General features: G+C 72.1%; 37 protein-coding genes. 18 read left to right on the top strand and 19 right to left on the bottom strand.

The genetic code is table 11. The features are described from left to right. Positions 1-72: 72 nt before the first annotated feature. From KUM03_RS32330 to KUM03_RS32320, 3 genes are all read right to left on the bottom strand, one after another. Complete coding sequence (locus KUM03_RS32330; RefSeq protein WP_217254129.1) at positions 73-1,437, bottom strand: phosphomannomutase/phosphoglucomutase; 1,365 nt, start codon at positions 1,435-1,437, stop codon at positions 73-75. Between the two features lie 79 nt (positions 1,438-1,516). Further along, positions 1,517-3,133, bottom strand: coding sequence for an L-lactate permease (locus KUM03_RS32325; protein WP_217254131.1), 1,617 nt, complete (start codon positions 3,131-3,133; stop codon positions 1,517-1,519). 141 nt (positions 3,134-3,274) lie between these two features. Continuing rightward, on the bottom strand, positions 3,275-3,697 hold the full coding sequence (locus KUM03_RS32320) for a DUF3499 domain-containing protein (protein WP_217254128.1): 423 nt from the start codon (positions 3,695-3,697) through the stop codon (positions 3,275-3,277). Between the two features lie 328 nt (positions 3,698-4,025). Here KUM03_RS32320 and KUM03_RS32315 point away from each other — a divergent pair, with 328 nt between their 5' ends. Next, a complete protein-coding gene (locus tag KUM03_RS32315) occupies positions 4,026-4,484 on the top strand; it encodes a metallopeptidase family protein (RefSeq protein ID WP_073729116.1) in 459 nt (152 codons plus the stop codon). A 14-nt stretch (positions 4,485-4,498) separates the two neighbouring features. On the opposite strand, the gene KUM03_RS32310 is transcribed toward KUM03_RS32315, so the two are convergent. The 3 genes from KUM03_RS32310 to KUM03_RS32300 all read right to left on the bottom strand — a co-directional run bounded on the left by KUM03_RS32310 (position 4,499) and on the right by KUM03_RS32300 (position 10,250). Continuing rightward, positions 4,499-6,025: a DUF5719 family protein gene (locus KUM03_RS32310; protein WP_217254127.1), complete on the bottom strand. Its 1,527-nt coding sequence runs from the start codon at positions 6,023-6,025 to the stop codon at positions 4,499-4,501. Then, on the bottom strand, positions 6,022-9,819 hold the full coding sequence (locus tag KUM03_RS32305; RefSeq protein ID WP_217254126.1) for a glycosyltransferase family 2 protein: 3,798 nt from the start codon (positions 9,817-9,819) through the stop codon (positions 6,022-6,024). Before KUM03_RS32305 ends, KUM03_RS32310 begins: the two co-directional genes overlap by 4 nt. Before the next feature lie 167 nt (positions 9,820-9,986). Then, positions 9,987-10,250 carry a WhiB family transcriptional regulator gene (locus tag KUM03_RS32300; RefSeq protein ID WP_003975777.1) on the bottom strand — a complete coding sequence of 88 codons (264 nt, stop codon included), beginning with the start codon at positions 10,248-10,250 and terminating at the stop codon, positions 9,987-9,989. A gap of 708 nt (positions 10,251-10,958) precedes the next feature. On the opposite strand from KUM03_RS32300, the gene KUM03_RS32295 reads away from it, so the two are divergent. From KUM03_RS32295 to KUM03_RS32280, 4 genes are read left to right on the top strand one after another with little or no spacing between them, the layout of a single operon-like run. Next, positions 10,959-11,474, top strand: a complete 516-nt coding sequence (locus KUM03_RS32295) for a cysteine dioxygenase family protein (RefSeq protein ID WP_217254125.1) — start codon at positions 10,959-10,961, stop codon at positions 11,472-11,474. A gap of 33 nt (positions 11,475-11,507) precedes the next feature. Then, the gene (cofD, locus tag KUM03_RS32290) at positions 11,508-12,467 is read left to right on the top strand and encodes a 2-phospho-L-lactate transferase (protein WP_217254124.1); all 960 of its coding nucleotides are present in this window, start codon (positions 11,508-11,510) and stop codon (positions 12,465-12,467) included. Continuing rightward, the gene (locus tag KUM03_RS32285) at positions 12,464-13,771 is read left to right on the top strand and encodes a coenzyme F420-0:L-glutamate ligase (RefSeq protein WP_217254123.1); all 1,308 of its coding nucleotides are present in this window, start codon (positions 12,464-12,466) and stop codon (positions 13,769-13,771) included. The genes cofD and KUM03_RS32285 overlap by 4 nt, the downstream gene beginning before the upstream one ends. Positions 13,772-13,831: 60 nt before the next feature. Then, complete coding sequence (locus KUM03_RS32280) at positions 13,832-14,836, top strand: DNA-3-methyladenine glycosylase (RefSeq protein ID WP_217254122.1); 1,005 nt, start codon at positions 13,832-13,834, stop codon at positions 14,834-14,836. 347 nt (positions 14,837-15,183) lie between these two features. Here KUM03_RS32280 and KUM03_RS32275 read toward each other — a convergent pair whose 3' ends face one another. Together KUM03_RS32275 and KUM03_RS32270 are read right to left on the bottom strand one after the other, a co-directional pair. Further along, positions 15,184-16,266 (bottom strand): NDP-sugar synthase, encoded by a 1,083-nt coding sequence (locus KUM03_RS32275; protein ID WP_073729130.1) that lies wholly within the window; start codon positions 16,264-16,266, stop codon positions 15,184-15,186. Between the two features lie 103 nt (positions 16,267-16,369). Then, positions 16,370-17,662: an N-acetylmuramoyl-L-alanine amidase gene (locus KUM03_RS32270; RefSeq protein WP_217254121.1), complete on the bottom strand. Its 1,293-nt coding sequence runs from the start codon at positions 17,660-17,662 to the stop codon at positions 16,370-16,372. Positions 17,663-17,801: 139 nt separating this feature from the next. Between KUM03_RS32270 and KUM03_RS32265 the strand changes: the two genes are divergently transcribed. The 6 genes from KUM03_RS32265 to KUM03_RS32240 all read left to right on the top strand — a co-directional run bounded on the left by KUM03_RS32265 (position 17,802) and on the right by KUM03_RS32240 (position 27,697). After that, positions 17,802-18,566 carry a TIGR03089 family protein gene (locus KUM03_RS32265; protein WP_217254120.1) on the top strand — a complete coding sequence of 255 codons (765 nt, stop codon included), beginning with the start codon at positions 17,802-17,804 and terminating at the stop codon, positions 18,564-18,566. Positions 18,567-19,060: 494 nt separating this feature from the next. Beyond that, positions 19,061-20,284, top strand: coding sequence for an LCP family protein (locus KUM03_RS32260; RefSeq protein WP_217254119.1), 1,224 nt, complete (start codon positions 19,061-19,063; stop codon positions 20,282-20,284). 265 nt (positions 20,285-20,549) lie between these two features. Next, complete coding sequence (locus tag KUM03_RS32255) at positions 20,550-22,268, top strand: LCP family protein (protein ID WP_217254118.1); 1,719 nt, start codon at positions 20,550-20,552, stop codon at positions 22,266-22,268. A 141-nt stretch (positions 22,269-22,409) separates the two neighbouring features. Then, positions 22,410-24,032, top strand: coding sequence for an LCP family protein (locus KUM03_RS32250; RefSeq protein WP_217254117.1), 1,623 nt, complete (start codon positions 22,410-22,412; stop codon positions 24,030-24,032). A 206-nt stretch (positions 24,033-24,238) separates the two neighbouring features. Next, positions 24,239-26,005 carry an LCP family protein gene (locus tag KUM03_RS32245; protein WP_217254130.1) on the top strand — a complete coding sequence of 589 codons (1,767 nt, stop codon included), beginning with the start codon at positions 24,239-24,241 and terminating at the stop codon, positions 26,003-26,005. A gap of 78 nt (positions 26,006-26,083) precedes the next feature. Then, positions 26,084-27,697, top strand: a complete 1,614-nt coding sequence (locus KUM03_RS32240; RefSeq protein WP_217254116.1) for an LCP family protein — start codon at positions 26,084-26,086, stop codon at positions 27,695-27,697. 6 nt (positions 27,698-27,703) lie between these two features. Here KUM03_RS32240 and KUM03_RS32235 read toward each other — a convergent pair whose 3' ends face one another. Beyond that, the gene (locus tag KUM03_RS32235) at positions 27,704-28,750 is read right to left on the bottom strand and encodes a glycosyltransferase family 2 protein (protein ID WP_217254115.1); all 1,047 of its coding nucleotides are present in this window, start codon (positions 28,748-28,750) and stop codon (positions 27,704-27,706) included. A gap of 265 nt (positions 28,751-29,015) precedes the next feature. On the opposite strand from KUM03_RS32235, the gene KUM03_RS32230 reads away from it, so the two are divergent. Then, positions 29,016-30,392 carry an LCP family protein gene (locus tag KUM03_RS32230; RefSeq protein WP_217254114.1) on the top strand — a complete coding sequence of 459 codons (1,377 nt, stop codon included), beginning with the start codon at positions 29,016-29,018 and terminating at the stop codon, positions 30,390-30,392. Between the two features lie 48 nt (positions 30,393-30,440). Here the strand turns inward: KUM03_RS32230 and KUM03_RS32225 are convergent, their stop codons facing one another. Further along, positions 30,441-31,724, bottom strand: a complete 1,284-nt coding sequence (locus KUM03_RS32225; RefSeq protein WP_217254113.1) for an LCP family protein — start codon at positions 31,722-31,724, stop codon at positions 30,441-30,443. Positions 31,725-31,843: 119 nt separating this feature from the next. Here KUM03_RS32225 and KUM03_RS32220 point away from each other — a divergent pair, with 119 nt between their 5' ends. Continuing rightward, positions 31,844-32,410 (top strand): acyl-CoA thioesterase, encoded by a 567-nt coding sequence (locus KUM03_RS32220; RefSeq protein WP_217254112.1) that lies wholly within the window; start codon positions 31,844-31,846, stop codon positions 32,408-32,410. 14 nt (positions 32,411-32,424) lie between these two features. Here the strand turns inward: KUM03_RS32220 and KUM03_RS32215 are convergent, their stop codons facing one another. After that, a complete protein-coding gene (locus tag KUM03_RS32215) occupies positions 32,425-33,582 on the bottom strand; it encodes an acyl-CoA dehydrogenase (protein WP_217254111.1) in 1,158 nt (385 codons plus the stop codon). A gap of 180 nt (positions 33,583-33,762) precedes the next feature. On the opposite strand from KUM03_RS32215, the gene KUM03_RS32210 reads away from it, so the two are divergent. Beyond that, the gene (locus tag KUM03_RS32210; RefSeq protein WP_217254110.1) at positions 33,763-35,106 is read left to right on the top strand and encodes a UDP-glucose/GDP-mannose dehydrogenase family protein; all 1,344 of its coding nucleotides are present in this window, start codon (positions 33,763-33,765) and stop codon (positions 35,104-35,106) included. Between the two features lie 78 nt (positions 35,107-35,184). On the opposite strand, the gene KUM03_RS32205 is transcribed toward KUM03_RS32210, so the two are convergent. Together KUM03_RS32205 and KUM03_RS32200 are read right to left on the bottom strand one after the other, a co-directional pair. After that, a complete protein-coding gene (locus KUM03_RS32205; protein WP_217254109.1) occupies positions 35,185-36,960 on the bottom strand; it encodes a trypsin-like serine protease in 1,776 nt (591 codons plus the stop codon). A 297-nt stretch (positions 36,961-37,257) separates the two neighbouring features. Next, positions 37,258-37,764, bottom strand: coding sequence for a CGNR zinc finger domain-containing protein (locus KUM03_RS32200; RefSeq protein ID WP_217254108.1), 507 nt, complete (start codon positions 37,762-37,764; stop codon positions 37,258-37,260). 111 nt (positions 37,765-37,875) lie between these two features. On the opposite strand from KUM03_RS32200, the gene KUM03_RS32195 reads away from it, so the two are divergent. Together KUM03_RS32195 and KUM03_RS32190 are read left to right on the top strand one after the other, a co-directional pair. After that, positions 37,876-38,247, top strand: a complete 372-nt coding sequence (locus KUM03_RS32195) for a VOC family protein (RefSeq protein WP_217254107.1) — start codon at positions 37,876-37,878, stop codon at positions 38,245-38,247. 32 nt (positions 38,248-38,279) lie between these two features. After that, complete coding sequence (locus KUM03_RS32190; protein ID WP_217254106.1) at positions 38,280-38,669, top strand: VOC family protein; 390 nt, start codon at positions 38,280-38,282, stop codon at positions 38,667-38,669. Between the two features lie 17 nt (positions 38,670-38,686). On the opposite strand, the gene KUM03_RS32185 is transcribed toward KUM03_RS32190, so the two are convergent. The 4 genes from KUM03_RS32185 to KUM03_RS32170 form a co-directional block, all read right to left on the bottom strand. After that, positions 38,687-39,817 (bottom strand): dipeptidase, encoded by a 1,131-nt coding sequence (locus tag KUM03_RS32185; protein ID WP_217254105.1) that lies wholly within the window; start codon positions 39,815-39,817, stop codon positions 38,687-38,689. Between the two features lie 168 nt (positions 39,818-39,985). Continuing rightward, positions 39,986-41,164 carry a dipeptidase gene (locus tag KUM03_RS32180; protein WP_217254104.1) on the bottom strand — a complete coding sequence of 393 codons (1,179 nt, stop codon included), beginning with the start codon at positions 41,162-41,164 and terminating at the stop codon, positions 39,986-39,988. 14 nt (positions 41,165-41,178) lie between these two features. Beyond that, on the bottom strand, positions 41,179-41,721 hold the full coding sequence (gene purE / locus KUM03_RS32175; protein ID WP_217254103.1) for a 5-(carboxyamino)imidazole ribonucleotide mutase: 543 nt from the start codon (positions 41,719-41,721) through the stop codon (positions 41,179-41,181). Continuing rightward, a complete protein-coding gene (locus tag KUM03_RS32170) occupies positions 41,718-42,857 on the bottom strand; it encodes a 5-(carboxyamino)imidazole ribonucleotide synthase (protein ID WP_217254102.1) in 1,140 nt (379 codons plus the stop codon). Before KUM03_RS32170 ends, purE begins: the two co-directional genes overlap by 4 nt. Positions 42,858-43,023: 166 nt before the next feature. Between KUM03_RS32170 and KUM03_RS32165 the strand changes: the two genes are divergently transcribed. Continuing rightward, the gene (locus KUM03_RS32165; protein ID WP_217254101.1) at positions 43,024-43,596 is read left to right on the top strand and encodes a GtrA family protein; all 573 of its coding nucleotides are present in this window, start codon (positions 43,024-43,026) and stop codon (positions 43,594-43,596) included. Positions 43,597-43,637: 41 nt separating this feature from the next. Here the strand turns inward: KUM03_RS32165 and draK are convergent, their stop codons facing one another. After that, a complete protein-coding gene (gene draK, locus KUM03_RS32160; RefSeq protein ID WP_217254100.1) occupies positions 43,638-44,912 on the bottom strand; it encodes a two-component system sensor histidine kinase DraK in 1,275 nt (424 codons plus the stop codon). 31 nt (positions 44,913-44,943) lie between these two features. Beyond that, entirely contained in the window at positions 44,944-45,621 is a 678-nt protein-coding gene (locus KUM03_RS32155; RefSeq protein ID WP_043372281.1) for a response regulator transcription factor, read from the bottom strand. A 539-nt stretch (positions 45,622-46,160) separates the two neighbouring features. On the opposite strand from KUM03_RS32155, the gene KUM03_RS32150 reads away from it, so the two are divergent. Then, positions 46,161-47,657, top strand: a complete 1,497-nt coding sequence (locus KUM03_RS32150; protein ID WP_217254099.1) for an MFS transporter — start codon at positions 46,161-46,163, stop codon at positions 47,655-47,657. The last annotated feature ends 158 nt before the right edge of the window (positions 47,658-47,815 follow it).

Here is a 47,815-nt window from a genome sequence, read left to right as displayed (position 1 = left end):
CCGCCCCAGCGGCACGACTGCCCGCAGCTAGGGGGCACGGCGACTGCCCGCAGCTAGGGCGGGGGGGCGGCATCAGGCGCGGATGATGGTCAGGGCCTCGTCGCGGATTTTCGTCATCGTCGCCTCGTCGCGAGCCTCCGCGTTCAGGCGGAGCAGGGGCTCGGTGTTGGAGGGGCGGACGTTGAACCACCAGTCGGCCGACGACACGGTGAGGCCGTCGAGGTCGTCCAGGGTGACGTCGTCGCGGCCCTCGTAGGCGGCCCTGATGGCGGCGAGCCGGTCGGCCTGGTCGGCGACGGTGGAGTTGATCTCGCCCGAGCCCGCGTAGCGGTCGTACTGGGCGACCAGGGCGGACAGGGTGCCCGGCTGGCCGCCGAGGGCGGCGAGGACGTGGAGGGCGGCCAGCATGCCCGTGTCGGCGTTCCAGAAGTCGCGGAAGTAGTAGTGCGCGGAGTGCTCGCCGCCGAAGATGGCGCCGGTCCTGGCCATCTCGGCCTTGATGAAGGAGTGGCCCACGCGGGTGCGTTCGGGCGTGCCGCCGTTCTCCCGCACCACCTCCGGGACGGACCAGGAGGTGATCAGGTTGTGGATGACGGTGCCCTCGCCGCCGTTGCGGGCGAGCTCGCGGGCGGCCACGAGAGCGGTCACGGCGGACGGGGAGACCGGGTCGCCGTTCTGGTCGACGACGAAGCAGCGGTCGGCGTCGCCGTCGAAGGCGAGGCCGAGGTCGGCGCCCTCCTCGCGGACGCGCTGCTGGAGGTCGACGAGGTTGGCCGGGTCGAGCGGGTTGGCCTCGTGGTTGGGGAAGGTGCCGTCCAGCTCGAAGTACATGGGCACGAGGTCGAGGGGCAGGCCGGTGAAGACCGAGGGGACCGTGTGTCCGCCCATGCCATTGCCCGCGTCGACGACCACCTTCAGGGGGCGGATGGTGGTGAGGTCGACGAGGGAGCGCAGGTGGGCCGCGTAGTCGGCGAGGGTGTCTCGGCGGGTGACCGTGCCGGGGCGGGACGCCGGCTCCGGGGCGCCGGTCTCGCTCCAGCGCTCCACGGACGCGCGGATCTCCGCGAGGCCCGTGTCCTGGCCGACGGGGGCGGCGCCCGCGCGGCACAGCTTGATGCCGTTGTACTGGGCCGGGTTGTGCGAGGCCGTGAACATGGCGCCCGGCAGGTTCAGCGCGCCGGAGGCGTAGTAGAGCTGGTCGGTGGAGCACAGGCCGATCTCGGTGACGTCGGCGCCGCGGGCCGCCGCCCCGCGCGCGAAGGCGCCGGACAGGCCGGGGGACGAGGGCCGCATGTCGTGGCCGACCACGATGGCGCTCGCGCCGGTCAGCTCGACGAACGCGGCGCCGAACAGCTCGGCCAGCGACTCGTCCCACTGGTCCGGCACCACACCGCGTACGTCGTACGCCTTCACGATCTGCGACAGATCAGCAGCCACGGCCAACCTTCCTGAAAGTCCTGTCGGAGCCCACAAACTACCCGCAACCGCCGACCGGGCGCCGTGGGGTTCTGGAAGGTCAGGGCAGCATCCAGCCCAGGACCGGCGTCGACTGCCCGACCACGATCAGGCACATCACCAGCAGCAGGCCCAGGCTCCAGGGCAGCACCTTGCGCAGCAGGTCACCCTCGCGGCCCGCGAGACCGACGGCCGCGCAGGCGATGGTGAGGTTCTGCGGGGAGATCATCTTGCCGAGCACGCCGCCCGAACTGTTCGCGGCGGCGAGCAGCTCCGGCGACAGACCCGACTCCCGCGCAGCGGTCACCTGGAGGGCGCCGAAGAGCGCGTTGGCGGAGGTGTCGGAGCCGGAGACGGCGACGCCGAACCAGCCCAGCACCGGCGACAGGAAGGCGAGGCCGGCCCCGGCCGCCGCGACGAAGTGGCCGATGGTGGCGGCCTGCCCGGAGAGGTTCATGACATAGGCGAGGGCCAGCACGGAGGTCACGGTGAGGATCGCGAACCGCAGCTCGTGCACGGTCGCGAGCCATTCCCTGACCGCCACGCGCGCGTGCACGCCGAGGACGACGGCCGTGGCGACCCCGGCGAACAGCACGAGCGTGCCGCCGGTGGACACGATCGGCAGGGAGAAGACGTTGCCGCCGACGGGGTTGCCCTCCGGGTCGGCGACGTCCAGGAACGGCCAGTCGTAGCTCTGCGTCGCCTTCGCCAGCCAGTCCTTGACCGCCGGGATCTGCGCGACGGAGAAGACGGCGACGATCAGGGCGTAGGGCGCATAGGCCCGTACGACCTCCCGGCCGGTGTCCTCCTCGTCCAGTTCCTCGCTCCGTGCGCCGGTGAGGACGGCCGCCCGTACGGGCTCGGCGGCGGGGCGGCGGGAGTGCGGTACGGCGACCAGGGCGGCGGCACCCAGGAGGGCGGCGCCGATGTCGGCGAGCTGGGCGGAGACGTAGTTGGAGGCGACGAACTGGGCGACGGCGAAGGCGACGCCGCAGGCCAGCGCGGGCGCCCAGGTTTCGCGCAGCCCGCGCCGCCCGTCCACCAGGGCGACCAGCAGCAGCGGCACGACGAGGGCCAGCAGGGGCGTCTGGCGGCCCACCACGGAGGCGACGTCGTCCAGCGGCAGCCCGGTGACCTGGGCCAGCGTCACCACGGGGGTGCCCATCGCGCCGAAGGCGACCGGGGCGGTGTTGGCGACGAGCGAGACGACGGCGGCGCGCACCGGGTCGAAGCCGAGCGCGACGAGCATGACCGAACAGATCGCGACGGGCGCCCCGAACCCGGCGAGGGCCTCCAGCAGCGCGCCGAAGCAGAAGGCGACGACCAGGGCCTGGATGCGCGGGTCGTCGGACAGCCGCCCGAAGGAGCGGCGGAGGATGTCGAAGTGCCGGGTGCGGACGGTCATGCGGTACACCCACAGGGCGTTCACGACGATCCACAGGATGGGGAAGATCCCGAACACGGCGCCCTGTACGGCGCTGGAGGCCGTCTGGTCCAGTGGCATGCCGTACGCGAGCCAGGCGACGAGTACGGCCGCCAGGAGGCCGGTGAGGCCCGCCAGGTGCGCCTTCATGCGGACGCCGCCCAGCAGGACGAGGACGATCACCAGGGGCAGGGCCGCCACCAGCGCGGACAGGCCGAGCGAACCGGCGACGGGTTCCAGTTCCTGGACGTACACGGGCGCCTCCCCGGATTCCGCCATGCGAAAGCGGTTTCTCGCGACTCCCGGAATGGTCGTGTCCGCGACAAGGTGGCGTCAATGGGTGTGCGGTAAACGGATCTGCAGCAACGGTTCGGCGCGGGAGGGACTGAGGTGGCGTCAGTTGTCCGGCGAGCGCAGCACGCGCAGGTGGCCGCGGCGCGCGACCTCCATCGGGTCGGCCGTGCGGGGACCACCACCGGCCTCCGCCGCCCGCTCCTGGGGGCGGGCCGCCTCGCGGACCGCGTTGGCGAGCGCTTCCAGGTCGTCACCGCTGGGGCGGGCCGGGGCAGAGCCGTCGAGGAGGCGGACGACCTCCCAGCCGCGCGGGGCGGTGAGGCGCTCGGAGTGCTCGGCGCACAGGTCGTAGCAGTGGGGTTCGGCGTAGGTGGCGAGCGGGCCGAGGACCGCGGTCGAGTCGGCGTAGACGTACGTCAGCGTCGCGACGGCGGGACGGCCGCAGGCGGTGCGCGAACAGCGACGTACAGGGCTCACGATGTTGGACGGTACCGCACTCTTGAGCGGGCCGCGACGACTCTCCACCAGGTCACACCACCGTGTCGTGGTGTGAAACGGGACACACCGCCCTCCGGGCACCCCTCATTGACCTGCGCGGACGACCTGGGCCGGGCTGCCGACCGGATCGGTGAGCGGTCGCGAAACGATGCGAACAGTGACATTTGCCTGGAGATCGGCGGTCGCGGAGAGATACGGAATCGAGCCCAAGCTTGGCTGGAATGGTCATTCGGCGACATGCGTGCGGAAGGCTGCGCGGAGCGTGGGCGGAGGGCGGGCGGAGGGCTGCGGCGCTCCTCCGGTCTGCGTGTGCGGTCCGGCGTGCGGAACCGGCGAGGACTACCCTTCACCAGTGATGGACAACCCCGTGACGCCCCGTGACGCCGGCCGGCCAGGGCCCCGCAGCCGTGATCGCCACGGCCGGGGCATGCGCGGCCCGATCGCGCCCCCTCAGGTACCGCTCGCCGCGAGCCGCGGCGAGGTGTTCGCGGACCTCGTGCAGGACTCCGTGGAACGCCTGGAACGGCGGTGGCCGCAGCTCGCCGACATCGATTTCCTCGTCCTCGACGTGCCGCGGCTGGACGGCGGCGGGGCCGGGGAGGCGTGGAGCGACGAGGCCGTGCCGCTCGGCGGGACGGTGCCCTCGCGGGACGGGCGGCGGGGACGGGTGGTCGTGTACCGGCGGCCGGTCGAGATCCGGACCAAGGGGCGGGACGAGCGGGCGGCGCTGGTGCACGAGGTCGTCGTGGAGCAGGTGGCGGAGCTGCTGGGGCTGACGCCGGAGACGGTGGACCCTCGGTACGGAGAGGACTGAGCGGTGCGGGGCCGTCACTGCTGCAGGACGCTCAAGTCCTCCTCCGCCTTCGGTACCGAGACCATGCCCCGGTCGTCCGGGAGGGGCTGCACCGTGAAGGACGCCACGTCGTCGTCCTCGCCGGTCAGGGTGCGTGAGGCGTACGCCGGGCCGCCCGAGACCGTCTCGACCGTCAGGGCGTAGGCGCCCTCGAGTCCGGCCGGGACCGGCGCCTCGACGTTCTGGGTCGTGCCGCCCTTGATCGTGAACGTCCTGCTCGCCGTCGTGCCGCCCTCGGTGCCCGCCGACGCCGTGACCTTGACCTTCGCGGCCTGTTCCGGCGCGGTGATGGACAGTGTCGTGCTCTTGGCCCGGTTGTCCGCGGCCGTCGCGCGGGCGCCGACCGGGTCGGAGGCCGGGATGAACGCCGACTCCTGCTCACCGCCCTCGCCCCGCACGACCCGGACCGCGGCCACGACCGGCACGGAGCCGCTCGTCGGCGTCAGCACCAGCGAACCGGCCTCGCCGCGCGTGACCTCGCCGAGGTCGACGCCGGTCGTCATGCCCGCCTTGACGTGCACGGTCTCGTGCCCGGCGGGCGTGATCGTCCCGGACGGCGAGGCGAGCCGCACCTTCAGGTCGGCGTCGCTGCCACCGGGCGTGAACAGCACCAGGCGGACGGCTGTGGCGTCCTTGGGGATGCCCGGCAGCACCAGCTCGCCCGCCGGGTCCGCGGCGGCGGTCAGCCAGTCGCCGCCGGTCTTGTCGTCCAGGGCCTGCACCGCGGCGCCGAGCCGGCCGCTGCGCACGCCGACGTGCACGGTCACGTCGGTCTGCTCCTCGTCGCTGAGCGTGGACAGCAGGAGGGACTCGCTGGAGTTGGGCGGAACGGTGATGCCCTCCCCCACCGTGGACTTCAGGGCGCCGTCCTTGCCGTACAGCTCGATGTCGACGACGGCCGCGGAGTCGTCGGGGTTCGTGAGGTGCACGTAGTCGGTACGGCCGGTCGCCGTGCTGGCGCCCGGGAACCAGAACTCCGTGTCCGGCGCCGTGCACGTGAGACCCAGCAGTCCGCGGCCCGTCCCGGCGGCGACCTCGGTGGTCTGCTGAACGGTCCAGCCGGGGGCGTGACTTCCCTCGGCGGTGCCGATCAGCGCGGGCGTGTCGGCGCCGGAGGCCTTGCCGGCGACGGGCGTGCCGGGCTCCTTGGGCTGTACGACGGGCTTGCCGGCCTTGTCCCCGGACTTCTCGTCCTTGTCGTCCTTCTCCTCCCCCTTGTTGCCGTCCTTCTCGTCCTTCGACTCGGCCGTCGCCGCCTTGAGCGCGGCCGTGCCCTTCTCGTCGGCGCCCTTGGTGACGGGCGTGAAGGAGGTGTACGACGTCTCGGCGAGGTCGGAGTTGCTGGGCGCCGGGCAGAGCAGGCTGGTGCGCTCCACGGGCAGTACGGCGGCCGGCTCGGCGGTGTCCGCGCCGGTGTCGCCCGGTGCGGAGACGGCCGCGAATCCGGTGACGGCGGCGAGCGCCGCGGCGCCCGCGAACAGGGACAGGGTGGTGCGCTTCACTGCTGGCTCCCGTCGGGACGCTCATTGCCGGTGCCGTGGGGGTGGTGGGGCTGGGCGGGGTCGTACGGCGTGTCGTATCCGCCCTGGCCGTACGCCTGACCGTAGGCGGGGTCGTACGCCCCGGCCTGGGACGGGTCGGAGGGATCGCCGTAGGCGTACGGGTCGTACTGCCCCGCCTCGAACCCGCCGCCCTGGCCGCCCGTGCCACCGGGACCGCCCTGACCGCTCTGGTAGGCGTCCGCCTGGTAGGGGTCCCCTTGGTACGGCTGCTGTCCGTAGCCGCCCGCGTCGTACTGCTCCTGGGTGCCGCGGTGTTGCTCGCCGCCGTACGTGCCGTAGGAGCCGTACTCGGCGGGGGCGTACGCCGCCTGGTCCCAGTCGCCGTAGTTCTGCTGCTGCGGCACGGGCACCGGGGCTTCGACGGGCGGCGGCACGACCCCATCACCGTCCGCCGCCTCGGCCGCCGCCTCCGCCTCGGCCTGGGCTCGCAGCCGCCGGGCCCGGCGGCCCTCGCCCTCGACGGCCTGGGCCGGGACGAGCGGTTCGTCGGGCAGGTCGTCGTCGACGTCACGGCGTCTGCCCGGCAGGGCGAGGACGACCAGGACGACGGCGAGGAGGCCCTGGGCCCACAACCAGAGGGTGTGGGTGAGGGGACCGTCGTAGGTGACGTCCAGCTTCCCGCCGACGGCGGGGAGTTCGAAGCCCTGCGCCCAGCCGTCGACCGTGGTGCGGGTGAGCGGCTTGCCGTCCAGGGTGGCCGTCCACCCTTCGGCGGCGGTGTCGGCGAGGCGCAGCACGCGGCCCTCGGGGCCAGACGGGACCTCGGTGTGGATCTCGACGGGGCCGGCCGCGACGGGCTGCGGCTCACCGGCACGGTCACCGTCGCCGGAGCCGTCCTCGGCACCGGCGCCGGCGCCGGCGCCGGCCACGATGGTCGCGCGCGCCACCTCCTGGTCCACCCGCCACAGCCCGCTGCCGTCCTGCTGGCTGAGCCGGCTCAGGCCGGGTGTGGCGTCCAGGACGCGGGTGACCTCGCGGGGCGCGCCCTTGTGGACGAGGACGTAGCGCACGGCGAAGCCGCCGAGCTGGTCGGCCTGGTCGGCGCCGGAACCGGCCACCAGGTTGGCGACGATCTTGTCGAGCCGGCTGTTCCCGCCGTCGCCGGCGGCCACTTCGCCGTCACCGAGGCGGGCACCGGAGCCGCGGACCAGCATGTAGCTCACGTGGGCCGCGGAGTCGCTGTCGAGGACGAGGGTGCGGGCCTGGTCGCGGGTGCGGCTCTCCTCGGCGACGAACGCCGGTACCTGAGTGGGGTCGCGTCGCTCCAGGGGACCGTCGGCGCCCCCGATCATCCAGCCGGCGGCGGCGATCAGCGGGCCGACGGCCGAGGCGAGGGCGATCAGCGCGGCGACCGGCTGGCGCCACCCGAAGCTCTGCTCGGCCACGCGGAAGCGGGCTCCGTCGGCGCCGAGGGTCGCGGCGGCCAGGAGGGCGAGGCCGTAGACGAGGGTGGCGGGGCCGGCCCAGGCGGAGCGGTTGGACAGGACCGCGAAGACCAGGGCGACCACGGCGACGGCCCAGGCCATGCGGATGCCCAGTTGCCGCTCCGAGCGCAGCAGGGCGGCGAGCGCGGCCAGCACGATGCCGATGAGGACCAGCCCGCCGACCGTGCCGGGGCCGCCGGGGCTGGCGCCGAGCAGGTCCAGGGCGGAGGCGGCCGAGGCGCCGTACTCGAGCCCCGCCTCGTCGAAGAAGCCGAACGGCAGCAGCGACAGAGACCAGGGGGCGAGGAGCAGCAGGGGGGTGCCGAGCTGGGCGAGGAAGCGCAGGCCGTACGCCGTGATGTCGCCGCGGCGCAGCACCAGGACGCCGGCTCCGAGGAGCAGCGCGATGGGCCACACGACGGGCGTGAAGGCGGTGGTGATCGTCAGCAGCAGGGCGTACGCCCAGGTGGCGCGCCAGCTTCCGCGGGTGCCGGAGGAGCCCGTCAGTCCGGCCGCGGCGGCGCCCGCGCGGGCGATGAGCGGGAGGAGCACGGCGAGGACGGCGGTGCCGATGCGGCCGCCGGCCAGGGCACCGGTGGCGGCGGGCAGGAACGCGTAGGCGACGGCCGCCCACGCGCGCAGCAGCCGGGAGGGGACCAGCGGGCGGGAGGCGAAGTACGCGGTGGCGCCGGCCAGGGGCACGGAGCAGACCAGCAGCAGGGTGACCGCGAGCCCGGTCGAGCCGAGCAGCAGGGAGGCGAGCGTGGCGACGATCGCGAGGTAGGGCGGCGCGGAGGCGGTGCCGCCGGTGCCCACGGTGTGCCAGGCGTCCGCGTACCGCGACCACAGCTCGCCGGCGCCGGCCGGGGCGGGCAGCAGGGCGCCGCCCGCCAGTGCGCCGCCGCCGAACAGGGCGCGGCAGGCGGCCAGGGAGACGAACAGCAGGATCAGGAAGAGCACCGGGCCGGGCTTGCGGGCGACGCGCTTGAGGCGGGAGAACTGCTCGACCTCGAGGAAGTCGGCGTCGTCGCCGCCGGGTCCGGACTCGATGGCGCCGCCGTGCCGTCCGGCGCCCGCGGCCGCCTCGGCGTCGGAGGCGCCGGCGAGGTTGCCGGCGACCTGTTCGACGGTGACGCGGATGGTCGCGCCGGGCGGCGGGAACAGGGAGCGCAGTTCGTCCTTCTCGACCTGCGGGCGACCGCGTTCGCGCCGTCCGGCGAGGATGCGCTCGGGCCGCAGCAGGACGCCGAGCAGGCCGCGGATCTCGTCGAGGGCCTGGCCGGGGACCTTGCCGACGAGGTAGGCGAGGGTGCGCAGCAGGGTGCCGAGGACCACGCGCAGCAGCACCCAGGGCAGGGCGGCGGTGCGGGTGTTGACGAGGAGGGTGTGGACGGCGCCCGCCTTGTCCACCTTGTGCGGGGAGGCGGTGGTGCGGCCCGCGCAGTCGACGGTGCGTCGCTCGCGGGAGGCCGCCTCGGCGTGGCGTACGACCGCCTCGGGGGCGACGAGGACGCGGAGTCCGGTCGCGTTGGCGCGCCAGCACAGGTCGACGTCGTCGCGCATCAGGGGCAGCCGGCGGTCGAACCCGCCGAGCCGTTCGAAGACGTCACGCCGGATCAGCATGCCGGCGGAGGACACCGACAGGACGGACCGCACGTGGTCGTGCTGGCCCTGGTCCTGTTCGCGGCGGTCCAGGCCGGTCCAGCGGCGGCCGGAGTTGGCGATGGAGACGCCGACCTCCAGCAGTTGCCTGCGGTCGTACCAGCCGCGGAGCTTGGGGCCGACGGCGGCGACGTCGTCGCGGCCGAGTTCGTACTCGTTGTCCACGACGCGCAGCAGCTGGGCCAGGGCGTCGGGTTCGGGGGCGCAGTCGTCGTGCAGCAGCCACAGCCACTGGACCGGTTCTCCGTGGGGAAGCTCCGGCAGGTCGTAGGCGTCGTCGCGCCAGGTGCGGGTGACGGGGTCCCAGCCGCTCGGCCGCCTCAGGTACGGCAGGTCCTCCGGGGTGAGGACGGGTGCGACGCGGGCGGCCTCCTCGACGGCCTGGCCGAAGCCGGTGCGCCGGGCGAGGTGGAGCACGCGGTCGTCGCCGAGGGCTTCGGTGACCAGCCGGGCGGAGTCGTCGGCGCTGCCGGTGTCGGCGGCGACGGCGTACTGGACGGGGCGTTCCTGGCCGAGCAGCCCGGCGAGCGCGTCGGGCAGCCAGCGGGCTCCGTCGTGGGCGACGAGGACCGCGGTCACGACGTGACGCGGGAACTCAGGTGTGGCAGCGAGGTCTTGCTGGGCTGCCGTGTGGCTGTGCACGGACATCGAGGTACGGGCCCCGGTTCGGTGGACTGCGGTGGACGCCCGTGCCTGTTGGGAGTGGCGGGGCGTCTCGGACGAGCGCCCACACTATCGGCTGGGCGGAATGACGGCCCGCCGCCTGTGGACAACCCACCCGTGAGGGGCCGTCACCGCAGTTTCCCGTCGTCGTGTCAGACGGCGGCCTTCTTCAGCCGGCGGCGCTCCCGCTCGCTGAGGCCGCCCCAGATACCGAAACGCTCGTCGTTGGCAAGGGCGTACTCGAGGCACTCGGAGCGGACCTCACAGGCGAGGCAGACCTTCTTGGCCTCTCTGGTGGAGCCGCCCTTCTCGGGGAAGAAGGATTCGGGGTCGGTCTGGGCGCACAGTGCGCGCTCCTGCCAGCCGAGCTCCTCGTCCGCGTCGTCGACCAGCAGTTGCTGCACCAGCTCGGTCATGTGCGCCCCTCGTCTGTCTTTCGCGTCCCCGTGATCCAGCCGTTATCGATTCCGGCTGAACGACACGAGTGAAATTACAAGTGTGCTGCTCCGGGCGAGTCAAGCCGGGATCTGCTATTGGGCCCCTTATTCACTCTGCGGAACCAAGGCCATGCGGAAAGTGTTCAAATCGGCATAAACCTTGACATACCAACGAGACCCACCGGGACACTCACCCCGAGCAGAGTCCGCACCAGGGAGGACGTCCGGGCGTTCGATCCCGTTCCGATACACACGCCGAAGCGAAGCTGATCACATTCGGATCACGGGATCGCAACGGGGGTTGTGCGCCCGGCTTGTGCGCCATGTGTCCTGGAAGCCGCCTGAGCAAACCTTTCACCTGCCAGATGAACCGGATGAGGTGAAACATGTCCCACATAACGGGCATCGAGTTGACAGTGCCGGTGTGAGCCGCTGTCCTTGTGGGCATGCTCGCGAACTTGGCGCTCACCTCGACCCGCACCGCCGGGTCCCACGGTGCTGCCCACGCTCGCTGTAGCTGTTGTTGCTGTTCCGGCTGTTGAGCCCCACCGCGCTCCGGCCGTCGCCCGGGCCCACGCGACCCGTGCCCGTCTCTCCCCGCCCCACCAGGGCGCACTGAGCCATCCCGCGACTCCCGCCCTTCTCCTGTTCTCCTCCTGACTCTCCCGCCGAGGACCCACCCCACCCATGAACAGCGACAGCGACCTCCAGATCGCCGGCGACATCCTCGAAGTCCCCCACCTCCTCCAGGCACCGCGCGAGCACCCGGCCACCGTCGCCGAGTTCGCCGGCCTGGTCCGCTCCCTGGCCGCCGACCGGTCCGCGTGGCAGGACCTCGTCCGGTACGACGCGACGACACGCTGGTACCACCGGCTGCGCACCGGCCCCGGCTACGAGGTCTGGCTCCTGTCCTGGCTGCCCGGCCAGGGCAGCGGACGCCACGACCACGGGCCCTCCTCCGGCGTGTGGACCGTCCTGGAGGGCGCCCTCACCGAGCGCACGGAACGCGGCACGCGCGCGTTGCGACCGGGGACGCAGAAGGTCTTCGCCCCGGGACACGTGCACGAGGTGGTCAACGACGCGCTGGAGCCGGCGGTCAGCCTGCACGTCTACTTCCCGGGCCTGACCGAGATGCCCATGCACTCCCCGCAGTGCTCGGCCACCGCGCGGAGCACGGACACGGGCGCGGTGACGACTGCCTGACGCACTGTCGTACCCGCCTGCAAGACTGGGGCCATGCGCATTGTGGTTCTGGCAGGCGGCATCGGCGGTGCCCGGTTCCTGCGTGGTCTGAAGCAGGCCGCGCCGGACGCGGACATCACGGTCATCGGCAACACCGGGGACGACATCCACCTCTTCGGGCTGAAGGTCTGCCCGGACCTCGACACGGTGATGTACACGCTCGGCGGCGGCATCAACGAGGAGCAGGGCTGGGGACGGGCCGACGAGACCTTCCACCTGAAGGAGGAACTCGCGGCGTACGGTGTCGGGCCCGAGTGGTTCGGCCTGGGCGACCGCGACTTCGCCACGCACATCGTGCGGACCCAGATGATCACCGCCGGGTTCCCGCTGAGCGCGGTGACCGAGGCCCTGTGCGACCGCTGGAAGCCCGGCGTACGCCTGATCCCGATGACCGACGACCGCGTGGAGACCCACGTCGCCGTGGAGCTGGACGGCGAACGCAAGGCGGTCCACTTCCAGGAGTACTGGGTACGACTGCGGGCCTCGGTCCCCGCCGAGGCGGTCGTCCCCGTCGGCGCCGAGCAGTCGAAGCCGGCCCCCGGCGTGCTGGAGGCCATCGCGGAGGCGGACGTCATCCTCTTCCCGCCCTCCAACCCGGTCGTCTCGGTCGGCACGATCCTCGCCGTGCCCGGCATCCGGGAGGCGATCGCCGACGCCGGAGTGCCGGTGGTGGGCCTCTCCCCGATCGTCGGGGACGCGCCCGTGCGCGGCATGGCCGACAAGGTCCTCGCGGCGGTCGGCGTGGAGTCCACCGCCGCCGCGGTCGCCGAGCACTACGGCTCGGGGCTGCTCGACGGCTGGCTCGTCGACACGGTCGACGCGGAGTCCGTCACGCGCGTGAAGGCGGCCGGCATCCTCTGCCGCGCCGTGCCGCTGATGATGACCGACCTCGACGCGACCGCGCAGATGGCCCGGGAGGCCCTGACGCTGGCGGAGGAGGTGCGCGAGGCATGAGCGACGGCGCTCCCGGCTACCGGGTGTGGGCCGTCCCCGGCCTGCCCGAGGTGGCACCCGGCGACGACCTGGCCAAGCTGATCGCGGCGGCCGAGCCCGCCCTCGCCGACGGGGACGTGCTGCTCGTCACCTCCAAGATCGTCTCCAAAGCCGAGGGCCGGATCGTCCGGGCCGCCGACCGGGAGGCCGCGATCGACGCGGAGACGGTACGGGTGGTGGCCCGGCGCGGCACGCTGCGCATCGTGGAGAACCGCCAGGGCCTGGTCATGGCCGCGGCCGGGGTGGACGCCTCGAACACCCCCTCCGGCACGGTCCTGCTGCTCCCCGAGGACCCGGACGCCTCCGCCCGCGTCATCCGCGAGGGCCTGCGCGACGCACTCGGCGTCGACGTCGGCGTGGTCGTCACGGACACCTTCGGCCGCCCCTGGCGGTCCGGCCTCACCGACGTGGCGATCGGCGCCGCCGGCGTCCGCGTCCTGGACGACCTGCGCGGCGGCACCGACGCGCACGGCAATCCGCTCAGTGCCACGATCATCGCCACCGCCGACGAACTCGCCGCCGCGGGCGACCTGGTCAAGGGCAAGGCCGCGGGCCTGCCGGTCGCCGTAGTGCGCGGCCTGCCGCACGCGATCTCCGAGGACGACGGCGAGGGCGCCCGCGCGATGGTCCGCGGCGCACGCGACGACATGTTCCGGCTGGGCACCTCCGAGGCGGTGCGGCAGGCGGTCACCCAGCGCCGCACCGTACGGGCCTTCACCGACGAGCCCGTCGACCCCGGTGCCGTGCGCCGCGCGGTGGCGGCGGCGGTGACGGCACCGGCCCCGCACCACACGACGCCGTGGCGTTTCGTACTGCTGGAGTCCGCGGACTCCCGCACCCGCCTGCTGGACGCGATGCGCGACGCCTGGATCGCGGACCTGCGCCGGGACGGCAAGACCGAGGAGTCCGTCACCAAGCGGATCCGGCGCGGCGACGTCCTGCGCAACGCCCCGTACCTCGTCGTCCCCTGCCTGGTCATGGACGGCTCGCACACCTACGGGGACGAGCGGCGGGACGGGGCCGAGCGGGAGATGTTCGTGGTCGCCACCGGCGCGGGCGTGCAGAACCTGCTGGTCGCCCTCGCCGGGGAGCGGCTGGGCTCGGCCTGGGTGTCCTCGACGATGTTCTGCAGAAGTGTCGTACGGGAGGTGCTGGAGCTGCCGGACGACTGGGACCCGATGGGCGCGGTCGCCGTCGGTCACCCCGCCGGGGAGCCGAAGGCGCGGCCCGAGCGGGACGCGGGGTCGTTCATCGAGGTGCGGTGAGCCGGCCGGCCGAGCCTCTACCCTCGTAGGAGCTCCCTCTCCCTCCCAAGGACCTCACCAGTGGCAGGACGTTTCGCTCCCCGCCCCACGCGCACCACGGTGCGCGGCGGGGAGACCGTCGTACCCCCGGCCGCGGTGCCCCGGCAGGCCGCCGCACCGGGCAAGGTACGGGTGTGGGTGCCGGACGGGCCGCTGGAGCTGGGGCTGGTCCTCGGGCCGCTGCGGCGCGGGCCGGGCGATCCGACCTTCCGCACGATGCCGGACGGGTCGTTGTGGCGGGCGAGCCGGACACCCGCCGGTCCGGGCACCCTGCGGGTCACCTCGCGCGGCGGCGAGGTGCGGGGCGAGGCCTGGGGGCCGGGAGCGGAGTGGCTGCTGGACCGGCTGCCGCGGCTGCTGGGCGCCGACGACGACCCGTCCGCGTTCGTGCCGCGGCACCGACTGCTGGCGCACACCGCGCACCGGCGTCCGGGGCTGCGGCTGACGCGGACCGGACTGGTCCTGGAGTCGCTGATCCCCTCGATCCTGGAGCAGAAGGTCACGACGCTGGAGGCGTACCAGGCGTGGCGGCTGCTCGTACGGAAGTTCGGGGAGCCGGCGCCGGGGCCCGCGCCCGGGCGGATGTACGTCATGCCGGCGGCGCGGACGTGGGCGCTGATCCCGTCCTGGGAGTGGCACCTGGCCGGCGTCGACGACAAGCGGGCGTCGACGATCCTGCGGGCGGTGCGGGTCGCCGCGCGGCTCGAGGAAGCGGCCGGGATGGAGCCGGCGGCCGCGCAGGAGCGGCTGGAGATCGTGTCCGGGATCGGGCCGTGGACGTCCGCGGAGACCGTGCAGCGCAGTCACGGGGCGCCGGACGCGGTGACGGTGGGGGACCTGCACCTGCCGGGGATCGTGGGGTTCGCGCTGGGCGGGGACCGGTACGCGGACGACTCCGTGATGCTGCGGCTGCTGGAGCCTTATGCCGGGCAGCGGCATCGGGCGGCTCGGCTGGTGTTGCTGAGCGGGCGGGTGCCGGGGCGGCGGGCGCCGCGGATGGCTCCGCGGGGGATTGAGCGGTTGTGACGGTGGGGGTCGGCGGGGGTGTGGGTGGGACGCGTGGGCCGGGGTTTCCTTCGCGCCCGGCGTGGGTGTGGTCGTCGGGGGTGGGTCGCGCGGCCCGGCGCGACGGGGTGCCGCTGCGCCCACCCGTGCCGCCCCAGCGGCACGACTGCCCGCAGCTACGGCGGGACAGCCGCGTACGGCGGGAAGGGGACGTGTCGGGGGGTGTACGCCCGCAGCGGTTGGCGCGTCCGCGCCGTTCAGCCCCGTAGCCGACCGATTCCGCGCCGTTCCGAGGACGGGCACCCCCCGGCGCGGCCCCGACCCACCCACAACGGAACCGCGCCACCCGCACCCCCGCCGCCGCAGGCCTACGTGTCGGACGAGAAGCGCAGTGCCGCCGGCGGGATGTGGGCGTCGCACCAGATGCGGGCGCCGGAGCGGAGTTCGTTGTCGGCGCCGATGACCGCACCGTCGCCGATGACCGTGTCCGTGAGGACCGAACGGGTGCCGACGCGGGCGCGCGTGCCGATGAGGGAGTCGGTGATGACCGCGCCGGGTTCGATGACCGCGCCCGGAAGGATCGTGCTGCCGAAGACGCGCGCGCCCTCCGCCACGAAGGCACCCTCTCCGACCACCGTCCCGCCGGCCAGCTTGGCGTCGGGTGCGACGCGTGCCGTGGGCAGGACGAGACGGTCCCCGCAGCGGCCCGGTATCGCCGGGGACGGGGCGCGGCCCAGGACCAGGTCCGCCGAGCCGCGTACGAAGGCCGCCGGCGTGCCCAGGTCCAGCCAGTACGTGGAGTCGACCATGCCCTGGAGGTGCGCTCCGGTGGCCAGCAGTTCCGGGAAGGTCTCCCGCTCGACAGAGACGGGGCGGCCCGCCGGGATCGTGTCGATGACCGAGCGCCGGAAGACGTACGCGCCCGCGTTGATCTGGTCGGTGACGATCTCCTCGGGCGTCTGGGGCTTCTCCAGGAAGGCCAGCACCCGCCCCGTGTCGTCCGTGGGGACCAGCCCGTACGCCCTCGGGTCGGTCACCTTCGTCAGGTGCAGGGAGACGTCCGCGCCCGTCGTCTCGTGGGTGCGGACCAGCGCCCCGATGTCCAGGCCCGTCAGGATGTCGCCGTTGAAGATCAGCACCGGCTCCTCGGGGCCGGAGTGCAGCCGGGACGCCACGTTGCGGATCGCGCCGCCGGTGCCGAGCGGCTCCTCCTCGGTGACGTACTCGAGGTGGAGCCCCAGGGCCGATCCGTCGCCGAAGTACGGCTCGAAGACCTCGGCCAGGTAGCTCGTCGCGAGGACGATGTGCTCGACGCCCGCGGCCTTGGCCCGCGCCAGCTGGTGCGTGAGGAACGGCACCCCCGCCGCCCTGACCATGGGCTTGGGCGTGTGCACCGTCAGCGGACGCAGCCGCGTGCCCTTGCCACCGACCAGGAGGATCGCTTCTGTCACCGTCGTCTCTGCTTCCTGCCGGGACCGGCCGAACTGTCTTTCGGCCGGCCAGTGTATGCAGACCGTTCCTCGGCGCCGTCGGTGGTCGTGCGGTGTGCCGCCCTCAGCGGCCCTGGTACTTCGCCGCCGTCGAGCGGGCCGTGCCGAGCTTGCCGTAGAGCTTCTTGCCTGGGCAGCTCGTGGCGAAGCCGTCACGGTGCCCGGAGATGACGTTCAGTCGTACGTTCTTGCCTTTTCGGTAGAGATTGCCACCACCGGACTTCAGGTATGTCTTTCCGCGCGGATTCATGCCGGAGAGCCCGAGCTTCCACGCGGTGAGCCGGGCGACCGCCTTCACGGCGGCGGACGACGGCTTCTTGGAGCTGTAGGTGCCGAGTACGGCGATGCCCATGCTGTTGGAGTTGAAGCCGTAGGTGTGCGCTCCGAGGACGGCCTTGCTCACTCCCCCGGCCCGTCCCTCGTAGATCTTTCCGCACTTGTCGATGAGGAAGTTGTAGCCGAGGTCGCGCCAGCCCATGCTGTTGACGTGGTAGCGGTAGATACTGCGAATGACTGACGGGGCCTGCGAGCAGCGGTAGTTGTTTCCGGTGGCCGAGTGGTGCACGAAGGCCGCCTTCACCTTCTTCGTGTACACGAACTTCTTCTCGCGCAGCTTCTCGTCGGCGCCCCAGCCGCGGCGCGTGGTGATGCTGGGGCGGGGGCCGGTGTACGGCTTGGATCGCTGCCGTTCCGCCGGGATCTCGTAGGCGTCGATCGGGGCGGAGCCGGCGGTGGTAGTGGCGGTGGTGGTGCGAGGGCCGTCCTCGGGTGCGGGCGGGGCTCCCTCGCCGGGGGCGACGAGTTCGAGGCGCATACCGGTGGGGAGCGCGAAAGCCGTGTGCCGGGCAGTTCCGGCGGTGTGCGAGGCGGTTCGGGCGGCCCCCGGCGCGCTGTCGGGCCGTACCCGGACCTCCACGCCGTCGGACTCGCCCACCCACAGCGGTGCGGTGGCGCCGCGGACGCGGCCCGAGGTGCTCTCGGGGGTGCCGGGGTCGGCGGCGTGGTCGGCGTTGTGGGTTTCCAGCTCCTGCCAGCCGGACCAGACGCCGGTGGCGGCGGCGCGGGTGCGGACCTGGACCTGGCCGTGGAGTTCGGTGGCGGGGTCGTCCCAGACGACGCCGACCAGTGAGAAGTGCGGTACGTCCCGGCGGGGGACGCCCTGTTCGGCAGAGCCGGGGGCGCGGTCCCGGCCCAGGGGGGCGAGGGGCAGCGACTGGGTGCTGCCGGGGACGTACGCCTGGGTCGGCGCCGCTCCTCGGTTCGCGGGGGTGGTTGCCGCCGACGCGGGCGGGGTGAGCGGGAGGGCCAGGGCCGCCGCACACGTGACACCGATCGAGGAAGCAAGGAATCCACGCATGCAAGGGATCGTGGTCATTCATGGACATATCTGTCCAATGGTGAACTGACGGGCCGTAGGGCGTTTTCGTCCGATCCGGTGGCGGTGCGGTACGCCGTACGCCCGGTGCGCGGGGGCGGGCCCGCGTAGGCTTGCGCGGATGAACGCGACCGATCGCACCCCTGCCGACCTGCTGAGTTCCGCGCTCGCCGCGGACCCGGGACGCCCGCTGGTGACCTTCTACGACGACGCCACCGGCGAACGCGTCGAACTGTCCGTGGCCACCTTCGCCAATTGGGTGGCCAAGACCGCGAACCTGCTCCAGGACGAACTGTCCGTCGAACCCGGCGACCGGGTCGCGCTGCTGCTGCCCGCGCACTGGCAGACGGCGGTGTGGCTGCTGGCGTGCGCGTCGGTGGGTGTGGTCGCCGACGTGGCGGGCGACGCCGCGGCGGCGGACGTCGTGGTGAGCGGGCCGGACCCGGAGTCGCTGGAGGCGGCGCGGGCGTGCCCGGGTCCGCGGATCGCGCTGGCGCTGCGGCCGCTCGGGGGGCGGTTCGCGCCGGCCGCGCCGGTGGGCTTCGCCGATTACGCGGTGGAGGTGCCGGGGCAGGGGGACCGGTTCGTGCCGTACGTGCCGGTGGATCCGGAGGCGCCCGCGCTGATCGTGGCCGGGCGGGAGTTCAGCGGGGCGGAGGTCGTGGAGCGGGCTCGGGCGGAGGCGTCGGGGCTGGGGCTCACGGGGCCGGGGGCGCGGATTCTGTCGGGGTTGCCGTACGACACGTGGGAGGGGTTGAGCGCGGGGTTGTACGGGCCGTTGGCGAGTGGGGGGTCGGTGGTGTTGTGCCGGCATCTGGAGCGGGCGGGGGACGGGGTGCTGGATCAGCGGATCGAGGCGGAGCGGGTTTCGGCTACGGCTCGGTGAGGTTTCTTCGGGTGACGGGGGGGCAGCGGGCACCGGCGTTGAACAGGTACCCGCGTGGGTGTGAACGTGGGGTGGGTCGCGCGGCCCGGCGCTGACGGGGTGCCGCCTGCGCCCACCCGTGCCGCCCTAAGCGGCACGAATGCCCGCAGGCTGGGTGGGGGGTGGGCACGCGTGCCCGCAGGCTGGGTGGGGGGTGGGCACGCGTGCCCGCAGGCTGGGCAGGCGCCCCCGCAGGCTGGGTGGGGCAGTCGCGCGCGCCGCAGGCTGGGCAGGGAGGCAGTCGCGCACGCCGCAGGCTGGGCAGGAAGGCAGTCGCGCACGCCGCAGGCTGGGCAGGAAGGCAGTCGCGCACGCCGCAGGCTGGGCAGGAAGGCAGTCGCGCACGCCGCAGGCTGGGCAGGGAGGCGGTCGCGCGCGCCGCAGGCTGGGAGGGGAGACGGGCCCCGTGCCCCGTTCGGCGTAGCCCCGTTCCGTCTTTCGCGTCCGCTCGGGTCATGGTCGTAGGAGCGCACGTGTGCGGGACGGAGGGAGACGTGAGCGACGACGACGCAGGCACGCCCCTCGGGGCGTCCGCGACCGGGGACGGGCTGCGGCGGCGGCGTCGGAGGCGACGGCTGGGGTGGGCCGGGGCCGCGGTCGCCGTGCTGGCCGTCGGCGCCGTGGGGGGCGGATGGGCCGTCTACGCCAAGCTGAGCGGCAACATCACCGCGGACGAGGCGGCGGCCGCCGAACTCGCCCGGTACGAGAAGGAGCGGCCCACCGCGCTGGTCCGCGGCGCGCAGAACGTCCTGGTGATCGGGTCGGACACCCGCTCCGGCGAAGGCAACGCCCGTTACGGGCGCAACGACGGGACCGAGCGGTCGGACACCACGATCCTGCTGCACCTGGCCGCGGGCCGGGACAGTGCCACCGCAGTTTCCCTCCCCCGCGACCTGATGGTGGACGTGCCCGGCTGCCGCCGCTCGGACGGAAAGCGTTCGGAGCCTGTGTTCGCCCAGTTCAACTACGCCTACGAGGTGGGCGGTTCGGCGTGCACGATCCGGACGGTCGAGAAGCTGACCGGCATCCGGATCGACCACCACGTGGTCGTCGACTTCCAGGGTTTCAAGGAGATGGTCGACGCGCTCGACGGCGTCGAGGTGTGCCTGCGCGAGCCGGTGAACGACGAGGCCGCCGAGCTGCGGCTGCCCGCGGGCCGGGTGACGCTCGACGGGGAGCAGGCCCTCGGTTACGTCCGGGCCCGCAAGTCGCTCGGCGACGGCAGCGACACCGACCGGATGGACCGGCAGCAGCGTTTTCTGGGGGCTCTCGTCAACAAGGTGCAGAGCAATGGCGTACTGCTGAATCCCGTGAAGCTGTATCCCGTTCTGGACGCGGCCACTTCCTCGCTCACGACGGATCCGGATCTGGCGAGCCTGCGTGGTCTGTACGACCTCGTACGGGGGCTGCGCGACATTCCCACCGGGCGCGTGCAATTCCTGACCGTGCCGCGGGAGTCGTATGCGGGTGACGCCAATCGCGACCAACTCGTGGAGCCGGACGCGGAGGAGTTGTTCACCCGCCTTCGGACGGACAAGCCCGTGGCGGTCGCGGCGGGGAACGACGGGGACGCGTCGGCCGGCCCCCGGGAGCCAGGAGAATCCGGAGAATCCGGAACCGGTGATTCCCCGGCGCCGACGTTCAGCGGGAACACCGCCGCCGAAGACATCTGCGAGTAAAGCGCATTCCAAGACGGGACGAGCGGTACGCGGAACGGGCACGGAAGTGCGGACAGTTGTCCAATAAATGCGCCGGAATGCCCAGTTGTAAGGTTCGTGGAATGTGTCACGGGCGTCGCCCGGTGAGGAACCGTGGGGCTAATGTGATCGGGCCGGTGTGCCCGGCCACGAGGTGAGTGATGCCCGGGGCCGCGCACTCAGTGAGCCAGACCGGGCGCCTCGAGGGGAGGGCGCCGCGTGGCCCCGACGGAGGATTCGAGCAATCGTGGACGCGCAAGGCCGTGGGCGGGCGGAAGACATAGACCCCGCAGACCAGTGGGTACTCAACCCGCACACCGGTGAATACGAACTGCGACCGCCCCCTTCCGCACCGCAGTCGAGAATTCCGGGCCCCCGCGGCGCCACCCCCGCTCCCCCGTCCACCCCGTCCGCCCCGGGTCGTGAGGTCCCTCCTCCCCGCAGGCGCCGCTCGGCGCCCGAGGAGCCGCCGCCCGGGCGGCGGGGGCGGCGGCGTCCGGCGAAGAAGAAGTCGAAGGGCAAGAAGGTCCTGTTGTGGACCGTCGGCACCATGGCCTTCGTGGTCCTCGCCACGGGCGCGGCCGGGTACCTCTACCTGCAACACCTCAACGACAACATCCAGTCGCTCCCCGACGACGGCGCCGGCACCGGAGGCTTCCGCAAGGACGAGGCGATCAACATCCTCGTCATCGGCACCGACAAGCGCACCGGCCTGGGCAACGAGGGCTACGGCGACACGGGCAGCGCCGGACACGCCGACACCACGATCCTGCTGCACATCGCCAAGGACCGCTCCAACGCCACCGCGCTCAGCATCCCCCGCGACCTGATCGTCGACATCCCCGACTGCCCGACCACGCAGGAGGACGGGACGACGGAGGTCATCCCCGGCTCCACCGGCGTCCGCTTCAACAACAGCCTCGGCCAGAACGGCCGTACGCCCAGCTGCACCATGCGCACCGTCACCGAGCTGACGGGCGTCACGCCCGACAACTTCATGGTGGCCGACTTCAACGCGGTCAAGACGCTGACCTCGGCGATCGGCGGGGTCGAGGTGTGCCTGGCGAAGGACATCAAGGACCCCGACTCGCACCTGGACCTGCCGAAGGGCGAGCACACCATCAAGGGCGAGGACGCCCTGGCCTTCGTCCGCACCCGGCACTCCGTCGGCTTCGGCGGCGACCTGAGCCGCATCGAGCTCCAGCAGCAGTTCCTCAGCTCGCTGATGCGCAAGCTCAAGTCCAACGACACCCTCACCAGCCCCACGAAGATGGTGAAGCTGGCCGAGGCCGCGACCGAGGCGCTGACCGTCGACTCCAAGCTGGACAGCATCGGCAAGCTGAAGGACCTCGGGCTGGAGCTGGGCAAGCTCAACACCAAGAACCTGACCTTCGCCACGGTGCCGGTGCGCGACAACCCGGCCGAGCCGAAGCCGGTGACGGTCGTCCTCCAGGAGGGGCCGGCCCAGCAGGTCTTCGACATGATCAAGAACGACGTCTCCTTCACCGAGGTCAAGAAGAAGGAGTCGGAGAAGGAGAAGAAGGAGAAGGCCGCCGTCGCCGCCCGCCTGAAGGGCGAGAAGTCCGACCCCTCCGAGATCCGCGTCCGCATCCTCAACGGCGGCGCCCCCGGCGGCAGCGCCTCGCAGGAACTGCGCTACCTCCAGAACGAGGCCGGCGTCACCAAGTCCGAGAACGCGGGCAACGCCGATGCCGAGATCGCCAAGACCACCCTCGAGTACGCCCCCGACCAGGCCGACCAGGCCCGCGCCCTCGCCGAGATCCTCGGTCTGTCCGGCGCCGCCATGAAACCCGGCGAGAGCGTCACCAACGCCCAGGGCCTGCCCACCATGACCCTCACCCTCGGCAAGGACTTCAAGGAAGCCGGAGCGAAGCTCAACGCGCCGGCCGAGGTTCCCGAGGGCGCCAAGAAGTCCACGGCGGACAAGGTCGAGTGCGCGAAGTGACCTGACGGGCCCGGCGCGCGTCTGACAGTACGACAGTCCGTCGGCGACGCCGTACAGCCAACAGGGCACCTCGTACGTCCAACTGTGCGAACGGGGAGGGGCCCGGGGCACGTCCGCGGGGACGAGGGTGGGAAGAGGGACATGACGCAGAGCAGTGTGCACGGGGACCGAACACGACCGGGTGCCGCCCGGGGCGGCGGGGACTCCGGGGACGGCGGCCCCGGCCCGGGCAGGCGGGCCGGGCGGCGTCGCACCGGGCGCCGGCACCGCGCGCTGCGATGGTCCGCGACGGTCCTCTCGGTGCTGATACTCGGCACAGCGGGCGCCGGATACCTCTACTACGAGCACCTGAACGGCAACATCCAGAAGGGCGAGCGCAGCAGCGGCGACTCCAAGGCGGACAAGCCCGAGCCGAACGCGGCCGGGCAGACGCCCCTGAACATCCTGCTGATCGGCTCCGACAGCCGCGCCTCCGACGCCAACGTGGCCCTGGGCGGCGGCAGGAACCACCGCGACAACCCGCCCCTGGGCGACGTGCAGATGCTCATCCACCTGTCCGCGGACCGCAAGAGCGCCGCCGTGGTGAGCATCCCCCGGGACACCAGGGTCGACATCCCCGCGTGCACCGACCCGAAGACCGGCGAGAAGTACCCGGCGACCAACGCCATCATCAACGAGTCCCTCGGCCGCGGCGGCGCCGGCTGCACCCTGGCCACCTGGGAGAACCTCACCGGCGTCTACATCGACCACTGGATGACGATCGACTTCGCGGGCGTGGTGGCGATGGCGGACGCCGTCGGCGGGGTCGAGGTCTGCGTCAACCAGAACGTGTGGGACCGTCCGCTGCCCGCCGTGCCCGGCGGTTCCGGGCTGAAGATGACGAAGGGCTCGCACAAGGTCAAGGGCGAGGAAGCGCTCCAGTGGCTGCGCACCCGGCACGCCTGGGGCAGCGACCTGCTGCGTGCCCGTGCGCAGCACATGTACATGAACTCGATGATCCGCACCCTGAAGGACCAGAACATCTTCACCGACACCGGCCGGCTGATGGACCTGGCCGAGGCCGCCACGAAGTCCCTGACGGTCTCGCAGGAGATCGGCACGGTCAAGGAGCTCTACGACCTGGGCATGCAGCTCAAGACCGTCCCCACGGACCGCATCACCATGACGACGATGCCCACCGTCGCGGACCCTCAGGACAAGAACCACCTGCTCCCGGCCGCTGACGCCGAGAAGATGTGGACGATGCTCCGCGAGGACGTGTCCTTCGACGACAAGGGCGGCGAGGGCGGCGAGGGCGGCAACACGGGCGCCGGCGAAGACTCCGCCGCCGAGAAGGACCCGGCCGCCCCCGACGCCGAGATCGGCGTCCTCGTACAGAACGCCACCCGCTCCGCCACCCTCGGCCCGGTCGGCGGCCGGGCGAGCGCGGTCGCCGAGGTGCTGGCGCGGAAGGGGTTCGGCAAGGCGGCCACGGACACCTCGGCCGCCCTCGCCGAGGAGAAGACCGTGGTCCGCCACCCGGGCCCGGAGACGGCGGGGGACGCGCGGCGCGTGGCCGAGGCACTGGGAATCCCGGCGAGTTCCGTGCGCCAGTCCGCGGACGTGTCGGGGATCACGCTCGTGGTGGGAGCTGACTGGCGCTCCGGCACGTCGTACCCGCGACAGGAGAAGCCCGAGGCCGGAGACCTGCCGGACAACAGCGACGCCCTCAACGGCTCGGACACCGGTAAGTGCATGGACGTGTACGCACCCTACCGATGGTAGGAACTCAGGAAAATAGGAGGGATTTGCCCGCTTGTAGGGACGGCGGGCGCGCCACCGGAGTAGTTCCACGCCGAACTGGACGGATAGTGTGAGCGCTCCGGTGCCCCCGCCGCGAGGTCCGCCCTGGCGTCGTGCACAACTTGACCCTTTATCGTGCGCCTTCCGGCAGAAGGTGCCGCGTGGCCCCTACGGAGGATTGGGAGACCGTGGACGCGCAAGGACGTGGGCGGGCAGACGACGTCGACCCCGCAGACCAGTGGGTACTGAATCCGCGCACCGGTGAATACGAACTGCGACTGCCCCCTTCCGCACCGCAGTCACCCGTGCCGGGCCCTCGCAGGCCGGCCCCCCGCGACAGCGGCACCCCCTCCCCCGACGACGGCGGCACCACCGGCACCACCGGCACGGCAGGCCGTACGGCCACGCCCGGCCGGGAGGTCCCGCCCCAGCGGCGACGCCGCTCGGCTCCCGAGGAGCCGGCCCCGGGGCGGCGCGGACGCCGTCCGGCGAAGAAGAAGTCGAAGGGCAGGAAGGCGCTGCTGTGGGGCGGCGGCGGCACCGCGTTCGTCGTCCTCGCGGCCGGTGTCGGCGGCTACCTCTACCTCAAGCACCTCGAGGGCAACGTCACGACGACGGATGTGGGCAGCGCCGGAAGCAGCAGCTTCAAGAAGGACGAAGCCTTCAACATCCTCATCATCGGCACCGACAAGCGCACCGGCGAGGGCAACGAGGGCTACGGCGACAAGGGCAGCGTCGGCCACGCCGACACCACGATCCTGCTGCACGTCGCCGAGGACCGCTCCAACGCCACCGCGCTCAGCATCCCCCGCGACCTGATCGTCGACATCCCCGACTGCGAGGTCACGCAGGAGGACGGCTCGAAGGAGATCATCCCCGGGGACCAGGACGTCCGTTTCAACCGGAGCCTCGGCGAGGGCGGCCGGAACGCGGGCTGCACCATGCGCACGGTGAAGGAAGCGACGGGCATCAAGCCCGACCACTTCATGATGGCCGACTTCAACGCGGTCAAGACGCTCACCACGGCCGTGGACGGCGTCGACGTCTGCGTGGAGCACGCCGTCAACGACCCGAAGTCCCACCTCCAGTTGCCCGCCGGCGAGTCCAAGGTCGAGGGCGAGCAGGCTCTCGCCTTCGTCCGCACCCGGCACGCCTTCGGCAACGAGGGCGACCTGGACCGCATCAAGGTGCAGCAGCAGTTCCTGGGCTCGCTGATGCGGAAGATGGCCTCCAGCGACACCCTCACCAGCCCCACCAAGCTGCTGAAGCTCGCCGAAGCCGCCACCAAGGCGCTGACCGTGGACAAGCCCATCGGCAACGTCGGCACGCTCAAGGACATCGCCCTGGAGCTGAAGAAGGTGCCGACGAAGAACATCACGTTCATGACGGTGCCGGTGATCGACAACCCGGACGAGCCGAAGCCGGTGACGGTCGTCCTCAAGCCGGGCACGGCCGAGCAGGTCTTCAACACGATCAGGAACGACATCTCCTTCACCGAGGTCGAGAAGAAGGAGAAGGCGGAGAAGAAGAAGGAGGCCGCCGCCGTCGCCGCCCGCCTGGAGGGCGCGAAGTCCGACCCCTCCGAGGTCCGCGTCCGCATCCTCAACGGCGGCGCCCCGGCGGGCAGCGCCCAGCAGGAACTGAACTACCTCCAGACCACGGCCGGCGTCACCAAGTCCGAGAACGCGGGCAACGCCGACGCCGAGATCGCCAAGACCACCCTGGAGTACGCCCCCGACCAGGCCGCCCAGGCCCGCGCCCTCGCCGAGATCCTCGGCCTGTCCGGCGCCGCCATGAAACCCGGCGAGAGCGTCACCAACGCCCAGGGCCTGCCCACCATGACCCTCACCCTCGGCAAGGACTTCAAGGGCGCCGGTATCAAGCTCGACGCCACGTCCGTGAAGACGCCGGACGTCGACAAGACCACGGCCGACCAGAAGCTGTGCGCCAGTTGACCTGACGGGCCCGCCGTACGTCTGACAGGGCGGCGACGGGCCCGCGCGGGGGCGCGGGGGCGGGGAGGGGACGCGGAAGTGACGCGAAGCAGTGTGCAGGGGGAGGAAACGCGGCAGGGCGCACCGGACGCCGCCGAGCGGTCCGGGGCGGCCGTCGACGAGGCCGGTGACGGGGGCGGCGACGCGGCCGGCAGACGCCGCAAGGGCCGGGGCCGACGGGTGCTGCGCTGGACGGCGTTGACACTCGCCGTGCTCATAGTGGGCACGGCGGGCGCCGGTTACCTCTACTACGAGCACCTCAACAGCAACATCAAGAAGGACCCGCTGAACCTGGGCGACAACAAGGTCGCCGCGCCGACGCCGAACGCGGCCGGGCAGACCCCGCTGAACATCCTCGTCATCGGCTCCGACGCCCGGGACAGCGAGGAGAACCAGCAACTGGGCGGCGCCCGCGAGACGTTCGGCTCGACGCCGCTGGCGGACGTGCAGATGCTGGTGCACCTGTCCGCCGACCGCAGCAACATGTCGGTCGTCAGCATGCCCCGCGACACCCTCGTGCAGATCCCCAAGTGCACCGACCCGGACGACGGGAAGGTCTATCCGGCGAGCGAGGGCCGGACGATGACCAACCAGAGCCTCGGCCACGGCGGGCCCGGCTGCACGGTCGCCACCTGGCAGGAGCTCACCGGCATCCACATCGACCACTTCATCATGGTCGACTTCGCGGGCGTGGTGTCGATGGCGGACGCCGTCGGCGGCGTCCCGGTCTGCGTGGACGCCAACATCCACTCGCGCGACAGCAAGGGCCACGGCTCCGGCCTGAAGCTGGAGAAGGGCACCCACCCGGTCAAGGGCGAGCAGGCCCTGCAGTGGCTGCGCACCCGCTACGGCTTCGAGGACGGCAGCGACCTCGCCCGGGCCAAGGCCCAGCACATGTACCTGAACTCGCTGGTCCGCACGCTGCGCGAGAACGCCACCCTGAGCAGCCCGAACAAGCTGCGCAGGCTCGCCGAGGAGGCCACCCGGGCACTCACCGTCGACCCGGGCCTGGACACCGTCAAGAAGCTGTACGACCTCAGCAACGAGCTGCGCAAGGTGGAGCCGGAGCGCATCACCATGACCACGATGCCCAACCGCTACGTGGGCGCCCGCGTGGAGCCCACCGAGGACGCCGAGAAGCTGTTCCGGCTGGTGCGCGAGGACATCGCGCTGGACGGCAAGGACACGAAGGACAAGAAGCCCTCACAGGCGCCGAAGGAACCGGCCGACCCGGCCGCACCCGACGACGAGATCGCGGTCCAAGTCCGCAACGGCACCCGCACCGACACCCTCGCGGCGGCCCGCGGACGCGCGAACACGGTCGCCGCGCTGCTGGTGGAGCAGGGCTTCGACCAGGCCGTCGCCGACCCTTCGGTGCTGCCCAGCGAGGACCGCACCACCGTCCGCTACCCGAGCGCCGACCTCGAGGGCGACGCTCGGCGAGTCGCCAAGTCCCTCGGCATCCCCGCGAGTTCGGTGCGGCGCTCGACCGACGTCTCGGGCGTCACCCTCGTCGTGGGCGCCGACTGGCGCGAGGGTACGGCGTACGAGGCGCCCGAGTCCGACAACAAGACCCCGGAGTCGGCCGAGGCACTCAACGGCGCGGACGACAGCGCCTGCATGCACGTGAACCCGGCGTTCACCTGGTCCTGACGGACGTCACCGCGTCCCGGCGGCGTCCGTGTCCGGCTGGACCGCCGGGCGCCGCGAGGCGATGACCTTCCTGGCCAGCGACTTGGGGCTGGTCAGAAAGCCCCAGCCCCAGGACATGTGCATGGTCGCCAGCGCCACCGGGATCTGCGCCCGCGCCTTCAGCCCGAGCCCCTTGCCGGCCGGGAGCGACCCGGCGACGATCGCGGCCAGGTAGCCGCCGGGGACGACGAAGCCCCACGGCGTCAGCGCCGCGCCCACCACGACACCGGCGGCGATCGCGCACACGGCGGTCGGCGGGGCGAGGTAGCGCAGGTTGATGGAACCGGCGTGGTAGCGGGCGACGACGTGCCGCCAGCGGCCGTAGTCCTTGTACTGCTTGGCCAGCGCCCGCACGGACGGGCGGGGCCGGTAGGAGACCCGCAGCTCGGGCGAGAACCAGATCAGACCGCCGGCCTCGCGGATGCGGAAGTTCAGCTCCCAGTCCTGGGCGCGGATGAACTCCACGTTGTACCCGCCCTGCCGCTCCAGCGCCTCGCGCCGGAAGACGCCCAGGAAGACGGTCTCGGCGGGGCCGGCCTCGCCGCCCGTGTGGAAGGCGGCGTTGCCCACGCCGATCTTCGACGTCATCGCGGCGGCGACGGCGTCCTCCCAGGCGTTCTCGCCCTCGGCGTGCATGATGCCGCCCACGTTCTGCGCGCCGGTCTCCTCCAGGAGCCGTACGGCCGTGGCGATGTAGTTCGGCGACAGCATGCCGTGGCCGTCGACGCGCACGACGACCGGATGCCGGGACGCCTCGATCGCGGCGTTCAGCGCGGCGGGAGTGCGGCCGGTGGGGTTGGGCACGGTGTGGACGCGGGGGTCCTCGGCGACGAGTTCGGCGGCGATCTCGTCCGTGCGGTCCGTCGAGGGACCGAGGGCGATCACGACCTCCATCTCGCCGGCGTACTCCTGGGCGAGGATGGCGCGGACGGAGCCGCGCAGGTGCCGTTCCTCGTTGAGGACGGGCATGATCACGGAAACGGCGGGCGGCCGCACGTCGGACTTGGCGTTCATCGGTGCTCACGTTACCGCGAACGGGGGACACGGGTGCGCGCCGCGGGGGTCGCAGCCCCGGGCCGCAGATCGTATGGGCCTACGGTGCTCACGGATCGCACGTCCGGCCGCACAGCCCGTCCCCCGCGGAGGTGTCACCTTGCCCACGCCGCCCCGCTCCCCCCGGGTTCCGGCCGCCACGTCCCGGGGCGTCCCTCCGCCGCAGCGCGGAGCCTCCAGGCGCCCGCCCCGGCCCCCCGTACGGCGGAAGCGGCCGCGCTGGGCCATGCGGGCGGTGACCGCGCTGTCGGTGGTGGTGCTCGCCTCGGCCGGGATCGGGCACGCGGTGCTCGCCGGCCTGGACTCGGACATCACACGGGTCGACGCCTTCAAGGACATGAAGAACCGGCCGCGGGCCGGCGACGGCATGAACGTCCTGCTGGTCGGCACCGACGGCCGCGACCGGATCAGCGAGGAGCAGCGCAAGAAGTACCGGCTGGGCGGCGCCCCCTGCCACTGCACCGACACGATCATGATCGTGCACATCTCGGAGGACCGGGAGCGTGCCAGCGTGGTCAGCCTGCCGCGCGACTCCTACGCCGAGACGCCCGACCACACCGACCGCACCACCGGCGAGCACCACAAGGGGCACCCGGTGAAGCTGAACGCGGCCTACGCCGAGGGCGGCCCGCAGCTGACCATCCGCACGGTCGAGAAGATGACCCGGGTGAAGATCGACCACTACCTGGAGGTCGACTTCACCAGCTTCATGAAGACCGTGGACGTCCTCGGCGGCGTGCGGATCTGCACCGCCGAGCCGCTCAAGGACAGCCACAGCGGACTCGACCTGCCGGCCGGCACGCACACGCTGATGGGCGGGCAGGCGCTGCAGTACGTCCGCGCCCGGCACCTCGACGGTGCCTCCGACCTGAGCCGGATGAAGCGCCAGCAGCGTTTCCTTGCCGCCCTGATCGACCGGGCGACGTCCTCGGGGCTGCTGCTGAACCCGCTGAAGTTCCGGGACGTCACCCAGGCGGTGCTGGGCTCGGTGCGGGCCGACAAGGGCTTCGGCACCGACGAGATGCTGGCACTGGGGCGGGCGATGCGGAACTTCTCACCCTCCTCCTCCGAGTTCACCACCGTGCCGATCGGGCAGATGGGCTACGTCGTCAAGGGCGTCGGCTCGACCCTGAAGTGGGACCCCGCCGAGTCCGAGCGGATCTTCGACGCCCTGCGCGAGGACGAGCCGCTGGCCGAGCCGAAGCCGAAGCCGAAGGGCCCGGCGCCGGTGCGCGTCCCGGTGGACCCGAAGCAGATCCGGGTCCAGGTGGAGAACGGCACCCGCACTCCGGGGCTCGGCAAGCGGGTGGACGACGCGCTGGCCGCGACCGGCTTCCGCACCACCAAGGCGCCCAGGAACGCCACCGACCGCGCGGTCGAGCGGACCGTCGTCGCCTTCGACCCCCGCTGGGACCGCTCGGCGAAGTCACTGGCCGCCGCGCTGCCCGGCAGCGAACTGCGGCCGGTCAAGGGCCAGGGACCGACGCTGAAGGTGATCGCGGGCGCCGACTTCAAGGAGGTCGTGAAGGTGAAGCCGGCGGACCCGCCGCGGGAGCCGGGCACGGTGGTGCGGGGCGACGAGGTGGTCTGCGACAAGCAGTGACAGCAGTGACAGCAGTGTCCGGTGGCGGGTGGCGGACTCGGTTGCCGCTCAGTTGCCCGTCACGGTGACCTTCTCGTCGTTCTTCAGCTGCTCGACCAGCTTCTTCACCTTGGCGTCGTCCCACTTGAGGTTTCCGCCGACGCTGCCCGAGACCGGCATGTTCATCGACGTGCCGTCGCCGCCGCTGACGCTCTTCATCGCCCAGAACATGCTCGCCAGGTCGAACAGGCCCATCTCCTTGTCGACGATCAGGGAGTCCAGGCCGGCGCCCATCGTCGGGTACAGCTTGAAGGGGTTGAGGACGGTCGACGGGGTGGCCACCTGATTGGCCAGCGCCGACAGGAACTTCTGCTGGTTCTTGGTGCGGTCCAGGTCGGAGCCGGCCAGCGCGTACCGGGTGCGGACGAAGGCCAGGGCCTCCTCGCCGTTCAGGGTCTGCTTGCCCTTCTGGAAGTCGGCGCCGGACTTCGGGTCCTTGATGTCCTGCGGGATGTCCATCTCGACGCCGCCGACCGAGTCCACGATGTTCGCGAAGCCGGCGAAGCCGATCTCGACGTAGTGGTCCAGGCGCAGCCCGGTGTTGTACTCGATGGTGCGCACCAGCAGCTCGGGGCCGTCCTCCGCGTACGCGGCGTTCAGCTTCACGTGCCGGCCGGTGCCCTTGTACGTCTTGCCGGACTCCGAGCCGACGAAGCTCGGGATCTCCACGTCCGAGTCACGGGGCAGGGAGATCAGCGTCGACCCGTTGTCCCCGGTGTGCAGGATCATCATCGAGTCGGTGCGCTTGCCCTCGGCGGAGCCGGTGTGCAGGTCCTTCTTCTGCTCGTCGGTCATGCCCTCGCGGCTGTCGGAGCCGACGATCAGGTAGTTGGTGCCCTCACCGGCCTCGGGCCGCTCGATGACCTTGGAGAGGTCGACCTCGCGGTTGAGCTTGGAGTCGGCCCAGAAGTAGGTGCCGACGGTGGTCACGACCAGCGCGGTCACCACGGTGATCGCCGTCCACTTGATCCGCCGCCGCCAGTCGGGCGCCGGCCGCCCCTGGCCCTGGCGCGGACCGGGACCCGCGGGACCCCGGCCACCGGGGCTGCCGTAGACCTGACCCGTGTTGTAGCCGCTGTCATAGCCCTCGTGGCCCTGGCCGTCGACGTACGACGGCTGCTGCGGCACCCCGGCGCCGTACGGCGGGGCCGACGGGCCCGGGCCGGGCGGCGGCGGCGCGCCGCGACGGACCTGACGCATCACACGGGCGCTCTCGGGCCGCGCGCTCGCGCTGCCGCGTCCGTACCCGCCGCCACGGTTGTCACCGGACCATCCCTCGGGCCAATCATTCATGCGCACCAGTGTGCAGGTCCGCCCTGAGGGCCATACAAGGGTCGTCGGAAAATAGGGGCGGCGCTGTTGCGAAGCTGACACAAATTACGCGCCTGTCGTCCCGGCATAAGGTGGAGGCCATGACAGACCAGGCAGAACAGGCCTCGGCCGCGCAGTCGGCGACTCCGGAGATCCCGGGCAAGCCGACCTCGGCGTCCCGCACCACCCTGAGCCACATCATGACCCACAGCGACACCAACCTCCTGGGCACCGTGCACGGCGGGGTGATCATGAAGCTGGTGGACGACGCGGCGGGCGCCGTGGCCGGACGGCACTCCGGCGGACCCGCCGTCACCGCGTCCATGGACGAGATGGCGTTCCTCGAACCGGTCCGCGTCGGCGACCTCGTCCATGTGAAGGCCCAGGTCAACTGGACCGGCCGCAGCTCCATGGAGGTCGGCGTACGGGTCATGGCCGAACGCTGGAACGAGTCCACGCCCGCCACCCAGGTCGGCTCGGCCTACCTGGTCTTCGCCGCCGTGGACGCCGACGGCAAGCCCCGCACGGTCCCGCCGGTCCTCCCGGAGACCGAGAAGGACAAGCGCCGCTACCAGGAGGCCCAGATCCGCCGCACCCACCGCCTGGCCCGCCGCCGCGCGATCATGGAGCTGCGGGAGCGGCGGGTGGCGGAGGGGTACGAGGACTGAGCCCCGCGCGCCCGTTACGGCAGGTTGCGCGCCATCACGATCCGCTGGACCTGGTTGGTGCCCTCGTAGATCTGAGTGATCTTGGCGTCGCGCATCATGCGCTCCACCGGGTAGTCACGGGTGTAGCCGTAGCCGCCGAGGAGCTGGACGGCGTCCGTGGTGACCTCCATGGCCACGTCGGAGGCGAAGCACTTGGCGGCGGCGCCCTGGAAGGTGAGGTCGCTGTCGCCGCGCTGGGACTTGGCCGCGGCGGCGTACGTCAGCTGGCGGGCGGCCTCGATCTTCATGGCCATGTCGGCGAGCATGAACTGGATGCCCTGGAAGTCGGCGATCGGCTTGCCGAACTGCTTGCGCTCCTGGACGTAGCCCTTGGCGTAGTCGAGGGCGCCCTGGGCGATGCCGAGGGCCTGGGCGGCGATGGTGATGCGGGTGTGGTCCAGCGTCTTCATGGCCGTCGCGAAGCCGGTGCCCTCCGCGCCGATCATGCGGTCGGCGGGGATGCGGACGTTGTCGAGGTAGACCTCGCGGGTCGGAGAGCCCTTGATGCCGAGCTTCTTCTCCGGGGCGCCGAAGGAGACGCCCTCGTCGGACTTCTCGACGACGAAGGCGGAGATGCCCTTGGAGCGCTTGGTGGGGTCGGTGACGGCCATCACCGTGTAGTACTCGGACTCGCCCGCGTTGGTGATCCAGCGCTTGACGCCGTTGAGGACCCAGAAGTCGCCGTCGCGGACGGCCTTGGTCTTCATGCCGGCCGCGTCGGAGCCCGCGTCGGGCTCCGAGAGGCAGTAGGAGAACATGCCGTCGCCCTTGGCGAGCGGGGTCATGTACTTCTTCTTCAGCGCCTCCGAGCCGGAGAGGATCACCGGGAGGGAGCCGAGCTTGTTCACGGCCGGGATGAGGGAGGACGACGCGCAGACGCGGGCGACCTCCTCGATGACGATCACCGTGGCGAGCGCGTCGGCGCCCGCGCCGCCGTACTCCTCGGGGACGTGGACCGCGTGGAGGTCGTTCGCGGTCAGCGCGTCCAGCGCCTCCTGCGGGAAGCGGGCCTCCTCGTCCACCGCGGCGGCGTACGGCGCGATCTTCGCCTCGGCCAGGGAGCGGACGGCGTCGCGGAGCATGTCGTGCTCCTCGGACGGGCGGTACAGGTCGAAGTCAGCCGATCCGGCCAAGGTCTCTCACGCTCCAAAACGCTGTGATGCTGGGCACGCTAACTACTGTTAAGTAACCCAAATTTTAGAGCCCTGCCCCGGTTCGTGGATAGGTGAGCTTGACGACAGCCGACCGCGAGGCTTTCCCCGCGCCCCGGATATGCTCGGGCGCGCACCCCACGCCGTACGTCTGGAGCACCCATGGCCCTCAGGATCACCGTGATCGGCACCGGTTATCTCGGCGCGACCCATGCGGCGGCCCTGGCCGAGCTCGGTTTCGAGGTGCTGGGCCTGGACGTGGTGCCGGAGAAGATCGAGATGCTCCAGCGGGGCGCGGTCCCGATGTACGAACCGGGGCTGGAGGAGCTGCTGGCCAAGCACGTCGCCGGGATCGAGGGGTCCAGCGGCCGGCTGCGCTTCACCACCGACTTCGCCGAGGTCGCGGCCTTCGGCGACGTGCACTTCCTGTGTGTGAACACGCCGCAGAAGCACGGCGAGTACGCCTGTGACATGTCGTACGTCGAATCCGCGCTGGCCTCGCTGGCGCCGCATCTGACCGGCCCCGCGCTCGTCGTCGGCAAGTCGACCGTGCCCGTGGGCTCCGCCGACCGGCTGGCCGCCTACCTCGCCGCGCACGCGCCGGCCGGTGACGAGGCCGAGCTGGCCTGGAACCCGGAGTTCCTGCGCGAGGGCTTCGCCGTGAAGGACACGCTGCACCCGGACCGGATCGTGGTCGGCGTGCGCAGCGAGCGGGCGGAGCGGCTGCTGCGCGAGGTGTACGCGACGCCGGTCGCGGAGGGTTCGCCCTTCGTCGTCACCGACTTCCCGACGGCCGAGCTGGTGAAGACCTCCGCCAACTCCTTCCTCGCCACCAAGATCTCCTTCATCAACGCGATGGCGGAGGTGTGCGAGGCGGCCGACGGCGACGTCGCCAAGCTGGCGGAGGCGATCGGGTACGACGACCGGATCGGGAAGAAGTTCCTGCGGGCCGGGATCGGCTTCGGCGGCGGCTGTCTGCCCAAGGACATCCGGGCGTTCATGGCGCGCGCCGGTGAGCTGGGCGCCGACCAGGCGCTGACCTTCCTGCGCGAGATCGACTCGATCAACATGCGCCAGCGCGGCCAGATGGTGGAGCTGACCCGGCAGGCGCTGGGCGGCGGCCCGTTCCTCGGCAAGCGGGTCGCGGTGCTCGGCGCCACCTTCAAGCCCGACTCGGACGACGTGCGGGACTCCCCCGCGCTGAACGTGGCCGGGCAGGTCCACCTCCAGGGCGCGCAGGTGACGGTGTACGACCCGAAGGGCATGGACAACGCCCGGCGGCTGTTCCCGACGCTCGGGTACGCCGACTCCGCGCTGGAGGCGGTGCGGGGCGCCGACGTCGTCCTGCACCTCACCGAGTGGCGGGAGTTCCGTGAGCTGGACCCGGAGGCGCTGGGCGAGGCCGTGGCGGCCCGGGTGCTCCTGGACGGGCGCAACGCCCTGGACCCGGTGGCCTGGCGGAAGGCCGGGTGGACGTACCGGGCGATGGGCCGTCCGACGGCCTGACCACCACGCCGACGTGAAGGGTGACGCCGGTTCGGCCGAGGCTCAGTCGGCCGAACCGGCGTCGTCCGTATTCTGCCCCTAGCTGCGGTAGGTGGTGAAGAACTCCGCGGAGCCGAAGGCCCAGCTGCTGGCGGGAGCGCTCCAGCCGGCGCGGCCTCCGTTGAACATGGCGTCCGGACGGGCCGTCCAGGTCCACATCTTGACCGTGCCGTCGGCCTGGTGGTTCAGCGTGGCGAGGTCGTCGCGGCCGTCACCGTCGTAGTCACCGGTGACGAAACGCATGCGGTTCACGTCCAGGTTGCCGGGAGGGCTGGCGAGGGTGACCTTCGCCGACCCGAAGCGGTCCGTGCCGTCGGCCTCTCCGGAGAGCATGGTCCACGCCTTGTCGCTGCCGTCCGGGTAGGCGTACCAGATCAGTGCGTCGTCGCGGCCGTCGCCGTTGAAGTCGCCCGCCTGCGGGGTGGTCGCGTTCCAGTCGAGGTGCGGGGTCTGCCACCACACGGCGGGGGCGGTGAAGCCGCCGTCCGGCGCGGCCGGGAAGACGTAGGTCTTCACGGTGTTGTCGCCCTGCCCGTAGAAGACGCTCAGGTCGTCGCGGCCGTCGCCGTCGAAGTCGCCGGTGACGTACCTCATCGCTCGGGTGTCCCAGACGCCGTCGGCCACGTCGTAGGACTTGAAGGGCTTGGTGATGGCGCCGTCGGCGCCGCCGAGGAAGGTGTGGATGGCGTCGCGGCCGTCCGTGTAGTCGTACCAGGCGGCGAGGTCGCTGCGGCCGTCGCCGTTGTAGTCGTGGCGGACGACGGTGCCGGCTGCCCACTGGGAGGCGCCCTGGGCGTCGTGGACGACGAGGTTGCCGCGGTCCTGGAGGACGGCCTTGCCGCCGGCGGCGGTGGTCTTCGACTCCCACAGCACGGTGCTGCCGTCGGCGTCGACGACGGTGAGGTTGCCGGTGTCGGTGAAGCGGGCGGTGGCGCCGGGGTGGCCCGCGGTGCCGGTCGACCACAGGGTCTGGCCCGCGTTGGAGACGACGACGAGATCGCCGTCGGCCCGCAGGGTCAGGCGGGCGGCGTTGGAGACGAGGCTGTCACCGGCCCGCATCACCGCGCCGGGGGCGAGGGTGTTGCCGCCGTTGATGTTGTCCAGGCGCGGGGAGACGGCCTCGTTGCGGGTCTCGGCCGGGTCGGAGCCGAAGCAGCCGCCCTGCCAGGACTGGCTGGCGAGCGCGACCAGTTCGAACTTGCCGTCCTTGTGCCGCACCAGGGGGCCGCCGGCGTCACCGGCGCAGATGGCGTCGTCGTCGGTCTTGCCGTCGAGCGCGATGGTGGTGCCGGCGACCGACTGGACGGTGAAGGCGGCCGTGTGACGGGCGAGGGGCGCCCACTCGTCCTTGGTCCGGCCGTACCCGACGACCGTCAGCTCCTCGCCCGCGACGGGCGCGGTGGTGGCGAAGGGGACGGGGGTGATGCCGGTGGCGGGCGAGGCGAGCCGGGCCAGCACCATGTCCCGGTCGGTGCGCGGCACGAGTTCGACGACGTCGACGGGCTTGTTGGTGCCCGGGGCGGGGCCGAGGACGGCCGTCGTCTTCCACTTCGGCGCGCCCGCCGCGACCTGGCCGGCGCCGAGGTCGTCGGCGAAGCAGCTCGCGGCGGTGGCCAGCCACTGCGGGGCTACCAGCACCGCGGAGCAGCCCCGCTGGTCGTCGCCTATCTGCAGGCGGGCGGCGAACTCGAAGCCGCCGTCGGTGACGGCGGGACCGGTGGCGGCCTGCGCGCTGCCGGCGGTGAGACAGCCGGCGGCCACCGCGGAGGCCAACAGGGCCGCACTGACCGCGGCGTGGGAGCGGAGTCTGGACACGAGGCGTACTCGATCCTTTCGGAAGGCAACGTGAGGGGAGGCGGAGTCAACCGGTGACGGACACGGTGCTCGACCGCCCCGCGTGACGCCCGCGCCGGCGCGGCGGTGGCCACGGAGCACAGACGGGTCGACGAGCGTTGCCCCGGAATTCCCACAGCGGCACAGACCCCCCTCGCGTCGCCCCCGCCCGGCGCGGCGAACACGTACGGTACCACCGCGTTCACAACTCACCCACGTGACGCACACGTCGCATGCGTGCGCGCCCCTTGGCCCGCCGACCGGCGAACTCCGGCCGGGTCAGGCCCCCTTGGCCCGGTACCGGCGCATCTTTGCGCGGGCCCCGCACACCTGCATCGAGCACCAGCGGCCGCGTCCGGCGGGGCTGCGGTCGTAGTACGCCCAGTGACAGTCGACGGCCTCGCACGCCTTGAGTCGGGTCCACGTGCCCGCGACCAGTGCCTCGGCGACGGCGGCGGCGACGCGGGCGGCCAGGGAGCCGTCCCGGGCCGCGGCGAGGGCGGCGGTGCCGTCGGCCGGGTCGACGGTCACGACCAGCGGGGCGGCGGCCAGCAGTTCGCCGAGCGGGGTCACCACGCGGTGCGGCGGGTGACCGGCGTGGGCGAGCAGGGCCGCGCGCAGGGACTCGCGCAGCTCCCGTGCGCCGGGCACGTCGGCGTCGGTGAGGCCCAGACGCGCCCGGCCCTCCGGTGTGTTCAGCGAGTCGGCGCCGGTCTCGAGGTCGATCGTGTTCACCAGTTTCTCGACCAGATCCAAGCCCCCCGGTGCGGGCGATCTGTCATTCATGCTTGCGACGTTACTGCCAATACGGGAGCATGAGGTAACCGTTACCGGCTACCCGGCCTTTACAGGTAACTCGCGCGGTCGACGCGGACCGCGGACTTCAAGGAGGAAGTCATGGCTGTCGCCGAACTGGGCGTCGTCGTCCTGGACTGTCCCGACCCCCACGCCCTGGCCCGCTTCTACGCCGACGTCCTCGGCGGCACCGTCGAGGACAAGAGCGACGGCCAGGACGAGTGGGTCGACCTGAACCTGCCCGGCGGACGGACGCTGGCCTTCCAGGGCGCCCCCGGGTACGTACCGCCGAAGTGGCCCGGCCCCGACGGGGCGCAGCAGTTCCACCTCGACCTCGACGTGAAGGACCTGGACGCGGCGGAGAAGGCCGTGCTGGAGCTGGGCGCGAGGCCGCTGGACGCGGAGGACCGCTCCCGCTCCTTCCGGGTTTACGCGGACCCGGCCGGGCACCCGTTCTGCCTCTGCGCCTGCTGAACACACCCCTGTCGTCCACTTCTGGAGGCCCCATGGCACCCGCGGCACATTTCCGTTCCGTCGTCGTCGACTGCACCGAGCCGGCCGAGCTGGCCCGTTTCTACGCACAGGTCGGGGGCGGCACGCCCGACGACGAGGACCCCGACTGGGTGGTGCTCCAGGTGCCGGGCGGGCCGCGGCTCTCCTTCCAGCGGGTGGCGCAGCTCACCCCTCCGGAGTGGCCGCGCTCCGACCGCAACGCCCAGCAGCTCCACCTGGACTTCGACGGCGGGGCGACCTGGGAGGAGATGGACGCGGCGCACGAGAAGGTGCTCGCGCTCGGCGCCCGGCCCCTCGACCTGGAGGACCGGGAGAAGAAGGACTTCATGGTGTACGCCGATCCTGCGGGGCATCCGTTCTGCCTGTGCCGGATCGAGCACTGAGTCAGCCGTCCGTCGGGTCAGCCGTCGAGGTCGGCGATCGTCGCCGTCGACGGCTCCCGGCGCAGCTGGGCCGCGCGGGCGGTGAAGGCCGCACCGCGCAGCACGCGCTGGACGTTGCCCCAGGTCAGCATGGCCACGTCCGCCTCGTCCCAGCCACGGCGCAGCAGCTCGGCGATGAGCCGCGGGTAGCAGGAGGCGTCGCCCAGCTCCAGCGGGTGCGCGGTGCCCGCGTCGTAGGTGCCGGACAGGCCGACGCTCTGCGGGCCGGCCACCGAGCGGACGTGGTCGAGGTGGTCGGCGACGTCCCGGACGGTCGGGCCGGTCTGCTCGGCGGTCAGCGGCACCATGCACAGGCCCCCGGCCGCGCCCAGCTCCACCAGCAGGTCGTCGGGGAGGTTGGCGGGGTGGGGGCGCAGGGCACGGGCGGCGGAGCGGGTGCACAGCGCGGGCGCCTTGGAGACGGCGAAGGTGCGGCGGACGGTCTCGGGCGAGGCGCCGGAGAGGTCGGCGATCACCCCGAGCCGGTTCATCTCGCGGACGACCTCCTCGCCGAACCGGGTCAGCCCCGCCTCGCTCGCCCAGCTCGCGCCGGTGAGGGTGAGCACGCGCACGCCGAGGGCGTGCAGGGAGCGCAGGATGCCGAGGCAGTCGCCGATGGCGGCGGCGCCCGCGGGGCCCGGCAGCACGGCGACCCGGCCGCAGTTGCGGGCGTCGATGGCCTGCCCGGCGTCGTGGGCGAGGCGCAGGCCCTCCGGGTGGGCGCGCACGACCGTCTTGATCAGGTCCAGCTGCTCCAGGGTCGCGCCGACGGCCCGGTCCCCGTCGATGGCGTCGGGCAAGTGCAGCGACCAGAACAACGCGCCCACATGCCCCTCGCGCAGCCGCGGCACGTCGGTGTCGACGGCGGTCTCGCCGAGTTCCAGGTCGTACCAGGGCAAGTGCTTGAGCGCCCAGGGCAGGCCGCTGTAGCCGTCGGCGACGGGGTGGGCGGCGAGCACGGCGTGGGCCCGGGTCAGCGGCTCGTCGCCGGGATCGGACACGGGCGCGTAGGGCTCCGGGGGGAAGACCTCGGCGGCGGACGACACGGGCAGGTCGTCGAGCCCGGCGGCCTCGGTGCTGGTGTGCAGGTCGTCCTGGAGGTCTGCCATGGCGGGCTCCGTACGGTCGTCGTGCGTTACGGCCACCGTCGCACGGAGCGGTAAGGGCTTCCTGGTGGGTGGGGCGTTCGGGGGTACGGCCGCCCCACCCGGCCGGGGGGTACGGCCGCCCCACCCGGCCGGGAAGTGGAGCGGCCCGGCCGCCCACTGCTCGACGGCTCAGCCGTCCAGCTGCTCGATGGTGGCGTTGGACGGCCCCCGCGTCGCCTGGAGCCCGCGGGCCACGTCCTCCGCGTCGCCCAGCACCCGGACCGCGTTCTTCCAGGTCAGCTTGGCCAGGTCGGCCCGGGACCAGCCGCGGTCGAGGAGTTCGGCGACGAGGTTCGGGTAGCCCGAGACGTCGTCGAGGCCGTCCGGGGTGAAGGGCGTGCCGTCGTAGTCGCCGCCGATGCCGAGGTGGTCGACGCCGGCGACCTCGCGCATGTGGTCGAGGTGGTCGGCGACCGTGGACACGGTGGCGACGGGGCGCGGGACGCGCTCCTCGAACGCGGCGTGGACCTTCATCGCCTCGGGGCTGCTGTCCAGGTGGTGGAAGCCGTGCGCCCGCATGTTGTCGTCGGCCTCGGCCGTCCAGTCCACGGCGGCCTGGAGCACGAACTTCGGCACGAACGTCACCATCGCCATGCCACCGTTGGCGGGCAGCCGCTCCAGCACGTCGTCCGGGATGTTGCGCGGGTGGTCGCAGACGGCCCGGGAGGAGGAGTGGGAGAAGATCACCGGCGCGGTGGAGGTGTCCAGCGCGTCGCGCATCGTCGTCGCCGCCACGTGCGAGAGGTCGACGAGCATGCCCTCGCGGTTCATCTCCCGCACGACCTCGCGGCCGAAGGCCGACAGGCCGCCGACGCCGGGCGCGTCGGTCGCCGAGTCCGCCCACGCCACGTTGTCGTTGTGGGTGAGCGTCATGTAGCGCACGCCGAGCGCGTACAGGGCGCGCAGGGTGGCCAGCGAGTTGTCGATGGAGTGGCCGCCCTCGGCGCCCATGAGGGAGGCGATACGGCCCTCGGCGCGCGCGGCCTCCATGTCGGCGGCGGTCAGCGTGGCCCGCAGCTCGCCCGGGTGCCGGTCGATCAGCCGCCGTACGCAGTCGATCTGCTCCAGCGTCGCCGTCACCGCGCCGGGCAGGTCCGAGCGGACGTACACCGACCAGTACTGCGCGCCGACCCCGCCGGCCCGCAGCCGGGCCAGGTCGGTGTGCAGGTGGGCGGACTGGTCGGCGGCGATGTCGCGGGCGTCGAGGTCGTAGCGGACCTGCTCGCGCAGCGCCCACGGCAGGTCGTTGTGGCCGTCGACGACGGGGAACTCGCGCAGCAGTTCCCGGGCCTGGTCGAGGGAGGTCATCCGCGTCCCTTCCGTCACTTCGCGAAGCCGAAGCCGGCCGCCGAGCCCGCGACCTTGTTGCGCAGCCGCTTGCCCTTCTCGGTGGCCTGGTCGTTCAGCTCCTGCTGGAACTCGCGCATCCGCGCCAGCAGCTCCTCGTCGTGCGCGGCGAGGATGCGGGCGGCCAGCAGACCGGCGTTGCGGGCGCCGCCGACCGAGACGGTCGCGACCGGCACGCCGGCCGGCATCTGCACGATGGACAGGAGGCTGTCCATGCCGTCCAGGTACTTCAGCGGCACCGGCACGCCGATGACCGGCAGCGGGGTGACGGAGGCGAGCATGCCGGGCAGGTGGGCGGCGCCCCCGGCCCCGGCGATGATGGCCTTCAGCCCGCGCCCGGCGGCCTGCTCGCCGTACGCGATCATCTCGTGCGGCATGCGGTGCGCGGAGACGACGTCGACCTCGTAGGGGATCTCGAACTCGTCGAGGGCCTTGGCGGCGGCCTCCATGACGGGCCAGTCGCTGTCCGACCCCATGACGATGCCGACGACTGGACTGACCGGGCTGGCCTGGCTCATTCGGTGATCGTCCCTCTCAGGTAGCCGGCAGCGTGACGGGCGCGCTCCAGCACGTCGTCGAGGTCGTCGCCGTAGGTGTTGACGTGGCCGACCTTGCGGCCGGGCTTCACGTCCTTGCCGTACATGTGGATCTTGAGCTGCGGGTCGCGGGCCATGCAGTGCAGGTACGCGGAGTACATGTCCGGGTAGTCGCCGCCGAGGACGTTGACCATCACCGTCCACTTGGCGCGCGGGCGCGGGTCGCCGAGCGGGAGGTCGAGGACGGCACGGACGTGGTTGGCGAACTGCGAGGTGATCGCGCCGTCCATGGACCAGTGGCCGGAGTTGTGCGGGCGCATCGCCAGTTCGTTGACGAGGACGCGGCCGTCGCGGGTCTGGAACAGCTCGACGGCCAGGTGGCCGACGACGTCCAGTTCCTTGGCGATGCTGAGCGCCATCTCCTCGGCCCGCAGGGCGAGGTCCTCGTCGAGGTCGGGGGCGGGCGCGATCACCGTGTCGCAGACGCCCTTGACCTGCTGCGACTCGACGACGGGGTAGGCCACCGCCTGTCCGTGCGGGGAGCGGACCACGTTGGCGGCGAGCTCGCGGACGAAGTCCACCTTCTCCTCCGCCAGCACGGGCACCCCGGCGCGGAAGGGCTCGGCGGCCTCCGCCGCGGAGTCCACGACCCACACGCCCTTGCCGTCGTACCCGCCGCGGACCGTCTTGAGGACGACGGGGAAACCCTCCCCCTCGTCCGCGAAGGCGGCCACGTCGGCCGGATCGCTCACGATCCGGTGCCGCGGACAGGGCACGCCGATCGCGACGAGCTTCGCGCGCATCACGCCCTTGTCCTGGGCGTGCACGAGCGCCTCGGGGCCGGGGCGCACGGGGATGCCGTCCGCCTCCAGGGCCTTGAGGTGCTCGGTCGGCACGTGCTCGTGATCGAAGGTGATCACGTCACAGCCGCGCGCGAACTCGCGCAACGTGTCCAGATCGCGATAGTCGCCGACGACGACTTCGTTCACGACCTGCGCCGCGGAGTCCTGGGGAGTGTCACTGAGAAGCTTGAACCTGATGCCGAGCGGGATGCCCGCCTCGTGTGTCATACGAGCGAGCTGGCCACCGCCGACCATGCCGACTACGGGGAACGTCACACCCCTAGCGTATCGGCCGCGCGGGGCCCACATGTTTACCGGCCGTTTCCCGGCCCTTCCCGCGGCCCCCGGCCCTCGCACCGGGTCCGTCCGCAGGAAGATCGCGCGTCCGGGTGGTTAGCATGAACGGATTGACGCCAACCGACGGACGGGGGCCTGCACGACCATGGGACATGGTTCCTCGGGTGCTCATACGGCTCCCCCGGCTGCCCCCGAACCCCGCGGCACGCTGCGGGAACGGATCGACCGGCTGGTCCGTGAGGTCGTGAAGTTCGGCGCGGTGGGCGGCGCGGGAGTGCTGGTCAACCTGCTGGTCTTCAACCTGGTGCGGCACGTGACCGACCTCGCGGTGGTGCGGGCCAGCATCATCGCGACCGTCGTCGCGATCGTCTTCAACTACCTGGGCTTCCGCTACTTCACCTACCGGGACCGCGACAAGAGCGGCCGTACCCGCGAGATGTCGCTGTTCCTGCTGTTCAGCGCGGTCGGGCTGGTGATCGAGAACGGCGTGCTCTACACGGCGACGTACGGCTTCGGCTGGGACAGCCCGTTGCAGAGCAACATCTTCAAGTTCCTCGGCATCGGCATCGGCACGCTGTTCCGCTTCTGGTCGTACCGCACCTGGGTCTTCCGCACGCTGCCGGCCCGGGAGCCGGTGACGCGGGCGGAGACCTTCCTGGAACACGAGCACCCGACGGCGGTCCGCGCTGCGGACGGCACCCCGGCGGCCCACCGCTGAGTTCGGCGCGACAGCTGTGGCGACGTGACCGCTGAGGTCGGCTAGCGCACCGTGTCTTTCGAGTCCCCGGACGACTTCTTCGGCGGAGGCGTACGGGACAGGAAGAGGCCGAAGACCGGGGGCCGGCCCTGGAGGAGCTCCAGCCGGCCGCCGTCCGCCTCCGCCAGGTCCCGGGCCACGGCCAGGCCGATGCCCGTCGAGTTCCGCCCGCTGATCGCCCGCTCGAAGATCCGCGCCCCCAGGTCGCCGGGTACGCCCGCGCCCTCGTCGGTGACCTCGACGACCGCCTGGTTGCCGGTCACCCGGGTCCGCAGGGCCACCGTGCCGCCGCCGTGCATCAGGGAGTTCTCGATCAGCGCGGCCAGCACCTGGGCGACCGCGCCCGGGGTGCCCACGGCCGTCAGGTGCCGTTTGCCGGAGCTGACGATCGCCCGTCCCTCGCTGCGGTAGGCGGGGCGCCACTCGTCGATCTGCTGCTGGATGACGTCGTCCAGTTCGAAGGTGACGGCGGAGCCGCTGCGCGGGTCGCGGCTGTTCGTCAGCAGCCGGTCCACGACGTCCGTCAACCGCTCCACCTGCGACAGCGCGATCGTCGCCTCCTCCTTCACCGTCTCCGGCTCGTCGGTGAGGGTGATCTCCTCCAGCCGCATGGACAGCGCGGTCAGCGGCGTGCGCAGCTGGTGGGAGGCGTCGGCGGCCAGCCTGCGTTCGGCGGTGAGCATCCGGGCGATGCGCTCGGCGGAGGAGTCCAGCACGTCCGCGACCCGGTCCAGCTCGGGGACGCCGTAGCGCTTGTGGCGGGGGCGCGGGTCGCCGGAGCCGAGGCGTTCGGCGGTCTCGGCGAGGTCGGTGAGCGGGGAGGCGAGGCGGTTGGCCTGCCGGATCGCCAGCAGCACCGCCGCGACCACCGCGAGCAGCGACACCAGCCCGATGATCAGCAGGGTGCGGCCGACCTCGCGGGTCACCGAGGAGCTGGGCTCCTCTACGAGTACCGTCTCCCCCTCCTCGCCGGTGGCCTTGCCGCGGATGACCTCGCCGGTCGGCCGGCTGCCGACCTCGATGACCGGCTTGCCGGGGATGCGGATCTCGGCGTACCGGGCGTCCCGGATCTGCTCGCGCAGGAACGCGGCGTCCACGGAGCCGGTGCCGAGCAGGCGGCTGTCCACGATGCTGGCCAGCCGCACGGCCTCCAGGTCGACCCGCTCCTGGGCGGTGCTGCTGATCGTGCGGGTCTCGACGATGACGAGCGAGACGCCGAAGACGGCGATCACGACGAGCACCACGGCGAGCGTGGACTGGATCAGTCGACGGCGCATGTCCTCTTACCCGGGCAGGCCCTGCGGGGGCTCAGTTCTTCTCGAAACGGAAACCCACGCCGCGCACCGTGGCGATGTAGCGCGGGTTCGCCGCGTCGTCTCCCAGCTTCTTGCGCAGCCAGGAGATGTGCATGTCGAGGGTCTTGGTCGACGACCACCAGGTGGTGTCCCAGACCTCGCGCATCAGCTGGTCGCGGGTGACGACCCGGCCCGCGTCGCGCACCAGGACCCGCAGCAGGTCGAACTCCTTGGCCGTGAGCTGGAGCTCCTCCTCGCCCATCCAGGCCCGGTGCGACTCGACGTCGATGCGCACGCCGTGCGTGGCGGGCGGCTGCGGGGGCTCGACGGCACCGCGCCGCAGCAGGGCGCGGACCCGGGCGAGCAGCTCGGCGAGGCGGAAGGGCTTGGTGACGTAGTCGTCGGCGCCCGCGTCGAGACCGACGACGGTGTCCACCTCGTCGGCGCGCGCGGTCAGGATGAGGATCGGCACGGCATGGCCCTCGGACCGCAGCCGGCGGGCGACCTCCAGCCCGTCCATGTCCGGCAGGCCCAGGTCCAGCACGACCAGGTCGATGCCGCCCCGCAGCCCGGCGTCGAGTGCGGTGGGTCCGTCCTCACGCACCTCGACCTCGTACCCTTCCCGGCGCAGTGCGCGGGCCAGCGGCTCCGAGATGGACGCGTCGTCCTCGGCGAGCAGTACACGGGTCATGAACTGATGGTAGTCCGCCCGGAGCAGGGCCCGGGCCGTGATCGTCCCAAGGCTCCCGTGCCCCCGCCCCACCGGTGGACAAGCCGGACACCCGGCCGGCGAGCGGCCCGACCGACCCCGCCCCGCGTCCTGCGGGTGCGGGGTGCCATCCTGTGATGGACCTTCGAATGATCGTTCGCGGTTCCAGTCTTACCTGTGATCCGCGTCTCAAGTCCTTCCATACCGGGCGGTGTCCTGCCGTATGGTGAATCAGCGCCTGTAGCACCCAGAGGACCTTTGGCGACAGTTCGACGCTGAAGGTCTCTTTTGTGTGCGGGCCGGCCCCCACGGCCGGCCTTGAAAGGAATGACCTGTGGCCGGGCCTCACCGCGTGCAGTGACGTACGCGAGGCGTGGATCCCGGTGGCCGCCGCCCACCGCTTCGCAATCCGGAGCGGAATCCCTCAGGCGTGGGACGGGCGGGTAAGGCCGCCGGTGCCGGCCGCCCCCCACCGGGCGCGCATCGCCTCATGAGCGCGTCCCGACCAGCAAGGATCGACCATGGCGTCCAGCCTGACGAAGGACTCGGTCACCCCGGGCACCCCCGGATCCGAGAAGACCTTCTTCGGCCACCCCCGCGGACTGGCCACTCTCTTCATGACCGAGATGTGGGAGCGTTTCTCCTACTACGGCATGAGGGCTCTGCTCCCGCTGTACCTGGTGGCTCCCGGTGGCCTCGGCATGAACGCCGGCACCGCGACCGCGATCTACTCGGTGTACCTCTCCCTGGTGTACCTGCTCACGATGCCGGGCGGCTGGTTCGGCGACCGCGTCTGGGGCCCCCGCAAGACCGTCGCCGTCGCCGGCGGTGTGATCATGCTCGGCCACCTCACGCTGGCGCTGCCGTCCTCCGGGACGTTCTTCGCGGGCCTCGGCCTGGTCGCCATCGGCTCGGGTCTGCTGAAGGCCAACATCTCCACGATGGTCGGCCAGCTCTACAGCGGCCCCGACGACCCGCGCCGCGACGGTGGCTTCACCGTCTTCTACATGGGCATCAACCTCGGTGCCTTCGCGGCGCCGCTGATCATCGGCACCATCGGTGAGAACGTCAACTGGCACCTGGGCTTCGCGCTCGCCGCGGTCGGCATGGGCCTGGGCGTGCTCCAGTTCCTGCTCGGCAGCCGCCACCTGGCCCCGCACTCCAGCGTCGTGCCGAAGCCGCTGTCGGTGGAGGAGAAGACCTCCACGCTGCGCAAGGCCGCGTTCTGGGCCGCGCTCGCCGTCGTCTTCTACGCGATCGTCGGCTTCTCCGGCAACTACACGCTGAACTGGATTCTGGTCCCGCTGACGCTGCTCGGTGTGATCGTCCCGGTGCTGGTGCTGACCCGCATCAAGCGCGACAAGGAGCTGGACCGCGCCGAGCAGTCCAAGATGTCGGCGTACATCTGGTTCTTCGTCGCCGCGGCCGTCTTCTGGATGATCTACGACCAGGGCGGTTCGACCCTGGCGATCTTCGCCGACTCCTCGACCGACACCAGCGTCTTCGGCTGGGAGTTCCCGGTCTCCTGGTTCCAGTCGGTCAACCCGGTCATCATCATGGCCCTGGCCCCGGTCTTCGCCACGGTGTGGCTGGCGCTCGCCCGCCGCGGCAAGGAGCCGAGCACGATCGTGAAGTTCTCGTTCGGCCTGGTGCTGGTCGGCGCGTCCTTCTTCCTCTTCCTGGCCCCGCTGGCCATCGCGGACGGCGGTCACAAGGCGGCCGCGCTGTGGCTGGTGGCGATCTACTTCGTCCAGACCTGCGGTGAGCTGATGCTCTCCCCGGTCGGCCTGTCGGTCACCACGAAGATGGCGCCCGTGAAGTACGCCTCGCAGATGATGGGCGTCTGGTTCCTGGCCGTCACCGCCGGTGACGCCACGACCGGCCTGCTCTCCATCGCCGGCGTCGACCTCAACAAGACGGGCATCGTCGCCGCGGAGGCCGCCCTGGCCGTCCTCGCCGGTGTCGCGATCTGGATGTACCGCAAGCGCGTCAAGGAACTCATGGGCGACGTCCGCTGAGGCCTGCCGGCCTGGCTGTACAGCTCTGAGATCCGAGAAGGGTCACCGCGTCCCGGGTGGGTGCGGTGGCCCTTCGGGCTTTTGTGGGGGGTGGGCGCGCGGGCCTGTGTGCCGGGGGGCACGCGGGCCTATGGGGAGGCCGGGGGGGGCGCGCGGGC

It is taken from the genome of Streptomyces sp. AC602_WCS936, from assembly GCF_019049125.1.
Classification (GTDB): Bacteria; Actinomycetota; Actinomycetes; order Streptomycetales; family Streptomycetaceae; genus Streptomyces.
Note: the sequence above shows the minus strand (reverse complement) of the source record. Positions and strands in the feature narration are given on the sequence as shown.

Coding starts and splice junctions, on each gene's coding strand:
- KUM03_RS32180 (WP_217254104.1), bottom strand. CDS start 41,164: ATGACCTCCCTCGACCAGGCCCGGGAACTGCTGCGCGAGTTCCCCGTC.
- KUM03_RS32210 (WP_217254110.1), top strand. CDS start 33,763: ATGGCCCTCAGGATCACCGTGATCGGCACCGGTTATCTCGGCGCGACC.
- KUM03_RS32230 (WP_217254114.1), top strand. CDS start 29,016: ATGCGGGCGGTGACCGCGCTGTCGGTGGTGGTGCTCGCCTCGGCCGGG.
- KUM03_RS32235 (WP_217254115.1), bottom strand. CDS start 28,750: ATGAACGCCAAGTCCGACGTGCGGCCGCCCGCCGTTTCCGTGATCATG.
- KUM03_RS32190 (WP_217254106.1), top strand. CDS start 38,280: ATGGCACCCGCGGCACATTTCCGTTCCGTCGTCGTCGACTGCACCGAG.
- KUM03_RS32260 (WP_217254119.1), top strand. CDS start 19,061: ATGGTCGTAGGAGCGCACGTGTGCGGGACGGAGGGAGACGTGAGCGAC.
- KUM03_RS32315 (WP_073729116.1), top strand. CDS start 4,026: ATGGACAACCCCGTGACGCCCCGTGACGCCGGCCGGCCAGGGCCCCGC.
- KUM03_RS32195 (WP_217254107.1), top strand. CDS start 37,876: ATGGCTGTCGCCGAACTGGGCGTCGTCGTCCTGGACTGTCCCGACCCC.
- purE (WP_217254103.1), bottom strand. CDS start 41,721: ATGAGCCAGGCCAGCCCGGTCAGTCCAGTCGTCGGCATCGTCATGGGG.
- KUM03_RS32150 (WP_217254099.1), top strand. CDS start 46,161: ATGGCGTCCAGCCTGACGAAGGACTCGGTCACCCCGGGCACCCCCGGA.
- KUM03_RS32295 (WP_217254125.1), top strand. CDS start 10,959: ATGAACAGCGACAGCGACCTCCAGATCGCCGGCGACATCCTCGAAGTC.
- KUM03_RS32155 (WP_043372281.1), bottom strand. CDS start 45,621: ATGACCCGTGTACTGCTCGCCGAGGACGACGCGTCCATCTCGGAGCCG.
- KUM03_RS32185 (WP_217254105.1), bottom strand. CDS start 39,817: ATGGCAGACCTCCAGGACGACCTGCACACCAGCACCGAGGCCGCCGGG.
- draK (WP_217254100.1), bottom strand. CDS start 44,912: ATGCGCCGTCGACTGATCCAGTCCACGCTCGCCGTGGTGCTCGTCGTG.
- KUM03_RS32200 (WP_217254108.1), bottom strand. CDS start 37,764: ATGAATGACAGATCGCCCGCACCGGGGGGCTTGGATCTGGTCGAGAAA.
- KUM03_RS32285 (WP_217254123.1), top strand. CDS start 12,464: ATGAGCGACGGCGCTCCCGGCTACCGGGTGTGGGCCGTCCCCGGCCTG.
- KUM03_RS32300 (WP_003975777.1), bottom strand. CDS start 10,250: ATGACCGAGCTGGTGCAGCAACTGCTGGTCGACGACGCGGACGAGGAG.
- KUM03_RS32225 (WP_217254113.1), bottom strand. CDS start 31,724: ATGAATGATTGGCCCGAGGGATGGTCCGGTGACAACCGTGGCGGCGGG.
- KUM03_RS32305 (WP_217254126.1), bottom strand. CDS start 9,819: ATGTCCGTGCACAGCCACACGGCAGCCCAGCAAGACCTCGCTGCCACA.
- KUM03_RS32250 (WP_217254117.1), top strand. CDS start 22,410: ATGACGCAGAGCAGTGTGCACGGGGACCGAACACGACCGGGTGCCGCC.
- KUM03_RS32265 (WP_217254120.1), top strand. CDS start 17,802: ATGAACGCGACCGATCGCACCCCTGCCGACCTGCTGAGTTCCGCGCTC.
- KUM03_RS32270 (WP_217254121.1), bottom strand. CDS start 17,662: ATGCGTGGATTCCTTGCTTCCTCGATCGGTGTCACGTGTGCGGCGGCC.
- KUM03_RS32220 (WP_217254112.1), top strand. CDS start 31,844: ATGACAGACCAGGCAGAACAGGCCTCGGCCGCGCAGTCGGCGACTCCG.
- cofD (WP_217254124.1), top strand. CDS start 11,508: ATGCGCATTGTGGTTCTGGCAGGCGGCATCGGCGGTGCCCGGTTCCTG.
- KUM03_RS32165 (WP_217254101.1), top strand. CDS start 43,024: ATGGGACATGGTTCCTCGGGTGCTCATACGGCTCCCCCGGCTGCCCCC.